34 protein-coding genes, 1 tRNA gene and 1 pseudogene (2 of these 36 only partly in view) are annotated in these 57,671 nt (G+C 43.6%); 25 read left to right on the forward strand and 11 right to left on the reverse strand.

Going from position 1 to position 57,671, the window contains the following annotated elements; translation table 11 throughout:
* The 5 genes from A4V03_RS15195 to A4V03_RS15215 all read left to right on the forward strand — a co-directional run.
* Nucleotides 1–438, forward strand: partial view of a purine-nucleoside phosphorylase gene (locus tag A4V03_RS15195; RefSeq protein WP_004316831.1) — the 3' portion only. Its footprint begins 372 nt before the window's first position; only the last 438 of its 810 coding nucleotides appear in the window; its start codon lies off the left edge, out of view; the stop codon is at nt 436–438.
* A 16-nt stretch (nt 439–454) separates the two neighbouring features.
* Nucleotides 455–1,492 (forward strand): thiamine-phosphate kinase, encoded by a 1,038-nt coding sequence (gene thiL / locus A4V03_RS15200; protein ID WP_065539516.1) that lies wholly within the window; start codon nt 455–457, stop codon nt 1,490–1,492.
* Between the two features lie 166 nt (nt 1,493–1,658).
* A tRNA-Phe gene (locus A4V03_RS15205) sits at nt 1,659–1,731 on the forward strand.
* A gap of 175 nt (nt 1,732–1,906) precedes the next feature.
* Complete coding sequence (locus tag A4V03_RS15210; protein ID WP_065537581.1) at nt 1,907–2,278, forward strand: ISAon1 family transposase N-terminal region protein; 372 nt, start codon at nt 1,907–1,909, stop codon at nt 2,276–2,278.
* On the forward strand, nt 2,271–3,254 hold the full coding sequence (locus A4V03_RS15215; RefSeq protein ID WP_236588618.1) for an ISAon1 family transposase: 984 nt from the start codon (nt 2,271–2,273) through the stop codon (nt 3,252–3,254). The genes A4V03_RS15210 and A4V03_RS15215 overlap by 8 nt, the downstream gene beginning before the upstream one ends.
* 31 nt (nt 3,255–3,285) lie before the next feature.
* Here A4V03_RS15215 and A4V03_RS21460 read toward each other — a convergent pair whose 3' ends face one another.
* From A4V03_RS21460 to A4V03_RS15255, 9 genes are all read right to left on the reverse strand, one after another.
* Nucleotides 3,286–3,417 (reverse strand): hypothetical protein, encoded by a 132-nt coding sequence (locus A4V03_RS21460; RefSeq protein WP_262483094.1) that lies wholly within the window; start codon nt 3,415–3,417, stop codon nt 3,286–3,288.
* A gap of 193 nt (nt 3,418–3,610) precedes the next feature.
* Nucleotides 3,611–3,763 (reverse strand): hypothetical protein, encoded by a 153-nt coding sequence (locus A4V03_RS20855; RefSeq protein WP_157448005.1) that lies wholly within the window; start codon nt 3,761–3,763, stop codon nt 3,611–3,613.
* 25 nt (nt 3,764–3,788) lie between these two features.
* The gene (locus A4V03_RS15220) at nt 3,789–6,020 is read right to left on the reverse strand and encodes a glycoside hydrolase family 3 C-terminal domain-containing protein (RefSeq protein ID WP_065539517.1); all 2,232 of its coding nucleotides are present in this window, start codon (nt 6,018–6,020) and stop codon (nt 3,789–3,791) included.
* A 376-nt stretch (nt 6,021–6,396) separates the two neighbouring features.
* Entirely contained in the window at nt 6,397–7,848 is a 1,452-nt protein-coding gene (locus A4V03_RS15230) for a fimbrillin family protein (protein WP_065539519.1), read from the reverse strand.
* Between the two features lie 39 nt (nt 7,849–7,887).
* The gene (locus A4V03_RS15235; protein WP_065539520.1) at nt 7,888–8,721 is read right to left on the reverse strand and encodes a fimbrillin family protein; all 834 of its coding nucleotides are present in this window, start codon (nt 8,719–8,721) and stop codon (nt 7,888–7,890) included.
* A 147-nt stretch (nt 8,722–8,868) separates the two neighbouring features.
* Complete coding sequence (locus A4V03_RS15240; RefSeq protein ID WP_084081162.1) at nt 8,869–10,293, reverse strand: DUF1735 domain-containing protein; 1,425 nt, start codon at nt 10,291–10,293, stop codon at nt 8,869–8,871.
* An 18-nt stretch (nt 10,294–10,311) separates the two neighbouring features.
* Nucleotides 10,312–12,312: a RagB/SusD family nutrient uptake outer membrane protein gene (locus A4V03_RS15245; protein ID WP_065540458.1), complete on the reverse strand. Its 2,001-nt coding sequence runs from the start codon at nt 12,310–12,312 to the stop codon at nt 10,312–10,314.
* A 28-nt stretch (nt 12,313–12,340) separates the two neighbouring features.
* Complete coding sequence (locus A4V03_RS15250; protein ID WP_065539522.1) at nt 12,341–15,529, reverse strand: SusC/RagA family TonB-linked outer membrane protein; 3,189 nt, start codon at nt 15,527–15,529, stop codon at nt 12,341–12,343.
* A gap of 112 nt (nt 15,530–15,641) precedes the next feature.
* Nucleotides 15,642–17,597: a glycoside hydrolase family 97 protein gene (locus tag A4V03_RS15255; protein ID WP_008026447.1), complete on the reverse strand. Its 1,956-nt coding sequence runs from the start codon at nt 17,595–17,597 to the stop codon at nt 15,642–15,644.
* Nucleotides 17,598–17,879: 282 nt separating this feature from the next.
* Here A4V03_RS15255 and A4V03_RS15260 point away from each other — a divergent pair, with 282 nt between their 5' ends.
* From A4V03_RS15260 to A4V03_RS15275, 4 genes are read left to right on the forward strand one after another with little or no spacing between them, the layout of a single operon-like run.
* Nucleotides 17,880–19,103: a glycosyltransferase WbsX family protein gene (locus A4V03_RS15260; RefSeq protein WP_008026451.1), complete on the forward strand. Its 1,224-nt coding sequence runs from the start codon at nt 17,880–17,882 to the stop codon at nt 19,101–19,103.
* A gap of 13 nt (nt 19,104–19,116) precedes the next feature.
* Nucleotides 19,117–21,177: a glycoside hydrolase family 97 protein gene (locus tag A4V03_RS15265; RefSeq protein ID WP_158213967.1), complete on the forward strand. Its 2,061-nt coding sequence runs from the start codon at nt 19,117–19,119 to the stop codon at nt 21,175–21,177.
* A gap of 33 nt (nt 21,178–21,210) precedes the next feature.
* A complete protein-coding gene (locus tag A4V03_RS15270; RefSeq protein WP_065539523.1) occupies nt 21,211–22,734 on the forward strand; it encodes an alpha/beta hydrolase fold domain-containing protein in 1,524 nt (507 codons plus the stop codon).
* Nucleotides 22,735–22,750: 16 nt separating this feature from the next.
* A complete protein-coding gene (locus A4V03_RS15275; protein WP_065539524.1) occupies nt 22,751–25,051 on the forward strand; it encodes a glycoside hydrolase family 3 protein in 2,301 nt (766 codons plus the stop codon).
* Nucleotides 25,052–25,292: 241 nt separating this feature from the next.
* Here the strand turns inward: A4V03_RS15275 and A4V03_RS15280 are convergent, their stop codons facing one another.
* A complete protein-coding gene (locus A4V03_RS15280) occupies nt 25,293–26,393 on the reverse strand; it encodes a glycoside hydrolase family 43 protein (protein WP_084081164.1) in 1,101 nt (366 codons plus the stop codon).
* Nucleotides 26,394–26,617: 224 nt separating this feature from the next.
* Here A4V03_RS15280 and A4V03_RS15285 point away from each other — a divergent pair, with 224 nt between their 5' ends.
* The 12 genes from A4V03_RS15285 (at nt 26,618) to A4V03_RS15340 (ending at nt 51,258) form a co-directional block, all read left to right on the forward strand.
* Nucleotides 26,618–28,462: a glycoside hydrolase family 2 protein gene (locus A4V03_RS15285; RefSeq protein ID WP_065540461.1), complete on the forward strand. Its 1,845-nt coding sequence runs from the start codon at nt 26,618–26,620 to the stop codon at nt 28,460–28,462.
* Between the two features lie 30 nt (nt 28,463–28,492).
* Nucleotides 28,493–31,339, forward strand: coding sequence for an alpha-galactosidase (locus A4V03_RS15290; protein WP_065539525.1), 2,847 nt, complete (start codon nt 28,493–28,495; stop codon nt 31,337–31,339).
* Nucleotides 31,340–31,568: 229 nt separating this feature from the next.
* A complete protein-coding gene (locus A4V03_RS15295) occupies nt 31,569–32,117 on the forward strand; it encodes an RNA polymerase sigma-70 factor (protein ID WP_065539526.1) in 549 nt (182 codons plus the stop codon).
* Between the two features lie 179 nt (nt 32,118–32,296).
* A complete protein-coding gene (locus tag A4V03_RS15300; RefSeq protein ID WP_065539527.1) occupies nt 32,297–33,241 on the forward strand; it encodes a FecR family protein in 945 nt (314 codons plus the stop codon).
* Nucleotides 33,242–33,420: 179 nt separating this feature from the next.
* A complete protein-coding gene (locus A4V03_RS15305; RefSeq protein WP_089280783.1) occupies nt 33,421–36,645 on the forward strand; it encodes a SusC/RagA family TonB-linked outer membrane protein in 3,225 nt (1,074 codons plus the stop codon).
* Nucleotides 36,646–36,658: 13 nt separating this feature from the next.
* A complete protein-coding gene (locus tag A4V03_RS15310; RefSeq protein ID WP_065539528.1) occupies nt 36,659–38,440 on the forward strand; it encodes a RagB/SusD family nutrient uptake outer membrane protein in 1,782 nt (593 codons plus the stop codon).
* Between the two features lie 11 nt (nt 38,441–38,451).
* Nucleotides 38,452–39,612: a glycerophosphodiester phosphodiesterase family protein gene (locus tag A4V03_RS15315; RefSeq protein ID WP_065539529.1), complete on the forward strand. Its 1,161-nt coding sequence runs from the start codon at nt 38,452–38,454 to the stop codon at nt 39,610–39,612.
* Nucleotides 39,613–39,642: 30 nt separating this feature from the next.
* Nucleotides 39,643–41,307 (forward strand): BACON domain-containing protein, encoded by a 1,665-nt coding sequence (locus A4V03_RS15320; protein ID WP_141243584.1) that lies wholly within the window; start codon nt 39,643–39,645, stop codon nt 41,305–41,307.
* A gap of 144 nt (nt 41,308–41,451) precedes the next feature.
* The gene (locus A4V03_RS15325; RefSeq protein ID WP_065539531.1) at nt 41,452–42,339 is read left to right on the forward strand and encodes a fimbrillin family protein; all 888 of its coding nucleotides are present in this window, start codon (nt 41,452–41,454) and stop codon (nt 42,337–42,339) included.
* Nucleotides 42,340–42,364: 25 nt separating this feature from the next.
* Complete coding sequence (locus A4V03_RS15330) at nt 42,365–44,476, forward strand: fimbrillin family protein (protein ID WP_084081166.1); 2,112 nt, start codon at nt 42,365–42,367, stop codon at nt 44,474–44,476.
* 137 nt (nt 44,477–44,613) lie between these two features.
* On the forward strand, nt 44,614–47,121 hold the full coding sequence (locus A4V03_RS15335; RefSeq protein WP_065539533.1) for a family 20 glycosylhydrolase: 2,508 nt from the start codon (nt 44,614–44,616) through the stop codon (nt 47,119–47,121).
* Between the two features lie 174 nt (nt 47,122–47,295).
* Complete coding sequence (locus A4V03_RS15340; RefSeq protein WP_065539534.1) at nt 47,296–51,258, forward strand: hybrid sensor histidine kinase/response regulator transcription factor; 3,963 nt, start codon at nt 47,296–47,298, stop codon at nt 51,256–51,258.
* Between the two features lie 46 nt (nt 51,259–51,304).
* On the opposite strand, the pseudogene A4V03_RS21345 reads toward A4V03_RS15340, so the two are convergent.
* Nucleotides 51,305–51,456, reverse strand: a pseudogene (locus A4V03_RS21345) (cold shock domain-containing protein); the annotation flags it as partial.
* Between the two features lie 155 nt (nt 51,457–51,611).
* On the opposite strand from A4V03_RS21345, the gene A4V03_RS15345 reads away from it, so the two are divergent.
* The 4 genes from A4V03_RS15345 to A4V03_RS15360 form a co-directional block, all read left to right on the forward strand.
* The gene (locus A4V03_RS15345) at nt 51,612–52,178 is read left to right on the forward strand and encodes a sigma-70 family RNA polymerase sigma factor (RefSeq protein ID WP_084081167.1); all 567 of its coding nucleotides are present in this window, start codon (nt 51,612–51,614) and stop codon (nt 52,176–52,178) included.
* A gap of 66 nt (nt 52,179–52,244) precedes the next feature.
* Nucleotides 52,245–53,399, forward strand: a complete 1,155-nt coding sequence (locus A4V03_RS15350; protein ID WP_065539535.1) for a FecR family protein — start codon at nt 52,245–52,247, stop codon at nt 53,397–53,399.
* A 7-nt stretch (nt 53,400–53,406) separates the two neighbouring features.
* Nucleotides 53,407–56,943, forward strand: a complete 3,537-nt coding sequence (locus tag A4V03_RS15355; protein ID WP_065539536.1) for a SusC/RagA family TonB-linked outer membrane protein — start codon at nt 53,407–53,409, stop codon at nt 56,941–56,943.
* 12 nt (nt 56,944–56,955) lie between these two features.
* Nucleotides 56,956–57,671 carry the beginning of a RagB/SusD family nutrient uptake outer membrane protein gene (locus A4V03_RS15360; protein WP_065539537.1) on the forward strand. It continues 751 nt past the right edge of the window, so only the first 716 of its 1,467 coding nucleotides appear in the window; the start codon lies at nt 56,956–56,958; its stop codon lies off the right edge, out of view.

Consider the following 57,671-nt stretch of genomic DNA (forward strand, 5'->3'; position numbering starts at 1 on the left):
ATGATTATCACCGACCATATCAACTATTTCCCCGAACATCCGCTTCGTGGAAAAAATATTCCTTATGGCCCTCGTTTCCCGGATATGAGCGAAGCATACAGCAAGGAACTGATCTGTAAAGCTGATGAAATTGCCAAAGAAAAAGGAATCAAAGTACAACACGGAGTGTATATCGGTACACAAGGTCCTACTTTCGAAACTCCTGCTGAATACAAACTATTCCATATCCTTGGCGCCGACGCTGTCGGTATGTCTACCGTTCCGGAAGTAATTGTAGCCAACCATTGTGGTATCAAAGTATTTGGTATTTCCGTCATTACCGACTTGGGAGTAGAAGGAAAAATCGTAGAAGTAACGCACGAAGAAGTTCAGAAAGCAGCCGATGCCGCTCAACCGAAAATGACAACGATCATGCGCGAACTTATCAACCGTGCCTAAACAATTACCCCGATTTATGAGAACTGAAATAGCATCTCTCGGTGAGTTTGGTCTGATTGACCACCTCACCAAGGGAATCAAACTAGAAAACGAATCCAGTAAATATGGAGTAGGCGACGATGCCGCCGTTCTCTCCTACCCTTCAGAAAAGCAAGTATTGGTAACAACCGACCTGCTTATGGAAGGTGTGCATTTTGATCTGACTTATGTTCCCTTGAAACATTTGGGATATAAATCAGCAGTCGTTAATTTCTCCGATATTTATGCCATGAACGGCACTCCCCGGCAGATTACGGTATCTCTTGGACTTTCCAAGCGTTTCAGCGTAGAGGATATGGACGAGCTTTATTCCGGTATTCGCCTGGCTTGCCAACAATATAATGTCGACATTGTAGGAGGTGATACAACTTCCTCTCTTACAGGGCTTGCTATCAGCATCACTTGTATCGGTGATGCCGACAAAGATAAAGTGGTTTACCGCAATGGAGCAAAAGAAACTGACTTAATCTGCGTCAGCGGTGATCTGGGAGCATCCTATATGGGTTTACAACTATTGGAACGTGAGAAAGTCGTACTAAAAGGTGATAAAGACATTCAACCGGATTTTACCGGCAAAGAGTACTTGTTAGAACGCCAGTTAAAACCGGAAGCACGTAAGGATATCATAGAGAAACTAGCTGCCGCCAATATTGTTCCAACCTCTATGATGGACATATCTGACGGTCTGTCATCAGAATTGATGCATATCTGCAAACAAAGCAATGCCGGTTGCCGCGTGTACGAAGAACATATTCCAATCGATTACCAGACGGCTGTTATGGCTGAAGAGTTTAACATGAATCTGACGACTTGTGCCTTGAATGGCGGAGAAGATTATGAGCTACTCTTTACTGTTTCTATCGCCGATCATGAGAAAGTATCACAAATGGAAGGAGTGCGCCTCATCGGACATATCACCAAACCCGAACTTGGCTGTGCATTAATTACCCGTGACGGCCAGGAATTCGAATTAAAAGCACAGGGATGGAATCCATTAAAGGAAGATAAACAATAGATTTCATTATATACTTGAAATATTTTTTATTCCATACCATACAACACTGATAATAAGCAAACTAGCTTTTTATCAGTGTTTTTTTATCTCTAAAAAACTTGCAGAATCCAAAAGTTTCACTACCTTTGCAATCGCAAAAGAGATATTACCGGACCGAACAGCACAAGGTGCCATAGCTCAGTTGGTAGAGCAAAGGACTGAAAATCCTTGTGTCCCCGGTTCGATTCCTGGTGGCACCACTATCGATTCGGTAATTTCTCAGAACCCCATTGAAATTCAGTCATTTCAATGGGGTTTCTTTTATACTCCAATACGCAAATTCCAGCCTTCGAGTATCTGGAAATGGGCTCAGTCTGAAAACTTGGCTCAGTCTGAAAACTTGGGGGATTGCGTTAAAATTCTTACTTTTGCATCATGAAAACATCCTCTTCCCAAACGATTGATCCTGTTGCTTCTTTAAGCTTGTTCTTGCCTTCAGGAATCCTTGATTACTTCACCCTAGTCAATCATGTATCTCAGGATACTTGCTTTATTCTTTATTTAGAGGAGAAAGCCACTATTCCTTCCGAGTACTCTGATCTCCATCTTCACTCAAAAGGTTTCCTCCCTGAGATTGAAGTTCAGGACTTCCCTATCCGTGGTAAAGCCGTTTATTTACGTATCAAGCGTCGTCGCTGGGAAGATCCATCCACCGGGCAGACGTATAGTCGTGACTGGAGTTTGGTAGCCACCGGTACTCGCATAACCGCTGAGTTCGGTGCTTTTTTAAAAGAATTACTTGGATAATCACGCTGTTAGCTGCCAAAGTGTAGCCGAGCATTACTGCATGGATGGCAAACAGCTTCAAAGCCAATATAAAGACCACCTGAGTGACTTCCAGAATTGGGATCAGAGAGCACATGCCCAAGAGTATATCCTTTATCCAAAGAATATGGGTTATCACCTATGTATTGACGAGACGGCTTTAAGCAAGGGAGATCTTTATACCATCTTAATAAATAGAGATAAGCGAGGCAGGAAAGGTTCTATTATAGCTGTAATTCAGGGCACTAAAACCGATGATATCATTGCGGTACTTACAAAGATGCCACAGGAGCTGCGGAATCAAGTCAAAGAAATCACACTGGATATGGCAGGGAGCATGCAAAAGATTGCGAAAACGTGCTTTCCACGTGCCATGCAGGTGATTGATAGGTTTCATGTACAAAAACTTGTATATGAAGCTGTACAAGAGTTGCGCATTACATATAGATGGCAAGTGATAAAAGAGGAGAATAAAGCCATGAAAGCGGCAAAAGAGAAGGGGGAAGTATATAAAGCGGAAGAACTCGAAAACGGAGATACACTCAGGCAATTATTGGCCAGAAGCAGATATTTATTATTTAAATCACCTGATAAATGGACCAAGAGTCAGAAAATCAGGGCAGAATTACTTTTCAAGCAGTTTGAAGATATTAAGCACGTATATTACTACTCATTGGAGTTGGGAAAGATATTTTCCACAAACTATGACAAGGATGTGGCAAGAGCAAAGCTGGCACTATGGTATAATAAGATTGAAGAATATGGATACGATACATTCACAACAGTAGCAAACTCTATTGAGAACCATTACGAAAGGATTTTAAACTTCTTTGTGAACAGGAGCACAAATGCAGCTGCAGAAGCATTTAATGATAAAATCAAAGCATTTAGGGCATCATTTAGAGGAGTCGTGGATATGAGATTCTTCCTTTTTAGGCTAGCAAAGGTATATGCATAAATGGAAGTTACAAATATTAATCCCCCAAGAATTACAACTGAGCCGAAAACTTGGGGGATTGCGTTAAAAGTCTTTTCTTCACGCTCTTCACACCTTCACAGCCTCCACTGTTTGCATTTTCATCGCCCGTAACCTTCGCATCGGTAGTGTCAATCTTGTCCAATTGAACAGCTTGCATCTAAGAAGCCGACTGCAGTTGTCCACCTAGTCGACTATTGTTGTCCAATCAGCCGACTATAGTCAGCCAGGTGGACAACCATAGTCGGCAATTAATGAGTAGAAATAAAATGTATGAGAAGATGGTAGTCTATCAGTAATAAGAAGACTGTTAAATTTACACTGTTAGTTTGCATTATCTAAAAATAAAGAATACCCCGATCATTCTCGTCCCACACACTGACCGTCTCTCCATAAGTGAGCAAATCCAGCAGGTCGGCGTAGGCTTCTTCGGTCAAATGCCAGAAATGAAGCAGTTCCTGTTCATCCTGTTGCAAACAGTTTCGCGTCATCTGTTCCTTACGGAAGAGACAGATCTTATTTTAATTCAAACACAACAATTCCCTTAATATCTCTTGATGAACTTCCGATAACCGCTTCAAACTTGCCCAGTTCGGCTATCCACTCGTGTTTTGCATCATCGAAGAAACTTAATGCTTTCTTATCAATTGTCAGCGTTACCGCTTTCTCTTCTCCCGGAGCCAGTTTCACCTTCCGGAAACCTTTCAACTCTTTTACCGGACGAGGGAGCGAGGATTTCTTATCACTGATATAAAGCTGAACAACTTCCTGACCTTCACGAGTGCCTGTATTCTTCACATTGACTGTGAAAGAAATGGTATCATCGGCTGTCATTGTTTTTTTGTCGGCCGAGGGTTTTCCATAGGCGAAAGTAGTGTAGCTCAATCCGTGTCCGAACGGGAACAGCGGTTTGATTTTCTCTTTATCCGCCCAGCGATAACCTACGAAAATATCCTCCCGATAGATTTCATTAATGGTGTCCCCTCTATGTTTGGACTGTGCCAGTTCTTCTCTATTACCGGGATATTCGCCCAGTTTATGAGCACCTACATCTTCCAGTTTTACTGGGAAGGTGAAAGGAAGTTTTCCTGAAGGATTAGCGTCTCCCACCAATACGGAAGCAAGAGCAGTTCCGGCTTCCGAACCCAAGAACCACCCCTGAACAATAGCAGGCACTTCATTCACCCAAGGCATAGCCACTGCATTGCCGGAGATATTGACAACAATTAAGTTTTTATTCACCTTTGCCAGTTCGCTTATCACTCTATCCTGCGCGTAAGGCAAACCTAAAGAAGCACGATCCGAATTTTCACAGTCCTGATGATCGCTCTTGTTCAAGCCACCGAAGAAGATAACATAGTCAGCATCTTTAGCCACTTGCAAAGCCTCTGCAAGCAGTTCGTTTTCCGAACGGTTGTCTTTCAAATCCTGACCGGTTTTCACGCCATCATACTCTCCTGTCGGATCGCCTACATATCCACGGGCATACGCCACTTTCGCTTTTGAACCCACACGGCTTTTCAGTCCATCCAACGGAGAAATCTCATATTTCACTTTCAAAGAAGAGCTACCACCGCCCACAGTCATCATCTTAATAGCATTTTCACCGATCACTGCTATTTTCTTCGTTTTATTCAAATCGATAGGCAATACGTTTCCGTTGTTCTGCAACAATACAATTCCTTCTTCAGCTATCTGACGTCCGGCTTGTCCGTGCTCGGGAGAGCCTAAAGAGCCGAACGGTTTGTGCGGATCCATTGAAGTACGGAATATCAGACGAAGGATATTGCTAACCTTTTCGTCCAGTTCCTTAGTTCCTACTTTACCCTCTTTTATCAGTTTCAGGTAAGGGAAAGCAAGGTAATAATTATCATACGCATTTCTCGTTCCGGCAGACAGTCCGTTTGTCCATGAACCAAATTCCAAGTCCATGCCGTTGTAAATAGCCTTTTCGGTGTTGTGAACACCTCCCCAGTCGGACACTACAACACCATCAAAACCCCATTCATCACGGAGAATGTCTTTGAGCAGGCGTTTGTTGTGACAGGCGTGCTCTCCCTGATAGAGATTATAAGAGCCCATAATCGACCAAGTTCCGCCTTCCTGAACGGCAGCCTTGAAAGCAGGCAGGTATATTTCATAAAGGGCACGATCGCTCAGATGCACATTAGTGGTATGGCGGTTGAATTCCTGATTGTTCAGCGCGTAGTGCTTCACGCAGGCGGCTACGCCGTTCTCCTGCACTCCTTTGATATAAGGAACTACCATTGTGGCGGACAGATATGGGTCTTCGCCCATATATTCAAAATTACGTCCGTTCAAAGGGGTACGGTAGATGTTCACACCGGGGCCTAACAAGATGTCTTTTTTCCGGTAACGGGCTTCCTCACCGATACTTTTTCCGTAAAGATAAGACATTTCGGGATTCCAGGTGGCGGAAAGGCAAGTCAATGCAGGGTAAGCGATGCAGGAATCGTTTGTCCATCCCGCCTGATTCCATTCATCCCACAACACTTCCGGACGAATACCGTGAGGACCGTCGGTAGCCCATACTTCGGGGATTCCGAGGCGGGGAACGCCTGCCGAACTAAATTTAGACTGTGCATGAATCATCTTCACCTTTTCTTCAAGGGTCATCCGGTTCAATGCATCTTTCACTCGCTCTTCGATTGGTCTATTCGTATCCAAATAAACGGCAATATCGGATGTTTTTTGTTCTCGATCACTAAATGAGTTTTGTTGTCCCATTACGATTGGCATACTCATACAAAGTATCCCTAAAATTGTCATTTTTCTTTTCATATATATTATAAATTAACATGTAAATTTCATACCAACATGTATTACACCCACAAATAAACACATTTATTAATAGATAGAAAGCGAATATTTTGTCTAAAAAAGACAATATTTTGCTTTTAACCATTTCACCATTCATCCAACAGTTTTATCTGCTACATCCCCTAAACAAATTGGGTGGTACGCACACACCAAGGAATGTACCCCTGTTAGTCACATAAATCAAAACAAGTCAAAGTCCTCAACAGAAAAAGCATCCTTTTTCTTTGATAATTATATCTAAAGAAAAAAGGATGCTTTTAGTTATTGTATAAATAGAATGTGGTTATTCAGAAACTTCTTCTCCATATAAATAAATCTCAGCAAACTCTGCCAAACCTCGCATTCCTCTATCCACAACCTTTATTATAAAGTATCGTCCTGCTTTTGTGCCATCCAATTTATAATATTCTACTTCAGGATTATGGAGACTTTGCATCGTTATTTCATCACTTACTTTTATCCAATTTTCTTGGGTTTCCCAATCAGTACTATCTTTCCATCCCATTTCCTGCCAGTCAACTCCCCCTCCTGTTTTTCCGTTCCAATATTCTTCATGGTCGAAATTCCACCAAGTCTTAGAGGCAGAGCTAACATAGAACTCGATTTTGTAATTATGTTTATCCTTTTCATTATCATTCTGTCTATGCATTAATCCTATTTTCGTAAAAGCATGGAGTTTCCTTGTATCTATGACTAAAATAGGCGGTACGTCCTTTGCATTAGGACCGTTCCAATCACTTTCCCAAAATGTCTCTGAATTATCATCAATTAAATGTTTGAAACTGCCCGGTTCATTCCATTGTCTTTCTTCATATTTACCGGTAGCCGTCCATCCGGTACGATCCAGCTGTTTCATTTCCTTTACAGTCAAAGTTCCCTGCAACGTACCCTCGGTCCAGTCTTCCACAATCGGATCGGACAGTGTGGCGCCACGTTCACCTACGTAAAGGTCGTAAGTATAACTTTTACCGGCTTCGGCTGGTTTGATGCCTGTAATCTTTCTTGTACCGCCAGTCGTCGTTCCTACTTCAACAAACGTTTCCGTATTGCTACCCTCGCCCGGTATTACCAAAGCGGCATACGTATCATTGTCCATTGCATAGGGTGTGATGGATTTCACGGGGCCTTCCACGTTCACCGGAGAAATGGCGGCATACTGAGAGTTGACGATCAGTGACGTCACACTGCCCAGCCCATCTTCTACACCGGCTATTTTGATGATAACACGTGCCATCCGACGGTTCATATTCAGTTTCAATACACCGTCAGCAGGTCTTTCGGATATTTCCGTCGTACCGGTCATGTAGTCCGCATTGGTGATGTTTTCGTTCGATGATTGGTCGGAAGGCAGAATGAAAGTGTTGAAAGAGACACTCGCCACTGCGGGATAATACGCATGATAAGCTACCGCTTCCGGATAAGATTCCGCCCATGCCAAGCCGTTTTCCCCTTCGGTTGCCCAGTTCTTATCCGCGCCCATCGTGTATACCACAGGGAGCTCATCGCCACATCCAACCGCCAGTTTGTCACCTTGATTAAATGTCTGTTGGCTGGCATCATTCGCCCCCATAGGGTTGCTACGCGTGAACAGCGAATTGCCGTCCACCACAGCGTTTATCAGAACCTTGTCAGCATTTGTCGCTGAACCTTGTCCTTGCACTTCATCGTCGTCGTTGCTGCAAGCCGAAAATGCAGTAAGAGCTGCAAGCAAATAAAAATATCTGAATGTTTTCATTGTATATTCTACTTAATTGAGTGACTAATTGTTATCTGCCTATTTGATTGCCTCCAGATCCGATTCAGAAGTAACCACATCCATCGTCAGAGTATAGCAAGTACCCTCCGTGAGTTGAGCTTCATCAGATTTCCATTCATAATCCGCATCACCGATATTGAAAGTAACAGTCAACGTTCCGGCATTTTGCGGCAACAGAATACACTCGTAAGCTCCCTCCGCATTCTTGAAAGGCGTGATGCTTGCCGTGCCGGCAGAAGAAGCGGCTACTACAGCCGGTGTTGCCATCGTCAAATCGCAAGTTCCGCTTAAAATCACGCCATTCGCCTTCAGGTTGTCCACCGGTGCTGCAACTCCACCGCTAACGGGTTTGATAATCAGTTTGCACAATTTATGTTTCAATTTGATATCAAGTCTGCCATCCTCATTTTGAAGATTGACCGCTCTCTTCGCCAACAGAAAGTCTGCCGTCTTCAAAGCATCTTCCGTGCTCTGATTAGAGGGAACTTTTACTTCAAGACTTCCGTTTGTCAATTGCACGTCGTCTTTAGCAGGCGCAAAGGCACATACTGTTATATTCGGAGTATTGGGGTCCCACATCAATGCCTCGCCACTGGAAGTATTCCACCCATCATCGCCCTTTTGCATCAGAATGTTGTAGTTATACTCCGCATTTCCGGGGTTGTCGATAATCAACTGGAACTGTTCTAAGTTTTCACTGTTATAACCGGCACGCGTCTGCAAGTCGCCTACCCCCACCGAAAGTTGTATCTGACGGCTATCTGCCGTAGAATTATCGACAGACAGTCCTTCTGTCTGTGAGCAGCTTGCAAGTAGTCCAATAACCGCTGCCGACAAAAAAATCTTTTTCATATTATCTAAAAGATTAAGAAGTTTAAAAATCAATTAAAGTCCATTCGCGAAATAATAATCTGTTCAGACTTCGCTCCAAAGAATCACTTTGGGACCGACCATATATGAACGGTCCCAAAGCTGCTTCTTTCAATTAAGAGTTGTCATTCAATCTACCGTCTGAAGATCGATTTCTGCAAACTCAACCATATCCCGAGTACCACTATATGTCACTTTGATAATGAAGTACCGGCCTTTCACGCTACTGTCCAAATCAAAATATTCATATTCGGGGTGATGCAGACTCTTCATCTCTGTCACCTTGCCCACAGGCACCCAGTTGGTTTGATTCTCCCAGTTAGTATCTGTCTTCCATCCATATTCAGTCCAGTCGACATCTCCACTTTCTTTTCCTTCCCAAAATTTCTCATGGTCAAAATTCCACCAGGTTCTGGAATCGGAACTAACATAAAACTCAAGTTGGTAATTATGCTTATCCTTTTGACCATCATTATTTATATGCATAAATCCGATTTTACCGAAAGAATGCTCTTCTTTCGTATCTATAACCAAGACAGGAGGAAGGTCTCTTGCATTAGGCCCATCCCAATGGCTTGCCCAATATGTTTCAGGATCACCATCCAAAAGATGTTTGAATTTGCCACCCGAATTATATCGTCTTTCTTCATATTTACCTGTAATCTCCCAGTTACTGCTATGATGAATAACCAATACGTGCATATTTTTCTCCGATGAAGAAGCAACAGGCTCACTATTCATACGAATCGGAAGCACATAATCACCCCATTCCAGTTTCACACCTGTAAAGGTTATAAATAAATCGGCAGTCTTTTGTCCCTTACGCAATTGTATATTTTCGGAAAATTCATAACATTCTGCCGGCAATAGCTGATACGTAGGATACATTGCAGCCGCATATTCTTTATCAACCTCAAATGTGCATGTAAGTCCCCACTGGTTTTCCGCATCAATACCAAATTCAACCGAGTTGACGTGAGGAGTGCCATTCTCATACTGTACAATCCGTTCGACAGCACTATTGAAGCCTACAGACGGACTAACGACATTGATTTTCATAAATATCTCATTTTTTGCAGCATTCACCAGGTCGCTCTCACTACGTAAACATATGGGTAATACCCATGTAGAATTGGGGGCAGTGTTTATTTCATCCTCAATGACTTTGGGTGTCATGGACACAGTAACCTGCTTGTAGAACTCTTCCGTTGCAAAATCCAAATGCAAGTTGTCAATGGAGTAGCCTTTGGTAAGTACCTTGTAATTGGTCCCTTCGGGAATGCTGTATTTTTGGTCTACCTCTGCCTGTGTCAGCGTATGGATGTCGCAAGCAGCCGGCTGCGCCATAAAGTCCTTACCGCCGAGATTGACAGAGAAAGAATATGTACTCTTCTCATCAGCATTGTATAAAGTGATTTCAGGGGTTCCGTATTCTTTTATATACAACACTTTATTGTACTCCTCAGGAACCAAATTGTCCAATTCATATTTATCTTGCTCGCAAGCCGCCAACAAGGCAAGCATACTTGCAATTCCTATAAACTTAGTTTTCATAATGTATTCTTTTATATATTAATAACCGGGAGACTGCACTAACTGCGGATTACTGTATATTTCCGTGTCATCCGGTGGAAGTAAATACAAACGATTATACCATCTCAATGGTTGTTCCGCTAATATCGGTTTATTAAATTCCTCAAAAGTAGGATCTACCTTGTTGTTGTTCAAAACATAAATTTTACCGGCACCAGATACTTGAGGAGCGATTGTCCAGCGACGCATATCGTAGTAACGATGTCCTTCCTTAAACAATTCAACAAAACGTTCGTTACGAATCAAATCGACTACACTCATATTCATCCTTGGCATATCCGCCTCTTCCAAGTCATCAAAACCGGCACGTCTGCGTACGAAATTGAGTTGTTTCAAGGCCTCTTTATTATTCCCTAATGCCGCATAACATTCGGCAAGATTCAAATATAGTTCCGCCATACGGACAAACGGCAACCGAGTAGGAGTTCCCGTCACTTTGTTCGTCTTGTCATACTTGATATCGGGTGTCATAAACTTCTTCGTCATAAATCCTGTTCCGGTATAGTTACGGTCATTAAGCACATATCCATTCGTAGCACTATTCTTCAGATTGAGCCAGAGCGGTTCTCCATCACGTATATTCGTAGCATACTGGCAACCGTCAAAAGCAATCCACGCATAATAACGAGCTTCCCGGGCGGCATTAAACTTGATAATGTCGTTCTTTACGTCTTCCTTATCAATATCATCTCTCTCTAAAGCCGGACTCGAAGTACCCTCATAAAAGCGGGTATACCACTCGCTTTTATGATAGAAATCATTATCGTCAGCAGGCAGTTTCCCATTTTCCGTATAAAAACGCTGTACGGTGTTCAGCGTCGGCGCATTGAAAGACCAACCACTCATTGAATGCCAGGTAGTTCCGTTCGTTTTGATAATCTTTCTGGGGGCTTGCGAAAGTGTAGGCCAATAGTCCGTCGGTCCCATACGCTTTGTGTTCACTCCCCAAATAAGTTCGTTGTTTCCGTCACTTTCGTTCGAAGCTACCAAATACTGGAACATACGAACACGTTCTTTAAACAACTCATTCTCCGGTGTATCTTCTTCTTTGCCGGGTATAAAAGGCAATGGAACTTTTTGTTTTTCAGCTATCGAATTAGCGGTTTCTATATCAAACAATTTATAACCCGCCTTCTCGGCAGCTGCGAAAGCCTCCTGACACGCGGTCAATGCAGTTTCCCATTTTTTTCGTTCATATTGAGAACTTACCAGTTCATTACCATATCCCGGAGTTTCGTATTTGCTATTTTTCCAACTCTTATCGTAGAACGAACCATTCCATAAAGGAGAAGCGGCATAAAGTAGCACACGGGCTTTAATACACTTACAAATAGTGGCATCAGCACGTCCCGCATCACTAAGTTCTCGTTTATCGGGAAGCAGATAGGCAGCCTGATCAAGTTTATCAACAATGTATTTCACACAATAATCAAAGTGCGAACGTCCCGGCATCTCATTCTTAGTTATGTTAGGGTCCATCATTTCCGAAACGATAGGAATGGGGCCGTAAGTATTCAGCAATCGGAAATGGTAATATGCATCCAAAAAGTAACACTCGCCTTTGTATTCGTCTTTATCATCTTCTGTCACTCCGACCGGATTTAAGATATCAATCTGTTGTAGGAAACGATGTACTTGCCCTAATGCAGAATACCATGTATACCACATTCCGATACCATCAGTTGTATTAGCTGTACCAAACTGAATTTTCTGGCATTGCCCTGACCACGTCAGTGGATAAAGTGTCTCGTCCGAACCATTTTCAAGATAATTGATATTATATGTATGAAACTCCAGTATTGGAGCATAGCAGGAAAATAAAAATCCCAGTGTTGCAGATTTGTCTGTCATCGTATCTTCCATGTCCGGTTGTGCCGGAGGAATGACATCCAAGTAATTGCATGAAGAAAAACAGGCCAGGCAGGTTATGCCGACAAAACCTGATTTTATGAATCGATTGGTATACTTTAAAATGTTCATATCTGAATTATTTTTATGAATTGTACATTTAGAATGTAAGTTGTACTCCAAGATTGAAAGTACGCTGCAATGGGTAGGCATTCCATGCAAGCTCCGGATCCCATAATTTGAACGGGCTGAACACTGCAAGATTGTCCCCATTGAAATAAACACGGCAATGAGGGAATGTATAACCGAATTCCAGTGTTTTGAACCGTAAAAAATTAGCATTGCGCATCCAGAAGGAACTCTTCACAATATTATTTTGAATGTCACTGATAGTTGTTCCCAAGCGGGGATAAACCGCATTTGGATTCGGATTATCTACCGACCAATGCCCGTCGGCAATCCATTGCATCAAGTTAGTCGGCAGAGTTTGCCCTGAATGTCCGTCACCTCCTCCGCTTTGGAAAGGAGCATATCCCTCATTAATCATAATCTTACGTTTGGCAGAACCATTGAAGAATACACCAAAATCAAACTTCTTATAAGTTAGATTTAAGCCAAAACCGTATTGAATATTGGGAATGTCTGCATAGGGAGAAAGCATTACTTGGTCTTGTTCCGTGATTTGTCCGTCACCGTTAATATCCCGATACTTGATATCACCCGGACGCAGGTTGTTCCCCCCCAATTGCGACTGATCCGCCCAGTTGTCTATCTCTTCTTGACTGCTGAATAATCCGTCGGCTAAATATCCGGTTAGTGTATTCAACGGTTTGCCGGTTTTCGTCTGCCATACATACGGATAGTCCGGTTCGTCAGCATATTCATATTTATTACGGTTGAAAGTAAAGTTTCCGCGGAAATCAACAAACCAGTTCTTACCGAATTGTTTATTCCAGTTTAGGCTTATTTCCACACCTTTGTTGATTACTTCACCAATATTACTCCAAGGCACATACCCTCCATATCCCAATAAACTGGGGAAAGAAGCACGCTTCATCAAAATCCGGTCACGATGGTCATAGAAATAATCAAATGTAAGATTCACTTGATCGAAAAATGAAATATCAACTCCGACATTTAATTTTTTCACACGTTCCCAACCTGCGTTCTGTATGGCAAGAGTTTTGAATTCAGGTCCTTCACGGACAATCGTACTACCCGGCATACCGGTAGAGTATATTAATCTTTTGTCGTAGAACTCATTTATACCAGCATTAGGAGCGAAATTAATCTGATTGTAATAAAGGAAATGGGGAGCATCTTTGTTGAACTGATCGCTACCAACCAGCCCGTAAGAACCTCTGATTTTCAAATGGTTGATATACTTTGAAGCCGGTTCCCAGAAATCTTCGTTACTTACCACCCATCCGAGAGACACAGCAGGGAAAAACTCGAAACGTGTACCCGAAGCCAAACGTTCGGAACCGTTATATCCGAAGTTGAACTCTACAAGATATTTATTGGCATAGTCGTAAGTGATACGACCTGAATAACCTTGGTTACGATTAGGAAGTATGGAATTGCGATATTCACGCATCATGTACATTGCCATGGCGGTGAGATTATGATATCCGAAACTACGTTTCCAGTCCAACCGTGCATCCAAATAGAAAGTCTGGTCCTGTTCTTTTTTGTGATCGGACTCTTCAATAAAATATTTTCCGGTTTTCAATGCTTCCAAATCATACTCATTTGTTTCCGGATCGAAAGAGTTCGCTTTCATCTGATAATAGAAAGGGTCGATAGAACGTTTATATTTGGAGTGTGAATAATTTTTAAAGTTAACCAATACCTTCGCACTCAGTCCTTCTGTGATGAAATCTAATTTCTGAGCCACATTCAAAGAAGTGTTCATTGTATTATAATTGACTTCTTGAAACGACTTCAACATATTGGCATATGGATTCTCACCATATACTCCCGGGATTAATACTACATTACCGAAACGGATATGCCCCCTGTCCCCCTCTTGTGCTGGAAAAGCAGCAGGAAACGATACGGGATTGGTGGCCATTACACTTTTATACATATCAGCAGTAGAGTACTCAGGACCATTACGATGTCCCATTTGTGTCATGATACGCAGGTCTACTGTTGTTGTATTGGATAATTTGTAGGAGATATTGTTCTGAAAATTATATTCCCACGTGTTGAAGTTAGTGTCATAGAAATAGTTCTTTGGCGTATTCATCAAACCTGTATCGTGGTTGGCCTGCAAGCTTAGGAAGTAGGTAACTCTTGAACCACCCCCCTGTACATTAACATTAGCACGTTGGTTAAAATTTCCTTTTTTAAATATAGTATCATACCAGTCCACGTTTGGATATGCGTACGGATTGATTCCATCTGCAGTGTATTGAATTTGGTCGGCATTATAAACGTCATCATAATCACGTGCCTGACGGGCTTCGTTAAACTTGCGCATGTAAGTAGGACCGTCTGCAAACTCAATACGATTCATTGGCTGGAAATAAGAAGTTTCCAACGACACGTTCACGGTTGCTTTCGTATTTTCAGAACCGCTTTTCGTTGTCACCAACATGACACCATTCGCACCCCGGTTACCATAAATAGCTGTTGCAGATGCATCTTTCAGTATGGTGAAACTTTCAATTGTTTCTGCCGGAATCGTGTTCAAGTCGCCGGATGAGATTTCCACTCCATTGAGCAAAATCAAAGGTGTGGCTACGCCACCGAACGTATTGATACCACGAATATAGAAATCGGAAGCTGCTCCCGGTTCACCACTATTCGTTTTTGCAACCACACCAGACAATTTACCGGCAAGGTTGTTGGTCAATGAAGAAGACGGAGCTTTCAGGACAGTACCTTTCACGCTGGCAATAGAACCTGTCACTGAGACTTTCTTCTGCGTACCGGCACCGATAATCACAACTTCATCCAATACTTCATTATCCGACACCATTTTAATCTGGATAACGCCCAAATCACCTACTATTACCGTCTGGCTCTTATAACCGATATAAGAACATTCCAATTCCGTTTTGTTAGTCACCTCTAATTTGAATTTACCATCAAGGTCGGTAATAGTACCTCGGTCACTACCTTTAACGCGGATATTAACCCCTACCAGTGACTCGCCACTGGTAGCATCAATCACAGTTCCATATAAAGTGCGTTTCAATGGAGCTTTGTTTTGCAAAACCTCTTGCACAGGAATACCACTATTCTCAGCCACGGCATCCAACGGATAACTGCCGAGAATACAAGCAAACAATGGCAAGGCAACCACCATTCTTTGCTTCTTTTTCAATGAATTTAAATCCATACTGAAAATTATTAAAGTTAACAATAGTTTTTTGATCATTTTATTTCATGTGAAACCTGTCCGGTTCACGTCATTTAATCTGATCGAAAAAATATTTTGATAAATAATTAATTTACTCAATCACTCCCACATATCCTCCGTTGCGAACCATCTTCAACGTCAATGTAGAAGTAGAGCGAATCTCTGACTCCCGCCTTATGTAATCCATCGCCGAACGGTCGGCATTCATGCCGTCGGCAAAGCCGGTCAGATGAAAATCCCTATTGGGAGAAAGGAAATCGAGGTTGACCGTGACAGTACGCGGCTCACCATTCGTAATAGCCCCCACGAACCACTTATCTCCACTCCGACGGGCAATAACTATATATTCGCCCAACTTGGCATCCAAAACTCTCGTCTCATCCCATACCACAGGAACACTGGCTATGAAATCCGTACAGGGACGTTCGCGATAATACAACGTAGGACTGTCCGCCAACATTTGCAGCCCGCTTTCAAATACTACATACAGTGCCATCTGATAGGCACGTGTCCCCGAAGCGGCAGGATTCCCATGCGTCCATATATCAAAATGGTTTTCTTCTGGATGAACATTATTCATGGCTCCCGGAGTAAAATCCATCGGTCCTACAGTGTTACGGATGAAAGGCAGCCAAATGCTGTTCGCAGGATCGCAACGCTTGCCCATCTCCATACCTACCACTCCTTCGTACGAAAGCACATTGGGGTAACGGCACTCCAGTCCGGCAGGCTTGAAAGAACCATGGAAATCGATTACGAGTTTGTGTTTGGCTGCTTCTTTAGCTACACGCTCATAGAAATTCACCATCCACTGGTCGCTGCGTTCCATAAAATCTATCTTTAATCCTGCTACTCCCCATTCGGCATACTTGGCGAACAATTGGTCAAAATGTTTTTCTACTGTAAGCCAACTCAGCCAAAGCAGAATCTTCACATTATGCTCTTTGGCATAGCGGATAACCTCCGGCAGATCGATTTCCGGATGAGGAGTCCAAGGATCACTGGCGGCTGCCATCCAAGCACCGTCCATCAATGTATATTCCAACCCCAACTCCGCTGCAAAGTCTATATAATATTTATAAGTCTGCGTATTGGCACCCACTCTGAAATCTACATCATAAATACGGGGATTCCACCATTCCCAACTTGATTTACCAGGTTTTACCCAACTATAATCGGCAAGTTCACAGGGTGCTGAGAGTTTATATACCATTTCATTCTCAACCAATACCTTTTCGTTTTTCGCAATCACGAAGAAACGCCAGGGGAAACTTCTTTTTCCTGACGTCCGGGCAATATACGAGGCTTCTTCCAAAATTTTGAATTTGTAATCATTATCGTCCTCGAAACGGACAGGACATTTGGGAAACAAGGCATACATTCCATTGTTACCTGTACTTTTCAGAAACATACAGGGATAATCGGTAAGGTCGGCTTCCGATATCAAAATCTTACAACCACCGGGCGTTTCAAGCAATGCCGGCAAATAAGCCATGATATCATCCTTCCGGTAACTTTCCGTCTGCATACAGGTATAAACAGACTCATAAGAGGTGGAGAAAGCATGTGCTTCACCCAAACAGGCACGATAATCGGTAGGAAAGTTGATATTGAAATCTTCTCCGACTACCTCTATCGGACTTTTTCTATCAGTAATGAAACGATAGGCTACACCGTCATCAAAAACACGAAATTCTACAGTATAATCTCCCGCCATATTCATGCGCAAATAATTATAATGATTGCGCACCGTTTCATTTTTCAGGGGAATCTCCCGCTTCCTGCTTTCATCTACCGTGCCTTTCCGCACTTTTCTCAGCACAGGTTTTACTCCCAATGTACCATCGGAAAGGGTCATCCCCATCGTACACCTATCTAATAATATATCATCACCGGTAAAGACTGAATAATAAATCTTATCTTTCAGCTCGATGCTGACTTTTACAGTACCGTCGGGAGAATATACGTTCAGTACTTTCCCGTAGACAGCACCGCTGACTGCAAGTTGAATGAGCACCCCTATCACTCCAATGAGTATCTTCTTCATTTTATCGATTTTTTTATCAACATAACTTAATTTTAATGTTTGCAAAATACGATATTTAAATTTGCAAGATAGGCGATTATTTTACCTAAAAAAGACAAAATTTTGCCTTTTGTATATTCTACGCTATACTCAGAACTCCTTTCACAAACCTTCTACCTCTACCCCTGTCTACAAATCCGTTTGGCAGAATTTTAGCCTTTATAGGCAAAATTTTAGCCTTTATAATCCTAGGCAATTTATACATTTGCACATTATTATATTTATTAAAATTGCAAATTTCTTATGAGGACAATCACCAAAAACGCATGGAGAAGTTTCTGTATGGCGGCAGCTATGACAGCAATTTGCTCATGTACCCCGTCCACTCAAAAAGTAGACAGACAAACTGAGAAACAAGATGACTATTATGTGGCAGCTTATATCTGGCCGTCATGCCACAACGACCCGATGGGACAAGACACTCTATGGGGAGAAGGCATCGGTGAATGGGAAGTCATCAAAAAAGGTAATCCCCGTTTCGAAGGACACTACCAGCCGAAGGTACCTTTGTGGGGATATGAAATGGATGATGACACGCAAGTAATGGAGAAATGGATTGATGTGGCAACCGCCCATGGCATCAATATGTTTATCTTCGACTGGTACTGGTATGATGGACAGCCTTTTCTGGAAAGCACCGTCAACAACGGATTCCTGAAAGCCAAGAATAACGAAAAAATGAAATTCTACCTGATGTGGGCCAATCACCACGTGGCACACAATTATTGGAATGTACACCGGTACAAGGATGACAAATCGCGTCTATGGAACGGTACGGCAGACTGGGATAACTTCAAAATCATCGTAGAACGGGTGATACGCCAATATTTCCACAAGCCAAACTATTTCAAAATAGACGGTTGCCCGGTATTTTCCATTTTCGGTTACTACGAATTGCGCGAGAACTTCGGTGATGCCAAAGGAGTGAAGAAGGCGATGGATTACTTCAGAGAGGAGGTGAAAAAAGCCGGATTCCCGAATTTACATCTCCAGCTTATCGGTGATGGCTTCCCCTTCCCCGAATTTATGGAAATGGTGGCTACGGTAGGCGTCAACAGTGTAACAAAATACAACTGGGGATGGCCTTTCGAAGAAGACTATGTATCATGGGGAACAAAAGCCATGCAACGCAGGGAACAGTGGACGCAAGCACTGGATTCGCTCGGAGTTCCTTTCTTCCCGAATGCATCTATCGGTTGGGATGATTCCCCCCGGTTCCCGAACAAAAAAGCCGATGAAATCGTGCATTATAACGATTCGCCCGAAAGTTTTGCTGCTTTCTTGCAAAAGACGAAAGAGTACGTAGACCAACGCCCTGGACGTCCCAAACTGATTACAATCAACTCTTGGAACGAATGGGTGGAAGGCAGCTATCTCCTGCCCGATATGAAGAACGGTTTCGGTTACTTGAACGCCGTAAAACAAGTGATGAACGGTGAATATGAGAATTTTGGAAATAAAAACTAATCAGTACTATATTATGATGAAACGAAAATTTGGAATGTTAGGACTCCTGTTTCTGTCGCTAACTTTCGGTGCATGCCAAGATAGCAATGAGAATGAAATAATTGAGCCGGAACCACAGCCACCTGTAGCTATGGGTAAGGACACGACATTAGAGTCACCCGATGGAGGGCTAAAAGTGGAAATTTCGACTGAAGGAAATATCACGTATACCGTCTCACACAATGGTGTAACAGTGGTAAACGCATCCCCCGTCTCCATGACACTGGACGACGGACAAACCTGGGGAAAAGGTTCTACTTTCATCGGTTCTACCAAAGAATCGGTCAACACAACCATTGATTCGCCGTTTTATATCCGAAAATCGGTGAATGATATCTACAATGAACTGACATTGCACTTCTCCGAAGAGTTCCGCATCGTGTTCAGAGCTTACAACGAAGGAATGGCTTACCACTTCGAATCAGAGCGGAAAAAGAATTTCAAGGTCCTATCGGAAGAAGTGGATTTCAGTTTCCCCTCCAGCTTCACTATGACAGCCGCTCTTAGTCCGGGAGCTACAGATACATGGCAGAGAAACGCAAACAACAGCTATGAGAATTTCTATCAGTATGATATCAAGGAAATCTCCGGCGGATGCCAGTTAGCTATGTTGCCGTTGATGGTGAAATGCGAAGGGAAAATCTTGTGTATCGCTGAAGCGAATGTTAAAAACTACCCAAGTATGTTCATTCGCAAAATGCCGGGCAATCACTTGGCAGGTTATCAACAGGAACGTGTCAGAAGTGCCTATCGTGACGGTTCATACAAATGGCCTTCCGAATGGTATAAATATATTGCCAGTTGCGAAGGTTCCATGACATTCCCCTGGCGCATCCTCATGGTGATGGACAAGGAGTCGCAGTTGCTGGACAACGACATGATATACAAATTGGCACCAGCACGCAGCAAATTGTTCGACACGTCGTGGATTAAACCCGGCATGAGCACATGGGACTGGATGACAGCCTATTCTCTTGATGGAGTAGGTACCCCGGGTATCCATTTAGAAAATTACATATACCACATCAACTTTGCCAAAGAAATGGGTATCCCTTACATCACTATCGATGCAGGAAGTATCAATATGTGGGGAACCGATTTTTCTTATGATTCTTGCTTAAAAGATGTCATCGAACAAGCTAGAAAGAGTAACATAGGTGTATGGGTGTGGATGGAAGCGGCTTTCTTCTCCGATGTATTGGAGAAGGCAGATAACAGCACGTTTGAATACATATTCAGAAGGCTGAGCAATGACGGTATCAAAGGTATAAAAATAGACTTCTTTGAACGTAGCGACCAAGAATATATTGACCTGCAATGGAAAATAGCGGAAATGGCAGCTAAATACAAACTCCTGCTCAACCTGCACAGTTCTCCTGTTCCCCACGGACTGCACCGTGCCTATCCGAACATACTTGCATACGAAGCAGTAAAAGGACAGGAACATCTGAAATATGAGGGCGGCAGAAATGGCGACTGGATAACTTATGACGTCACTTTCCCCTTCCTGCGCGGTATGGCAGGCCCCACCGACTACACTGCGGGGCTGATGCGTAACGCTTCTCATAGCAAGTGGACAGTAAACCACGACCGTCCAATAAGCAAAGGTACCCGATGCCGACAAATAGCAGACTACATCGTATTCTTCTCCGGATTGGGTACGCTGGCGGATAACATCACAACGTACGAGAAAGAGAAAGAATGTGCCCGATTCTTAGCTTCCATCCCCACCGTATGGGATGAGACAAAGGTACTGACCAGCAAATTAGGAGAGTATATATCCATTGCACGACAAAACGGTAAAGACTGGTTTGTAGGTGCACTGAATAATCGGACAGATTCGCGCAGTCTGACACTTGACCTTTCTTTCCTTGATTCAGGCACATACGAAGCTGAAATATTCAAAGACGGCGATAACGCCAACACGGATGCTACAAGCTACAAACGAGAGCTCATCACTATCTCCGACAGCCGTCAGTTATCAATAGAGATGAAGAATGGCGGCGGATTTGCAGCCCGTATCTACAAGAAATAAGTTGAACTTTAAATAACAAATTAAATAAGGTATATGAAGAGATTTATTTTTCTGTTTTTTATATTGTGCGGTTTATTAACTGAAAGTTGCAGTAAAAACGATTCGCTGATAAACGAACCACCAAAGGAGACTCCAGGCACAGACAATAAAGACGATGACGATGACAAAGAGGATACCTCCAATGGATTAAAAGTATTATGCTTGGGAAATTCCATCACACGCCATGAATACGCCCCAAGTATCGAATGGTTCTCTGCCTGGGGAATGGCAGCTTCGAAAGAAGAGAACGACTATTGCCATCAACTGGAGAGAATGTTGTGCCAACAGCGTCCCGGCTCAAAAGTGACTCCACTAAACATAGCCGATTGGGAGCGCAATCTGTCCATGAACCTGAATACATTGCTGGACCAGCATTGTAAAGACAAAGATGTCATAGTCATTCGTTTGGGAGAAAATGTAGAAGATAAGACGGCTTTTAAAACGGCAATAGGCCGGTTGGTGAGTTATTGCAAAAAACAAGCGAAGCATGTGTTTATTACCGGCTGTTTCTGGAAGGACGACGAGAAAGAGGCGGCTATCAAACAAGCGGCAACAGCTTATGGAATTCCTTATGTAGACCTTAGAGGAATCGACCAAGTGGGTGTCACTCGCCCTTCTACGGGAGATATTCTGTATGATTTAGACGGAAAACCTTATACGATAACGAAAGATTTCATTATAGCCCATCCCAATGATAAAGGCATGAAAAGAATAGCGGAGGAAATTATGAAAGCGTTCTTACTTCATATCAAAGACGACGACACAGCACCCAGCTATGCCGCACGTTCGTTCACATTAGATAATCCTCAAACTTTCGTTTTTCTACCTGCCTCCCACACTTCTATGGGACGAGCCGTTGTGGTATGCCCCGGTGGTGGATACGGGTATTGCGAACCGGAAGACAATTATGAAGGGAATGGCTGGGCTTCATTCTTCAACGAACGGGGAATTGCCTTAATTGTGGTAAAATATACACTTCCCGCAGGTAACTGCCAATTGCCAATCGCTGACGCAGAAACAACCATCAAACGTGTTCGCGAACATGCGAAGGAATGGTATGTCAACAAAGATGATGTGGGAATTATGGGATTCTCCGCAGGGGGACACTTAGCTTCAACTATTGCCACTCACTCCACAGGAGATGCACATCCCAACTTCCAGATCCTGTTCTATCCGGTTATTACAATGGGAGCCCAAGGACATGCATGGTCACGTGAAAACTTCTTGGGTAAAAACCCTTCAACGGCACAAATGGAACTTTATTCTAACGAAAAACAGGTAAAAACAGATACGCCACGTGCTTTCATTACATTCACCGAAGATGACACGGAAGTTCCTCCCACTGTAAACGGCAAAGCCTACTATCAGGCATTGATAAATAAAGGGATACCTACAAAATTAGTCAGCTGGCAAAGCAGCAACGGATGGGGCGCCGGACATGGATGGGGAAATCTAGGCTCTTTTGTACATCATGAGGAATTAATGTCTCAACTTTCAGACTGGTTGAAGTCATTTTAAAAAGTAAAAATAATATATGAAAAGGAACAATTTATATTTGTCTGTCTTATTGTCCGGCTGCGTGCTATGCAGTTGCAACGGACAGCGATGGACGGAATCCGTAGCAGACGGATATCATCTGATAACGCAAAAAGACGGCGCCACATTGGGATACAGTCCAACGTCAGGAATCACTATTATCCAACAGGACGGCTACGCATTCAAAGACTTGAACCGCAACGGCCGACTAGACGTGTATGAAGACTGGCGACAACCGATAGATGCACGTGTGGCGGACTTGACCGCCCAACTCAGCATGGAAGACATCGCAGGGCTTATGCTGTACAGCAGTCATCAGACCATCCCCGTGAACAGAAACGTCTATAACGGCAAAACACATACCGAAAGCGGTATGCCTGCCTGGGAACTGACCGACGAACAAAAGACGTTTCTCGAGAAGGACGGAGTACGCCACGTGCTTATCACCTCTGTGGAAAGCCCGGAAACGGCTGCCCGTTGGAACAATGCGGCACAAGGTTATGTGGAAGGTCTAGGATTCGGCATTCCGTGCAATAACTCTTCCGACCCCCGCCACTCATCGCGGACAGATGCGGAATTCAACGCCGGCGGAGGTGGCAAAATCTCCATGTGGCCGGGCAGTTTGGGCATGTGCGCCACTTTCTCGCCCGAAATCATGAAACGTTTTGCGGAAATAGGCTCCATCGAATACAGGGCACTGGGGTTCGCCACTTCCCTTTTTCCGATGGTGGACGTAGGAACCGACCCGCGATGGATGCGCTTTTGCTATACAATGGGAGAAGGTACCAAACTTGCTACCGATATGGCACGTGCCTATTGCGACGGTTTCCAGACATCGGAAGGTGATGCGGAAATCTGTGACGGATGGGGCTGGCACAGTGTAAACACAATGGTGAAACACTGGCCGGGCACCGGAGCATGCAACGAAGGCGGACGCGACGGTCATCAGGGGTATGGAAAATACGCTGTTTTCCCCAACGGCAATTTCGAACTGCATACGTTGCCTTTCACGGAAGGCGCTTTTAAGCTGGAAGGCAAAACCAAGGTATCGGCTGCCCTGATGCCCGACTACTCCGCTTGCGTAGGTTTCGAACCGGACGGTGTAGGCAGTGGATTCAGCCGAAAGTTTATTCAGGATATGCTGCGCGAACAACAAAACTATGACGGAGTGATTTGCTCCGACTGGGGAATCACGCATGACGAAGTAGGAGTATACGCCTGCAAAGGAAAACCATGGGGCATGGAAACCAAAAGCGTGGCAGAACGCCATTACAAAGTTCTGATGGCAGGAGTCGACCAATTCGGTGGAAATAACGACCGGGGACCTGTGCTCGATGCTTACCATATAGGAGTGGAAAAACAGGGGGAAGAATGGATGCAGCAACGTATGCGGACTTCCGCCCGCCGTTTATTGACCAATATCTTCCGTACCGGTTTGTTCGAGAACCCTTATCTCGATCCGGCACACACAAGCGAAGTGGTAGGCTGTCCCGAATTCATGCAGGAAGGATACGACGCCCAGTTGAAAAGCGTTGTCATGCTAAAGAACCATGCAAGCGTACTGCCGTTGGAAGGAAAGAAGAAAGTGTATATCCCTGAGCGTTATGTCCCCTCCTACATTGACTTCTGGGGTGGACGTATTGAGGAACAGCACATCACTCCGCTGAGCAAGGAACTGGTGGAAAGATACTTCGAGCTGGTTTCCACTCCGCAAGAAGCTGACGCAGCTATCGTATTCATCGAATCCCCCAACAGTGGTTACGGTTTCGACGAAGAAGCTGCACGCACAGGAAAAGATACGGGTTATCGCCCTATCAGCCTGCAATACAGCGACTATACCGCCACTCATGCCCGTGCACAGAGTCTGTCCGGTGGCGACCCGTACGAGGACTTCACCAACCGCAGCTATCGAGGCAAAAGCGTGAAGACAGTCAACAAGAGCGACATGGACCTGGTCATCCAAACAAAGAAGAGCATGGGAGAAAAGCCGGTGATTGTAGCCATCAATGTACTGAATCCTCCTGTGTTGAGTGAGATAGAGCCTTACGCCGATGCATTGTTTCTGTTGTTCGACGTACAGCGTCAGACGGTTCTCGACCTGATGGCAGGAAAAGCGGAACCTTCCGCCCTGCTACCTTTCCAAATGCCGGCAGACATGCGCACAGTAGAGGAGCAGGCAGAGGATACTCCACATGATATGCGTTGTTATCACGATGCCGACGGTCATGTGTACGATTATACGTACGGACTGAACTGGAAGGGTGTGATAGACGACGAACGGGTGAAGAAATACAAGTAATACCTCCTTTTTCAGTTTTCAATAAAAGTTCTGCACGTATGTCGGCTGATTCACTCGCTGGACACGTGCAGAACTTCTTTTTTATTCTAAAAGTAATGGTTCCGCATGCCACGGTTGCTATCCATTGCTTGGTACGACTGTTCTCATTGCTTGGCACAACTGTTTCCATTGCTTGACACAGTCGTTTCCTATTAAGTGGCACAATGATTGTTCCTATAGAAGACAATGGGGTATATGTACATTAAAGTCCGGAAGGCTTACGAAACACTTCTCCTTCTTTTGCCGGTTTGCCCAGCAAAGGCAGACCTTCTTCATCCCAACCGATGGGTTGCATCCGTAAAGAACGGCTATCCACCATAAGCATATCATGAAGTGAATTACGCACCAAATAAAGCATATACCACTCTTTATAATCCGGCGAAGGGACAAAACATATATTGCCGGGAGCGTATGCGTTATTTTCGGGCGATTGCCTGAAAACCGGTTCAGACAATTTAGTCCATGAGGCCGGAGAAAGTGGGTCGCTGTCGGCACTGGTAACTAATAATCCTATGCAGTGATAGGGAGTCCAGTTGGCACTAGCGGAATAATAAACAAGAAGTTTGTCTTTATCGCGGGAATGAAAAAGAAAAGGCATCTCGTTGACGTAGACCGGATAGGCAGCTTTATTCCCATCAGTTCCCACCCATTGACATTCCCATTCATACTTGGGTTCAGATATCAGGACACGTTCGGACGCCAACGTCCACGGGTCGGACATTTCGGCAATATACAAGCATTGCATTTCCTCAAAGATACGCTTGTTTTTCCAGCCGCTCCAAAGCAAATACAGTTTGCCTTTATGTACAAACGGATGCCCGTAAATAGCAAGATTATTGTGAGGATCGGTAGAAATTTTGCCTTTCAATACAAATTCTCCTTCCAACGGGTCGGGGGAAGCATTTTCCAGTACATGCAACTGGCGGTTGTCCGAATCGCCGTCGTCCATGCTAAAATACACATACCATTTTCCATTGATATAATGTATCTGTGGGTCCCAGATATGAGAATAAGACTGACTGTCATTCACCGGCCATATCGTTTTGGTAGGTTCATGCGTTATTTCAGTAATGTCTTTCAATGCCCACAAACAGATTTTATCATCCACTCCGCGAATGTAATAATACATACCGTTGTGAAACAGGGCACCAAAAGCCGGACCGCCAATCGACAAAAGCGGATTCGTATAACAGGAAGCAGAATCTATGGTTCCCGATGCGTGAAATGTCGTTGCTTTATACTGGCAGGAGAAGTTACTGAACAAACAAGCCAATATCCCCACAATATGTATAAGACGTATCATAAAAAATGAACTTTAAGGCTAAAAACTGCGACAAAGGAAGTATAAAAAAAGCAAATATCCGCATTCTAACAGGATTTTATTCCTTGCAGGCAGAATTTTAGCCTTAATAGGCAAAATTTTAGCCTTTATTCATCCGGAGATTTAACACTTTTGCAAAGTGAACATGAAAAACAATTAAAAAAAACACATAAATATTGGTCTGTATGAAAATAGTAATGAAAGGGATGGCGAAGTATTCGTACATCTATGGGGTGTTAATCATGTTGGTGTGTTGCACCGACTCTTATGCCCAATGGAAACCTGCCGGTAACAGAATCGTTACAGAATGGGCAGCACAAGTAGACGTAAGTAACATATTACCCGAATACCCGCGTCCTTTGATGGAACGTACGGAGTGGGTAAACCTGAACGGACTTTGGCAGTATGCCATTCTTCCGTCGGGCAAAGCAATGCCGAAGACGTATGACGGTGAGATTCTGGTACCCTTCGCCGTAGAATCCGCACTTTCCGGTGTAGGAAAAGAATTGGGAGAGAACAACGAGTTATGGTATCGGCGCACCTTTTCCGTGCCTTCCCGTTGGAAAGGGCAACGGGTATTGCTGAATTTCGGAGCGGTAGACTGGAAAACCACCGTATGGGTGAACGGAACCAAACTCGGTGAACACTGCGGCGGATTCACTCCTTTTGCATTCGACATCACACAAGCGCTGAAAAAAGGAGACAATGAAGTAGTGGTGCGGGTATGGGACCCGACGGACAAAGGCAAACAGGCACGCGGCAAGCAGGTAAGCAACCCCGGACATATCTGGTATACACCGGTGAGCGGCATCTGGCAGACCGTATGGCTGGAACCTGTCCCCGAACGTGCCATAGAAAACATCCGGACGACTCCCGACATAGATGGTGGCAAACTGATGGTGGAAACAACAGTGAACAACCCCAAAGCCAACGACCGGATAGAAGTGAAAGTGCTTGACGACAACAAAGTCATCGCCTCCGGCAGTGCACTGAACCATACTTCCGTAGAAATACCGATGCCGGCAGATTGCAAATTATGGTCTCCGGACTCCCCTTCGCTTTATGACTTGGAAATCTCATTCTATGCCGACGGCAAATTGCAGGACAAAGTGAAAAGCTACACCGCCATGCGGAAATTCTCCACACGAAGAGACGAGAAAGGGTACATGCGCCTGCAACTGAACAACAAAGACATCTTCCACTTCGGTCCGCTCGACCAGGGCTGGTGGCCCGACGGACTGTATACAGCACCGACGGACGAAGCCTTGTGCTACGACATCGAAAAGACCAAGGAACTCGGATTCAACATGATACGCAAGCACCTGAAAGTGGAACCGGCACGTTGGTATGCGCATTGCGACCGTCTGGGAATGATGGTATGGCAGGATATGCCCAACGGCGACAAGAATCAGGATTGGCAATATAAGCAGTTCTACTATGGTCCGGAGATGGTACGCACTTCGGAATCGGAAGCCATCTACCGGAAAGAGTGGAAAGAGGTGATGGATTGTCTCTATTCTTATCCCTGCATTGGCGTATGGACACCGTTCAACGAAGCGATGGGACAATTCAAATCCGTAGAAATAGCTGACTGGACCAAGAAATATGACCCGACGCGCCCGGTGAATCCCGCCAGTGGCGGCAATTATTTCCCTTGCGGGGATATTCTCGACCTGCACAGTTATCCGGAACCCGTCATGTTCCTCTTCGATGCCGACCGGGTGAATGTAATCGGTGAGTTCGGCGGAATCGGCATGGCGCTGAAAGGACATCTGTGGAACGAAGACCGTAACTGGGGATACGGCGACCTGAAAGGCAAAGAAGAAGCAACGGAAGAGTACCTGAAGTACGCCAACCGTCTCAAGGAACTGTCGGCATTGGGACTATGCGGTGCCGTATATACCCAAACCACCGATGTGGAATCGGAAATCAACGGACTGATGACCTACGACCGCAAAGTAGTGAAAATGAATGCGGATGCATTACAGAAAGTCAACAGTGAAGTTTGCCGTTGCCTGGATAATCCGTCTCCTGCAAAAAGTTCCCATTAGTAAACATTAAAAAACACTTAATTTGCTATTATGACAATTATAAATAAAAGAAATCTGTTTTTCCTAATTTCCGTCTGGCTGTTGTCTACACTTCTGCCAGCGCAGAATGTCACCATATCCACTCCCCATACACAGTTACTCCTCTCGGCACCAAACGGCGGTACACCGGAACAACTGTATTACGGCTCACGCACCTCTGATGCGGATATCCGAAGCATTTGCGAAACAGCACGCGGGAGAAATGCTTATCCCGTCTACGGAATGGGGTATCCATGTGAAACGGCATTGTCCGTCCGCCATGCCGACGGTAACCTGACACTTCAAATGGCAGTCATAGGCGTAAAAGAAACACGCCTTACAGAAGAAAACGCCACTTTGACGGTGATAGAACTGAAAGACAAAGTGTATCCTTTCTTCGTCAACATCTGCTACAAAGCATGGCAGGATGCGGATGTCATCGAAACATGGACTGAAATCCGTCACGAAGAGAAGAAGCCTGTCCAACTTCAGCAGTTTGCTTCTGCCTACTTGCCTGTCCGCCGTGGCAATGTCTGGCTGGCACATCTTTCCGGTGCCTGGGCAAACGAAGGACAACTCTGCCAGGAAGCGTTGCAACCGGGTATGAAAGTCATCAAAAACACGGACGGAGTACGCAACTCCCAATCGGCGCACGCAGAAGTGATGTTCTCGCTCGACGGCAAACCGCAGGAGAACACGGGACGCGTCATCGGTGCGGCACTTTGCTACAGCGGCAACTACAAACTGCGCATTGACACGCAAGAAGACGACTGGCACCATTTCCTCGCCGGCATCAACGAAGAAAACTCCTGGTACAACCTGAAAAAAGAAGAAGTGTTCCGCACCCCCGCATTGGCACTGACCTACAGCGACGAAGGGATGAGCGGATGCAGCCGGAAATTCCATCAATGGGCACGGCTGCATAAACTTGCCAACGGGAACACTCCCCGCAAAATTCTGCTGAACAGTTGGGAAGGCGTCTATTTCGACATCAACGAACAGGGCATGGACCAGATGATGGGTGACATCGCTGCCATGGGAGGCGAACTGTTTGTAATGGACGACGGTTGGTTCGGCGACAAATATCCGCGCAAAAACGACTCTTATGCCTTAGGCGACTGGACCGTAGACAAGACCAAACTCCCCGGCGGACTGCAATCATTACTTGACAACGCCCGGAAACACGGCATACGGTTCGGCATCTGGCTGGAACCGGAAATGGCCAATACCAAAAGCGAACTGTACGAAAAGCACCCCGAATGGATTATCAAGGCACCCGAACGGGAAGTGGTATGCGCCCGCGGCGGCACACAAGTCGTACTCGACCTCTCCAACCCGCAAGTGCAGGATTTTATCGTACAGACAGCGGACGAACTGATGAATTCCTATCCCGACATTGATTATATCAAGTGGGATGCCAATATGTCCATCATCACCCAAGGTTCGCAATACCTGACCAAGGACAACCAAAGCCACCTGAACATCGAATACCATCGGGGCTTTGAGAACGTGTGCCAACGCATTCGCACCAGCCATCCGCAACTGACGATGCAGGCTTGTGCCAGCGGTGGCGGACGTGTCAACTACGGCATACTTCCCTACTTCGACGAATTCTGGACAAGCGACAATACGGATGCACTTCAGCGTATCTACATCCAATGGGGCACTTCCTATTTCTTCCCCGCCATCGGCATGGGGGCGCACATCAGCGCAAGCCCTAACCATCAGACATCGCGTTCCGTTCCGTTGAAGTTCCGTATTGATGTAGCGATGAGCGGACGCTTAGGTATGGAAATACAGCCCAAGGATATGACGGAAGAGGAAAAGGCATTGTGCAGAAACGCCATTACCGAATACAAGACGATACGCCCCATCGTACAGTTCGGAGATATTTACCGTTTACTTTCTCCGTATGACAAACAGGGCGCAGCTTCGCTGATGTATGTATCGCCGGAAAAGGACAAAGCCGTATTCTACTGGTGGAAAACAGAACATTTCTGCAACCAGCACTTGCCACGGGTGAAGATGGCAGGACTTGCTCCAAACAAATATTATAAAGTGCATGAGCTGAACCGCATCGACACTGAACCTTTGAAATTTGAAGGTAAAAGTTTCAGCGGTGCATATCTGAATGACAACGGACTGGAAATTCCCTCTACCCACAGAGTGGAACCTTCGAAACAAAACGAATATGCCAGCCGCGTGCTTTATCTGGAAGAAGTAACTCCCTCGTCTTCCGACAACCGGATAGCACAATGCCCTCCGTTGCGTGTTCTTTGCTTAGGCAACTCTATCACCCGCCACGAATATAAAGCAGACATCGAATGGTTCTCCGAATGGGGCATGGCAGCATCCAAAGAAGAAAACGACTATTGCCACCAATTGGAGAAGATGCTCTCGCAAAACCGTCCTGGCACAGTGGTTACCCCACTGAACATCGCCTATTGGGAACGCAACTTGAATTGCAGTATCGACTCGCTGATTGGTGCTCATGCTACAGACAAGGATGTGATCGTTGTCCGCTTGGGAGAAAACGTACAAGATAAAGAAGCATTCAAATCAGGTATCCTCCAACTGGTGGAATATTGCAAGCGGAAAGCAAACAAAATAGTCATCACCGGTTGTTTCTGGAAGGATGATGAAAAAGAGCGTGCCATCATTAACGCTGCGCATATGCATGGACTCACTTATATTCCGATTGACTGGATAGACCGCTTGTATGATTCACGCCCGAAAGTCGGAGACACTCTTTATGACATACACGGAAAGCCATATACTGTAACCAAAGATTTCATCATCGCCCATCCCGATGACGAAGGCATGAAGAAGATAGCGGAAGCAATATATAGAGTTCTCTAATGGCTCCCCGACTCTTCGCCCTTCCATTATTTATACCTGTAGTTTCCACACAATGAGAAACTACAGGTATATGAATAGAAAATTTCAGTTTAAACCCACCAAACACAATTGAATCAGCAATCAATATTTATCGTATAAATATTCTTTCATGTCATTATTTTACGGATAATATCTTTGGAATTTAGTCCATTAATCCTTTATTTTGTACAGAAAAACATAAAATTGTAACATGAGCGAAGAACAAATATTTGACGAAGCATATAAACTATATTACCGAAAGTGTTTACTGTTCGCCCGGTCTTATACCCATGATATAGTACAAGCTGAAGACATCGTTGCCGAAGCCATGATTGTGTTATGGGAAAAACTCTGTAATGCGGAAGAAATAGGTGCGACATTACCCTTTCTGATAGGCACTATCCGCAATAAAATACTACAATATTTCCGTAGGGAAACCTTCAAGCTTAAAATCCACTCCGTTCTCGAAAAAGACAGCATGCGCGAATTGGAAATGCGCATATCTACTTTGGAAGAGTGCAATCCCCAGGAGCTATACAGCATGGACATACAGAGTATATTAAAAGAATCATTGAAAACAATGCACAGCCAAACCCAAACTGTCTTCATGCTCAGTCGTTTCGCTCATAAAACCAATGAAGAGATTGCCCGGGAACTGGGCATTGGAGTAAAAGGAGTGGAATACCACATTACAAAAGCACTGAAAAAGCTACGGATAGACCTCAAAGATTTCTATCCTCTTCTGGACGTACTGCTTTAATCCCTGTTTCCTGTCTCTCCCACTCTCCCTTGCAAAATACGTATATTCATTGCTTTTTCTTCTTAACTACTATACAGCCCCAATAAATTTCTTAATCTTTTTTGAAAAAAATTCATTATTCCGCTAGGGTTATTGCTTTTTTATGCGACTATTATATAGAACAGCAATAAAATAATGCTATGGAACGAAATGTAATTCTTAAATATCTACGGGGAGAAACCTCTCCCGAAGAACGTATCAAAATGCTCCGATGGTTGGAAGAAGACCCGGCACATTTGGAAGAATACAAATATCTGCGCCGGATTTTTGATGCAACCTTATGCAACGAAGAGAATATACCCCTATCTATTCATTCGTCACGCTCCACCAACCGGAGAATATGGATGCAAATAGCGGCAGCCGTAGCGTTTATCTGTCTTTTTGCAGGCGGAACATGGCTATACACACAGCATCTTTCCGAAAACCAGGCAGAATTGTTAGCTGCACGCGATATCCACGTCCCTGTAGGACAACGTACGGAAATCACCCTAAACGATGGAACAAGAATATGGCTCAACTCCAATACAACCCTGCACATAGAAAGCCAAAAAGGAAAAGACCTGCGCCGTGTCCGCCTGAATGGTGAGGCTTACTTTGAAGTAACGCCGAACAAGCACCTGCCGTTCGTAGTACAGACAGGTTCTCATGAAGTGCAAGTGTTAGGAACAAAGTTCAGCATATTTGCCTATAAAGACCGGAACGATTTTTCCGTCAAACTGTATGAAGGAGCGGTCGACGTGAGTGACAAGCAAAACGCCACCACTCTCCGTCTCTCTCCCGACGAAGAAGCGAAGATATCCGACGGCGGACAATTGATAAAAGTTCCCTTCGACAAAGCAGAATCGCTGTTATGGATTGAAGGTATTTATTACTTCGAAGACACGGACTATGCTTCCATCTTCCGGCAAATGAAAGAATATTATAAGGTAGACTTTGATGTCCGTAACCCCCAAATACTACAATATAAATGTACCTGTAAATTCCGGCAGGAAGACGGTTTGAAACATATTCTGGAAATCCTGCAACGAATCCACCGGTTTGAATACGAATGGAGTGACGATGAACAGACCGTCATTATCCGATAAATTATTACTCTTTCAGTTAACCCTATTCATTATGAAAAACAAAGATCCCGTTTATTTAACTAAAAAACGGCCAGAAGTGCTCCAACACTATCCGACCGTAAAAGTCGTGCATACTTCCCTCGTTACCCAACGGAGAATGAACTCGTTATATTACACAACTTATTAAAACATACAAAGTTATGAATAAAAAAATAGCTCTTCTGTGTGGAATAATGTTTTTTATATTAAATATGACTGTTTTTGCACAAAATAAGACAGTTACACTTCATGAAGAACAAAGTTCCATTCAAACAATCCTTTCAAAGATTGAGAAACAGACGAAATACCTGTTCGTCTATGACAAAGCGCAAATCGACGTAAAGCGTAAAGTTACGTTGAAAGTAAACAACAAACCGGTTTCGCAAGTACTGAATACATTATTTGCAGGCACACAGGTTTCTTACACCCAGAACGGAAACAACATCGTACTGACCGTAAAAAAAAGCAGTAAACAACCGACGAAAACCGTAAGAGGCGTAATCACCGATGCAAACGGTGAACCTGTTATTGGCGCCACAGTGACATCAACGGCAACCGGCAAGGGAACAATTACCGATATGGATGGTAAATTCACTATGGACGTTCCGAAGAACACGCAACTGCAAGTATCCTATATCGGATACAAGAAGCAGGAAATTGCGGTAGGAGAAAAAAACACACTGAAAATTGTGTTGGAAGAAGAAAATGCAGTATTGGAAGAGGTGATTGTAGTAGGTTACGGTACTATTAAACGGAAAGAGATGACTTCTGCCATCTCGCACATCGGTGCCAAAGATCTGAATCAGATGCCTACAATGGATGCATCTATGTTATTGCAAGGAAAAGTATCCAGTGTGTCCGTATCAAATATAAATTCCGCCGACCCCGACCAGCACGGTAGTATTCAGATTCGTGGTGTATCATCCCGTAGCGCAGGACTGGGTCCGCTCATCGTAGTAGACGGTATACCGGGCGGCGACCTGGCGAATATCAACCCCAATGATATCGAATCCATGGATGTACTAAAAGACGGTGCGGCATCTGCCATATATGGTACACGCGGCTCAAACGGTGTAATCCTCATCAACCTGAAAAAAGGAGCACGTGACAATCAAGTACACGTCACCTACAACGGTTCGCTTACCATCACGGAAGCAAAGCCGTGGGAATTGGAACCACTTAGTGCCGACGAATATCGTAAATACCGTTGCGAACAAAATCCGGGCAACGACTACGGTGGAAACACCAATTGGCTTGATGCCATCACCCATACAGGTATTACCCACATGCACTCGCTTACTTTCTCGGGCGGCGGAGCGCAAAACAATTACCGCGTAACGGCAGACTACCGGGATGCTGAAGGTATCCTCATCAACCAAAAACGCAGGGAATACGGAATGCGTGCCACTGCCAACCTAACCACTAAAGACGGTCTGTTCTACTTTTCAAGCACCGTAGCTCCCCGCATCATCGACCAAAAAAAGGGAAAATATTACAACTATCAAGTGGCATTGAGAAACAATCCTACCGTACCTGTATATGACGAAACCACAACCAACGGCTATTTTCACTTGCCATTAGGCACAAGCACGGAGAATATCGTAGAAGATCTGCGTGTCGTTTCCCGCGACCAGACTACACGCCGCATCGAATGGAATGCCACCGCCGGCATCAACCTTCTGCCGCTTTTCCTGCCCAACAACCAAAACAACCTTCTGCTGAAATCGCAGGTCACTTTCGCCCAACGACATGATGACGAAATACATGGTAGTTACTCGCCGTCCACCTGCACGTGGATGATACAGAACAATCGGAAAGGTGAAGCATCGCGGGCATATTATAAAGCTATGACCAACAATTTTGAATGGGTTACGAATTTCTCCGCCACTTTCGCCAAGCACCACAATGTGCGTGGCATGGTAGGCTACTCTTACAATTACGTCGTAGCCGAAGGATTCAATGCAGCCAACAAAGATTTTGCCACTGACGCCTTGCTCTACCACAATCTCGCACAAGGTACGTATGCCGCCGAAGCTGGTAAAACGGAGATGGGTTCGTACAAAAACGATTCTAAACTTATCTCTTTTTTCGGTCGTGTGAACTATGACTGGAAAGGTCGTTATATGATGTCGGCAGCTATTCGTCACGAAGGTTCAACACGTTTCGGTAAAAACCATAAATGGGGAAACTTCCCTTCTATCTCGGCAGGATGGCGTATTTCCGATGAGAGTTTCATGAAGAATGTAAAATGGATCGACGACTTGAAGTTACGTTATGACTTTGGTGTAACCGGTAATCAAGATTTTGATAGTTACAAGTCACTTTCCACCTATTCCTCTTTCGGTTACTACTCCTATAATAATACAGCTTTCCATGTATGGGGACCAGGCAAAAACACGAACCCCGACCTGCGTTGGGAGAAAGCCAAAAACCAGAACATCGGTCTTGATTTCAGTTTGTTCAACAACCGCGTGACGGGTTCGTTCAACTATTTCATCCGCAAACAGGAAGATTTGCTGGGCGACTACCAGACTTCGGTTCCCCCCAGTCTGTTCGCCACCATCTTCACCAATGTGGGAACCATGAAGAATACCGGTTTTGAGTTCGACGTGACAGTGAACGCCGTACGCTCCAAAGATTTCAATTACAGTTTCACACTCGTAGGAGCCACAAACAATAATAAATTTGCCAGCTTCTCCAATGATGTATTCAAAGGACAGAAATACTATTCAACCTGTCAAATGGTCAGCCCCAATAATCCGGGATATCTGCAACGCATCGAAGAAGGCGAACGTGTAGGTAACTTTTTCACTTGGCGTTATGCAGGTGTCAGCGATGACGGCAACTGGTTGGTTTATAACAAAAACAACGAAGTAATCCCTGTCGGTGAAGCCAAGGAAGATGACAAAGCCATTACAGGCAACGGCCTGCCCAAATTCACAGCTTCTACTACCCATTCTTTCAAATGGAAAAATCTGGATGCATCCATCTCGTTGCGTGGCGCATTCGGCTTCCAGCTCTTCAATGTGCACGAATTTTACTTCGGGCTGCAATCCATGCAGAGCAACCTGATAAAAGAGGCGTACGGCAAAAACGCACACATCACTACTGGTATGAATGTGCTGACAGACTACTTCATCGAGAACGGTGACTATGTGAAAATCGACAATATCACACTTGGCTATACCTTCCCGTTGAAGACACGGTTTCTGGATAGCGTCCGTGTGTATGGTACCGCACAGAACCTTTATACATTTACCGAATTCAGCGGTATAGACCCGTCCAACTTCGAAGTGAACGGCCTGACTCCCGGCTCCGGTGGTGGTGATTATACCTATTATCCGTCGGCATTCCAGTTCAACTTCGGTTTGCAAATTAATTTTTAATTGAAAAAAGATTATGAAAATCAAACATATATTTCTAGGCATAGGCTTGCTGGCAACCGCCGGTGGCGGACTTTCATCGTGCACCGACCTTCAAGAGAAAGTTTATGACCAGGTGACAAGCCAAAACTATTATCAAACGAAAGATGATGTGATTCACGCTGTTTTTCGTCCTTTTGAGCACACTTATTATTCCATGTGGCAGGTGCACGAACATGAAGAACTGCCTGCCGACCAATTGGTTACTGTCGTACGCGGCGACTGGTGGTGGGATGGCGGCAAATGGATTATGTACCATCGCCACCAATATGACGGCATCCAATACAACAACCCGGGTTCCGGCGAATGGACATCGGAATGGGAGCTGATGTATCAGGCCATCGGCCAATGCAACCTCGTTCTTGACGACCTTGCCGAACTCAATCCCGCCACATTCAAGATTACCGACACCGAATGGGCTTCTTATATAGCTCAGTTACGTTGCATGCGCGCTTTCTGCTACCTGCGACTCATCAACTGCTACCGCAACTGTCTGCTTGTCACCACAAGTGATGCCAGCGTAAGTATGCAACCCGAAAACCGCAAGCAAGTGGAACCACGGGTGTTGTTCAAGTTCATCGAAAGCGAACTGAAAGATTTCTGTCTGACCAATTTGCCACCGCGTAGCGGAAACTACGACGGTCCCATGCAGGGACAGTTCACTCAGGGAGCTGCCGCCGCACTGTTAGCACGTCTCTATCTGAATGCTGAAAAGTGGATTGGCGAAGCCCGTTGGGACGACTGTATCGGAATCTGCGAACGTATCCGCAAAGGTGAATTCGGCCATTATGAGCTTGCCGAACGTTGGGATGCCCCGTTCGACTGGAACAATGAAACATGCAGTGAAGTCATTTTTGCATTTACCGCTTCGTTTGCCACGACTTGCCATCACATGGTTAACTCACGCCAGACAATCTATGGTCGTATGCTTCCCTATCAGTGTGGTCCATATCTGGGTATCGAGAAAGACGGTGAACGCAACCCACGTTACTGCATCACTCCCAGCTACGACAACTCTTACCCCAATCGTCAACTCTTCGATTACAAGTTGGGACAAGTATCGCAGAAATTCCTGAAATACCCTGGTGACTTGCGTTGGAAACAATATAAGAATACAAGCAACAACACACGCGAAGGTATGATGTTCCTTGAAGGAAAGATTCCCAACAACACACAAAGCGAGGGATTCGGAAAATCACCGCAAGGCTACACCATCTACCTGCGCGACCAGGTAGGACAATTCTTTGTAGGCGGTGAAAGCGGACAAATCACAGGCGACAGCGAATCGAAATGCGAGAACGGTGATTTCAATTCAGGTCTGTTCGTGGTGAAATATCCGTTCTATCCCTACGAAGGCGGTGCATATAAAGAATCAGACCATGCGGTAATCCGTCTGGCGGAAGTGTATTACACCGAAGCCGAATGTTATTTACGTAAAGGAGATGCGCGTACGGCAGGCTCGCTGCTGAACAAGGTACGGGAACGCAATTACTCCAGTTTTGGAGACAATATCGCCTACGAACCCGAAGGTCGTGTAAAACTGAATATGGACGAAATGCTTGACGAATGGGGACGCGAATTCCTTGCCGAAAGCCGCCGACGCACCGATTTGATTCGCTTCGGACGCTTCCAGGAAGCATGGTGGGACAAAAAAGCGGATGCTGACACGCATTATGAACTTTTCCCGCTTTCACAAGACCAGTTGGAGCAAAATCTTTATCTGAAACAAAATCCGGGTTATCCCGATATCACACGTTAATTTTTTAGATTATGAATAAAAACAAATACAATATGTTTTCCTTTCTACTTTTAGGACTGGCGCTGGCTTTGAACCCCAGTTGCAGCGATGATAAAAATCTGGAACCTGCGCCAGAAGCCGTAAACATCAAAGTAAGCAACTATGCCATGTTGTACGAAACCGTACATGTTAATACGACCAATGTGGCTTCGGGAACCACAGTCACCGTCAACTTTGGCGAAGGCACCGTAGTGGAAGGAAAGAGCGGCATGGAGATTTCCCATACCTATACCCGCCCCGGACACTATACCATTACAATGGAAGCCGACGGATACATCACATCTACCAAGGATATTGAAGTAGGCTCCAAACCCGGCATAAGCGAAGAACTGAAATGCCTCAAAGACCCCGATAACAAAAAAGTGTTTGTAGCGGCACACCGTTCTCATACAAGCGACACGTCCATTCCCGACAACAGCCTGCGTGCCGTCGAAGCTGCCATTGCAGCCGGTACGGACTTTATCGAAACGGATGTCTGGTGCACTACGGACGGGGTAATCGTTGTTAACCATGATTTTGATATCTTATGCAATGACGGTGAGAAGGTGGATATTCGCAAAGTGAAATATGAACGTATCAAAGGTACCCGCCTGATAGACCGCCACACAGGCAAGTTCAGTGAGAATCCTGCAGATGTATTGCCTACACTCGAAGAATTCCTAAATGCCGGCCGCGGACGAGTGTTCTACAGTCTCGACAAGATTGAATATAATCCGTCTGTCAGTTATATTGTAAAGGAAGTGGAACGTCTGGGCATGATAGAAAGCGTTTATTTCTATGCCGGCGGCAATCCCCAGACCATTACTACTATTTTGGAAATAAATCCGCATGCACATGTAGGCGTATGGTCGGGCAATATTGTTCCGTTCCGCAACTATCCCGACGGTATCTTCTATTCACAGGGCGACTACTTGCCTTCGAAAGGCTTTGATACCAACTTGCACCCGGACATTGCGGAAGGAATCTTTCCTTGGATCAACTATCTGGGTGTACACGATGAGGCCACTACGGAGAATAGCCTGAATGAGGCTCACCTGGATGCTATCCTTGCCGAATATCCGTCGCTTGCCTTCATTCAGTGCGACGTGCCCGACCTGATGATACCCGCTTTAAAGAAACGCGGTCGCCGTTAAACATAGAATACACAATTAAAAATAAAGATTATGCATTTATTCAAGAAATATATGAGTGTCTTGACAGCCGTCATGTTGTTGTTCTGCGTGAATGCCTGTAAAGACGAAGACGAAGGCGAACTGGCACCTTGGTTCCGGTTCACCAATTCGAATGGTGTAGTATTCCCTTCGTTGAACGAAGTGGACTTCGGTGCTCACGAATATGTCATGAACGTATATACCAATATCAATTGGGAAGTCACTTCTGATGCGGAATGGCTCTATGCCACTCCCGACAAGCGTCTGGGCTGTGTGCAAGGCAAAATTATCATAAAGGAAAATACAGTGGAAGAAGAACGTACGGGAACAATCACCGTACGTTCCGAAAATCCGAAACTTCCCGTCCACACTATCGTATTCCACCAATCTGCCGCACCACACAAAGTAGAAAAGTTATTTATCACACCTGAAAAGAAAGGTACGGGCGACGGCTGGACATGGGAAAACGCCATGGGAGCAAAGGAACTGGAAACTCTGTTGTCAGATGCCACCGACTTGTCCGAAATCAGCATCTATCTAAGTGAAGGTACGTTCAATATCACTGCAGGAACAAATATCACCAAGAAAGTCAAATCTATCGAAGGCGGCTACACTCCGGAAGGGGACCCCTCTTCCAACCCGACCATACTGACTTTCGGAACGAAACCTTCGGCACTGACTTCTATGTTCAGAATGAATGAGAATGCAGAAGTAACATTCAAAAACTGTATATTCGATGGCGGTTACAATGAAACCGAAAAAGGATATGGTCGTGCTTTCGAGATAAGACATAAAACAGCCTTGCTGCAACTTACCGAATGCGATATCCAGCATTTCAGTGTGAGAGGTACAGACTCGGGCGACCATTCCGGTGCAGCTATCTTTGTCACGGAAGGAGCATTCAGGCTGAACAAAGTAAATATCACTCATAATGTAGTCCACCAGCGCGGAGTAATTTATTTAAATGTAGACGGCGACCGATACGGCTACGGCTTTATGAACAATGTATTGATAGCGGACAACATAAGCGAAAGCTGGTGGGGAGTAGCCATTCATGCTAAAAAAGCCCTTTGCATGAACAATGTCACCATTTGCAATAATACTAATGAAGGCAACGGCAACCATGCAACAATCAATGGAAGTGGTAGTTTCTTCATTGCCAACACTACCGTGATAGCCCAAAATCCAACGGTAGAAACCACATGGACTAATTTCGGTGCATTCCGTTGCGAAACTAATGTCTCCAGTGGCGAATCGGCTGTAATTATCAATTCCATATTCGGAAATGATACGGATGATGGACTGACTATGACAGATAGCGGAAGCGGAGCTTCTTTCAAATCCGGCGGTTGGTGTCTGTATGGAAAAACACAAAATTGGTTAGTTAGCCAGCAAGCTACTACCGATACTTCCTATACTGACCAAGCGATAGCCAAACTCGGCAAGTATGAAGACGGTGCTTTCCAATGGAACCCTACAGCAATAAATACGCTTCAGTTTGCTAAATATGCCGATATTCTGAAAGCAGCCAAAGAATTCACACCGGCTTCCATCCCGACTTTGGGACAAGACTTTGTGAACTGGATGGGTGAAGAAGCCTTCGGTCTTGACGGCAAAGGTAACCCACGCAACCCGAACAGGATGCTGCCCGGAGCTTATGATACCGGATTGCAATAACCGTTTAACGAAGAACAATCTTAATATCAGCCGGCTATAACTTCCCTACGTTTTCTCCTCTTTTCTAATGAGAGGAGAAAACGTACCGACAATCGTTAAAGCAAACTGACGTTAAATATCTAATTATCTTAATTATTGAATAGTATGAGAAAATTTTTTTGGACTGCAACGGTCATCGGATTATTGACCGCCTGCTCACAGACAGACGAGATACCTGCCAAAGATTCGATGGCAGACAACCAGCAGATACGTATTCATGTAGGTGTGAACAACCTGCAAACACGTGCCGGATATGACAATACGAATTTAGACCGTTTCGGTCTGATTATAAACAACACCGTGGATGCCACTTGCAACTACAATGTAGAGATGCTAAAGACAGGCAATGCGTGGGAAGCTGCCAACGGTACGCCACTGACATGGGATGAAAAACGTTCCCCAATAAACGTATGCGCCTTTGCTCCCTACCAAAAGGATGTAACCATGGACGGAAATCTACCCATAGGAGTACCCGTAAGTTATGCGGATGCCAATGAAGTAAAAGCTGCGGATTTTCTGCTGATGAAAGCCCAAGTGAACCCTCAGAGCGACTTAACGGAAGACGGCAGCCTCCGCATCAATCTGAAACATAAATTATGCAAACTGACAATCAGTTTCACCGGTGCAAGTGAAATTACCGACTTGAAAGTAAACGGAACAGTGTTGAGCGGTAGTTGCAACCTATCAACAGAAAATCCTGTAGTAACCGCCAATGGCACAGACGGCAGCATCACGCCTTTCAAAGAAAGCGACGGCACATATCAATGCATCCTGATGCCACAAACGGTGGAATCGGGTAAGCTGAACGTCACCTTCACTACCGGCGGACGCAACTTCAGCTGGACCTCAAACCAAGCAATCACATTCGAAGAGAACCACTCCTATGCGTTGCCTTTGGAAGTGGCAGGCGCAAGCCTTTCACTTAAGAAAAGCGTAAAAGCACGTACGTGGGATGTCACAGCTGAAAATGAAGTTTTAACTATAGACAAGTAATCATTCACTAAAAATAGATTATTCCATGAAAACATTTAGATATTTTTATTTACTCACCGCTTTGATGACCTTTTCGGCATGTGGCGATGATGAGGAAACGCAAATTCAAGTTCCGGAGACAGATTTCACTCACGTCAAAATTGACGCGATGGTGGGTAGAAGTTCATTGTTTACGCGCAGTAATCCGATGGGGGAAACAGCCAAACAAAGTGAGTTCAACAAAGGAGACAAGCTGTCAGTCAACAATGGTCGCACCCATGTAGTCTATACAATGGGAGACGACGGATGGACGGCAACGGGCGAAGGTCTGAAGTGGGAAGAATTCCCGACCACATTTCAAGCCTATTATCCGGCTGCGGAAGGTGTCTCCTTCCAATCGTTTACATTGCCTGCCGACCAGGCAAGTGCCGAAAAGATTGCTTTAGCAGACTATATGACTTCCACCCGCAAAATCGATGCCATGCCGGGAGAAGGAAAACTGATACTGGACATGGCACGGCAAACGGCACGCGTTATTGTGAACGTGAGCGGAGTGGATGCATCTTTGGGTGGCTCCCTGTCTTCCATGAAGATTTATTCGCAATATGCATCTATCCCTGCAAGCGGTACTGCAACAACCATTGCATCTTATGTATCCGGTCATACGTATGCCGCTTTGGTAGTGCCGGGTGAAGGCAGCGATAATCAAGTATTCCTTGAATTAACAACCGCCAACGGTACGAAAAAAACGGTCACAGGTATCAGAGCTACCACAGCCGGTAAAAGTTACGCATACAATATCTATGTAGGAGAAAATTCTATCGAACTGTCTGAACCCATTGTTACGGATTGGGAAGAAGGTTCCACTCTGCCCGGTGATTTACAGGAAATCGAGAAACCGATTGCCCCCGGCTATTACGTAAAACCGACAGCGACAGGTAATGCTTCCGGTACAGACTGGGAGAATGCTATGGGAGCGAATGAACTACGTGACTTGCTAAAACGACAGTCAGCAGAAGAACTGGACGGAAAAACAATCTACCTGGCAGGCGGTGAGTATCCTCTTGTAACCAATGAACTCACCACAGGAATAGAGTTGGGAGGCAAGATGGTTATCACCCTTCAAGGTGGTTACAATCCGCAAAGTGAAGGAAAAAGTGTAACCGACCGTAATATTCAAGCATACGTCACGTCATTTACCAACACCGCATCTTTGAACGCAATCACTAGAATGTTCAAATTAGGCACTGATTTAGACATTACATTCAATGGTATTACGCTAGACGGTAAGTATAATAAAGACCAGAATGGTCACCTTCGCGGTATCCAAGTAGAAGGCTGCACACTGAACATGAACAATTGTGTTATCAAGAACTTCAACACAGGAGCGGTAGATAACGGTGACGGTCAGGGGTCAGCTCTCCGGCTGAATGCAGGCTTTATTAAACTGAACAAAGTAGAGATTATAGATAATGTCGGACCATCTAGAGGAACAATTAATTTGAATTGCGGTGATAATGGCTATTCTTTCTTTAATAACTGCCTGTTCAAAGGCAATATCATCAGACTGTATTGGGGAGTTGCTATCCAATCCAATGGAAATGCTTGCATCAACAACACTACCATCTACAACAATAAGAGTGAAAACACAACAGGTCAATGTGCCACTATCAACGGTAGCGGCAATGTATTGTTCGTGAACTCCACCATCTATCACAATAAAGAACTAATTTCGAAGGAAATGGGTATTTACCGATATGAAGGTACCAACAACCTTCAGTTCATGAACAGCATTATCGTATCCTCCAATGCTACTGTGCCCACCTTTAAACAAGAGAACGGACAATGTACTTCCAAAGGATACAATGTCTCTCAAAACACAACAGGATTTGCAACAAACGAGAACGACAATCTGATAAACGGACCATGGAGTTTCAATTATAACAATGGCGTCTGCGAATGGAATGCACCTAGTGACATGCATTTCGCAACTAAATCAGCCGTTACCAGTGTCGTAAGAGCATACAAGACCGACAACTTCCCAACTATGGGACAAGACTTCGCCAACTGGCTGGGCGATGATCTTGGAAAAGACCAAAACGGAAACATACGTAACCCAAACAAGATGCTGCCCGGAGCTTATGATCCAGGACTGTAATCCGTAATTTACATTATATTTCCACTAAAATCCTGCCATTTGGAATAAATGGTAGGATTTTGTCGTTTTTAGGCAAAATTTTATCGTTCTTTTAATTTAAAATTTTATCACTTTGCAGCAACATTATTAAACAATATATGAAGAAACAAAAACTTTATGCAGCAGGACTCTTGCTCCTTTTGCTAGTATGGACAAGCGGATGCAAGCCCACTAAGAAGATAAACGCTCCTTTATCGCTGACTTGGGAAATGGGCAAAATCCATCCCGAAGAAGGAACGTATGAAAACTCCTTTATATTGAAAAATTTTTCAGATGCTCCGGTTGGCAAAGACTGGGTGATTTATTATGCACAACTCCCCCACCATATACAACAAGAAACATCATCGTCAAAGGTGAAAGTAGAATGGATTAGTGGTACCTATCACAAGATATATCCGACAGCAGAATTTGCTTCGCTGGCTCCAGGTGATTCGATACGGGTAACATTCAAGTGTGATGGTGAAGTGCCCAAAACCTCACACGCTCCCGAAGGTAGCTATTGGGTAAGCCGGTCAGGTGCGGGAAAGGGACAGCCGCTACCAGTGGAGATGCGCATCATACCGCTGGCTCCAACCAAGGCACAAACCGCCTTCCTGCATCGGCTTTATGAAACAAATGCACGTTTGCAACAGCATCCTTTACAGGAATTACGTCCTGTTGACATCTTGCCAACAGTGAAACAAGCCATACCTGCCGAAGGTGAGATGCTTATCGAAAACAAGATTGCCCTGTCATTCCACAAAGATTTTGCCAATGAAGGAAAATTACTGAAAGAAAAACTGGAAAAGACATACGGACTGGAAGTAGCAACGGAAGCAGAGGAAAGCATCCTATTGGAATATCTTCCCGAAGACCAGGAAGTACCAAACGACGAGTATTACGAACTGGACATCAACAACCGACAGGCTATCGTGAAAGGGAAGACATCGCATGGCATCTTCAACGGAACACAGACCCTGCTGGCAATGCTGAAAGGACAAGGAGAGACATTGCGACTGCAAGCAGTCTCTATCCGCGACTATCCCGACCTCTTGTACCGCGGACAAATGCTCGACATCGTCCGGAACTTCACCACGGCAGAGAATCTGAAAAAGTTGATAGACATCACTGCATCTTATAAACTTAACACATTTCATTTCCATTTCTCGGACGACGAAGGCTGGCGGCTGGAAATACCCGGACTGGAAGAACTTACTTCGGTAGGAGCACGCCGCGGACATACCACGGACGAAGCCGAATGCCTGTACCCTGCTTATGAAAACGGATACGATCCGAATGCCCCTACATCGGGAAATGGTTTCTACAGCCGTACCGAATTCATCGATCTGTTGCGTTATGCCGCCGAACGACATGTACAAGTGATTCCGGAAATAGAGTCACCGGGACACGCACGGGCGGCCATCACAGCCATGAAGGCACGGTATGAGAAATACATCGGTTCGAACCCGGAAAAGGCTACCGAATATATGCTGCATGACCCGCAGGACAGTTCCCAATATATCTCCGCACAATGGTATACGGACAATGTTATGAACGTGGCAATGCCTTCCACCTATCGTTTTATAGAAAAGGTGGTACGGGAAATCAAGGAAATGTATCGCGAAGCAGGTGTCCCTCTGACAACGATTCATGTCGGTGGCGACGAAGTTGCAGAAGGAGCCTGGAGCGGTTCTCCCCTATGCATGCAACTGATGAAAGAGAAAGGAATGACACAGATGCACGACTTGGCGGAATATTTTATCACCCGTGTATCCGAATGCCTGCAACAACAGGGCATTTCATTCGGCGGTTGGCAGGAAGCAGCGTTAGGGCATCGCACGGAAACGCATGCTGCTCTTGCTCCACGAGCCGGTGGTATCTATTGCTGGAGCACGGTTGCCGAATGGGGAACAGACGAAATTTCTTATCAAATAGCCAACAACGGCTATCCGGTGATTCTTTGCAACGTGAACAACTTCTATCTGGATTTGGCTTACGATGCGCATACTGACGAACCGGGCCACTTTTGGGCAGGATATGTAGACGAATCCAAATCCTTCTCCATGTTGCCATATCGGGTATACCGTTCCTCACGCACTACAATGGCAGGGCATCCGGTATCGCCCGATTCCATGGAAATCGGCAAAACCGCCCTGACTGCATTGGGAAAACAACGAATCACAGGCGTACAAGCACAACTATTTGCAGAAACCATCCGGAATTATCAACAAGTAGAATATTATACATTTCCTAAAATAATGGGATTGGCAGAACGTGGCTGGAATGCACATCCGATTTGGGAGAACTTATCAGGAAACACAGAAACACAGGCATATGAACAGGATTTGGTACAATTCTATCGGAAAATCAGCCAGAAAGAGATGCCCCACTGGGTTCAAAACGGTATTCACTTCCGTTTGCCATATCCAGGGTTGTGCCTGAAAGATGGAAAGCTATATGCCAACACTTCCATTCGTGAAGGACAGATACGGTACACTATGGACGGAACGGAACCAATGGAAGATTCTCCATTATGGGAAACTCCCATAGATTGCCAGACAGAAGTGGTCAAAGCCAAGCTTTTTTATTTAGGCAAAGAAAGTATGACAGCTGTGTTAGAACAATAGTTTTCGGTAAAACAAGATTAAGGATAACAAATAGCAGGAAGGTGACAAGTGCATCTTGTCACCGCCTTTATTTTTAAAAGCCACATTATTGCATGTTACCGGAAAATATATATCTTTGTTCCATGATGATTTCGTTTCAGAGAATATCCGAAACAATGTAGAATTGGAAATATCATGAAAAGCATATTTATTTTTTTCTTTTATATCATTCTTTTTGCAGGACCTCTGTCAGCTTCCGTCACTTTTCCTTTCAAAAAGTACCAAGTATCCGATGGCCTATCACACAACACGGTATGGTCTATTCTTCAGGATTCTTACGGTTTTATCTGGACAGGGACAAGCAACGGTCTGAATTGCTATGACGGATATACAAACCGGGTGTATCGACATGTGGAAGGAGTTTCCCGCTCATTGGGGAATAACTTTGTATCTTCTCTGATGGAAGATAACCAAGATATATGGATAGGCACCAATAATGGTGTATATATCTATCACCGTTCTACAGATGATTTCTCTTTTTTCGACAAGAAAACACGATACGATGTATTCGTCAGTTGTGAAGTAACCGAAATATGGAAAGCGGACAACGGACTGATTTGGATTACCACCTTGGGACAAGGGATATTTGTATACAACCCGCAAACAGGCGTTCTACGACAAAATATCCTACAGAATTCATTTGCTAGAGATATCTGTCAAGGGGTAGATGGACGTATTTATATATCCTCTATCAACAAAGGAATATTTGTATTCGACCGGATGGGCTATTTTCTATCTACCCTTTCCACACTCACGGACGAAGCAGAAGAAAAGAAAAAAGTAAATGGTCTGTTAAGTACCTCTGAAGGTATCTGGTTCAGTACTGAAAATACACTAGAGTGTTATTCCGAAAAAGAAAAAATGGTGAACAGTTATCCGCTTCCTTCCTCCATCTCTATCCTCTGCATGATAGAATATGACAGCGAGCAACTATTAATAGGCACGAATTCGGGACTTTTCCTCTTCGGTAGACAAAACAAAGAATGGAAGAAAGTAGAAACTACAGGCGAATATGCCATGAGTAATCCGGTAGTAAATGCAATGATGCTGGATGCCGAAGGAACTCTTTGGCTGGCAACAAACGGAGGGGTGAATTACATGCCGAGGCAATTACGAAGGTTTGAACATCATATCATCCCCATGGGACAGAAAATCGCCCAAGGCGTCAACACTTTTTGCGAAAAAGAGAATGGAGAGGTGTATATAGGCACCCAACACGGATTATGGCTCTACCAGCCGCGGACACAAAGCTTGACGGAATGTGTGTTATCGCCGCATACTGAAAGGAAATACAACATCAGTGCTTTACATTTGGATGGTGAGCGGCTTTGGATTGGCACACATGAAAACGGACTGTTCAGATATGACCTGAAAACCGGTGTTAGCAAAAATTACACCCATTCCGACCGTATGATTAAAACATTGTCAAGCAACAATGTTATGTCAATCGGCAAAGACCACAAAGGGAACATTTACATAGGAACCAGTATGGGACTTTGTACCTACAATGAGGAACAGGACAATTTCTTTGTGAATATATACGTAGGAGCAATGACTCCCGTCACCGATATATATGAAGATTCCAACAGAAATCTATGGATTGCCACTTCCAACCTGGGAGCTTTCTGCTATTATCCAAACGGACAATGGAAACACTATGGACAAAGAAGTAACTCTTCGATAATTCCCGACAATACAATCACTACTTTGTTTGAAGACAGCAAAGGGGTGATGTGGCTGGGAACCAATGGAAACGGACTATGTTATTTCTCTCCCGAACAGAAACGTTTTGTCAACAACTGCCCCGAAAATACGCAATTACAAAATGTAACCATCTATTCCATCGAGGAAGACCGGAACGGTAACTTTTGGATTTCGACAGACAAGGGATTGTATAAAATCGACCGGAAAACAAACGATGCACGCTTATTTACCATCAATGACGGTCTGCTAAGCAATCAATTCATTGCTGGCGCTTCTTTATTAACATCAGACGGCAGGTTGTATTTTGGTGGCAGCAATGGTTTCAATGCTTTTGTCCCCGAACAAATAATAAAAAACACGTATGTTCCGCAAGTATATGTGACTGACATCCATTTCCCCTATTCCAATGACGAGAATACATCTCGGGAAGCGGCAAACACCCATGAAGAACTTCTCTACCTAAAAAAAGAAATCAGATTGCCCTACCAAAAGAATAGTTTCACCCTTGACTTTGCAGCTCTGAGTTATGGAGAATCACAAAGAAACCAATACAACTATATGCTGAAAGGAATAGACCCGACATGGATTCGAAATACAACTACCAACTCTGTATCTTACAATCATCTACCTCCCGGTGAATACACATTTATGCTAAACGGTTCGAATAACGATGGAGAGTGGAACCGGGAAACTACAATGCTGAAGATTATAATCACACCACCATGGTGGCAGAGTGCTTGGGCATACATAGCCTATTCATTACTCCTGACAAGTATCATTATCTATGTAGGATATCGCTGGAATCTATATGTCAAACGCAAATACAAACGGCGGATGGAGGAATTCAACCTTGCCCAAGAAAAAGAGACTTATAAACTAAAAGTAAACTTTTTCGTCAACCTTGTACATGAAATACGTACACCGCTCAGTCTGATTTGCCTGCCATTGGAGAAGTTACGAGAAAACAAGAGGGAGGATGAATATGTGTCGATGATTGATAAGAATGTAAATTATCTGTTGAATATCACTAACCAGCTCCTCGACTTTCAAAAAATAGAAAGTAATGGAGTGCTATTAAATCCCAAACCTTGCCATTTGAATCTCCAACTTGTTTCCATCTATGAGCAATTCCATAATATTGCAGCATTGAAGGATATCGAGTTGTCAATCGTTCTCCCGACAGAAGATATATATACTTCCATTGATATTGACAAAATAAGAACCGTCATAGTCAATTTATTAGGCAATGCAATAAAATATGCCCAATCGCACATAGAATTAAAATTAGAGACTACAGAGGATACAATCACGATTCAGGTAAACGATGACGGATGTGGTGTACCCAAAGACCAGCAGGAGAAAATCTTCCAATTGTTCTATCAAGTACCGGATGCTCCTTCCAACAAAGGAACAGGTATCGGGTTGGCTTTCTCCAAAATATTAGCTGAAGCCCATAAAGGAACATTGTCACTACGAGACATTCCTTCCGGTGGTTCATCTTTTATCCTATCTCTTCCAAAAGTAAACATGACCGATACTGTGAATGAAAACTCAGCACATAAGGAAGATATTTGCGAAATGGAAACAAACAAGGAAGTAAATACAGAAAAAGAAAAGACTACACTCTTATTAGTGGAAGACAATCCGGATTTGCTGAGTATAACACGTAATTCCTTACAACAATGGTATCATGTAAGATGTGCCGAAAATGGTCGGAAAGCCTTGGAATTATTGACGGAAGAGAACATCGACATTATTATCAGTGACGTCATGATGCCAGAAATGGACGGTATAGAATTATGCCATCAAATAAAATCAAACATTGAATATTCTCACATACCGGTCATCCTGCTTACAGCCAAGACTACATTGTCTGCCAAAATAGAAGGATTGGAAAACGGAGCAGACGTATACATGGAAAAGCCATTCTCAATCAAACAGCTACATAAACAAGTTGAGAATCTGATGGCATTACGATTGGCTTTCCATCAATTGCTAAGTGATTTTCCCAAAACAAACGACAGCATGTCCGAGCCGGAAAAGTATGCATTTTCTTCGAAGGATATGGACTTTATTAAAATTCTGGATGAGATATTGGCAGAACAAGTGGACGACATAGATTATTCAGTAAATAATCTAGCAGAAAAAATCAATATGAGCCGTAGTAATTTTCATAGAAAAGTCAAGGCTGTCACTGGTATGACACCCAATACTTATGTGTTGAATTATCGTCTGAACATGGCTGCCCAATATCTATCCGAAGGAATGCGCATAAATGAAGTTTACTTACAATTAGGTTTTACCAGTTCTTCCTACTTCGCCAAATGTTTTAAACAGAAATTCGGTGTATTACCAAAAGATTACACAAAAAATAAAAAAAGTATGATCTCATAAAGATTCTGTAGAAAAAGCAATAATATGTACCTTTGAACAGTCTAATAATTTCTGACACAGTATTGTTCACATGAAAAAACACTTCTCAACTCCGGCAAGATCTTTAATAAAGCCAAAATCCTTTGATACATTAAAGAATTCAACACGACCTCTCAAGATAGCCGGTTCTTCTTCCTCTTTCTTCGGAGCAATGACAAGGGCTATGAACAAGTTAACTTTAACTTATTCAATACCTTCACCCAATGTAGATTTCTGATATGCCTAAGTAATTAACAAAATAAGGAATTCTTTTTGTATTTCAAAACAGATATTATATATTTGAGCAAAAAAAATCAAAAACTGATATCTAAATAATGGAAATTAAGTCATCTGTAAAACAAAAAGATCAATGGATTAATCTATCCGATATAAATGTGTTTCAACAGCAGTATAAACAGAATTTCCGTTCATTAAAATATTTCGGTTTGCAATATCTTCCCAACGAAGAAGTAGTCTCGGATCTGATTCAAGACATCTGGCTCAAAATATGGGAAAGAAGAGAGAAACACATAAGTGAAGCTGCCTTCAAACACTATCTATTTCAATCACTTTATCGCTCTATACTTAACTACATAAAGCACGACAAAATAGTTAAAGAATATTCAGAAACTACCCTCAACAATGGGGAAGTTATAGAACAAGAAATCACATATAAGATAATTGAATCGGAAATTTATCAAGCGGTAAATCAGGTTTTCGAAGAACTTCCGGCTTCATGCCGTCGTGTATATGCCGCTAGTTTAAATGGAAAATCACAAAAAGAGATTGCTGAAGAATTCTATATTTCTATTAATACTGTAAAAAAACACATCAACAACGCTAACCACTATATGAAAAAACGTTTGAAAGATTTTTTATTATTTTTCCTGTCTTTTCGATAGAAAAACGCATTTTCTTATTACACCAAACTCATATTCGGTTGTCTAATATAAAAAAGACAACCGAATATGAATACCAACATAGATTTAAATGAAGTTAAAAGACTGCTTTTAAAAAAGCTCTCTAATAGTTTAAGTGAGACAGAAGAACAATTACTGAATCAATGGATAAATACGTCTCCACAAAATAGGGCTTTAGCCCAAAAAATCCATTCCAGCTTCTTCCTAACACATGCAATTCTAGATGAAAACGAATTATCTTATCGCAATTCATGGCAAAGATTACGTCATAATATAAAATACACACAGCACTTTTTAATCCGAAGCCCGCAATACAAATGGCTGGTAGCGACTATATTAACCGGTTTAATACTAGCAGGGAGCTATCTGTTTGGGAATTTCCAAACAAAAGAAATCACAATTACCGCCGGCACTTCTAAAGCGGTTCTCTATACTCCCTCTTCCGAAGAAGAATATACATTGCCCCAAACAGAAAATCAAGTTTTAAACTATAGTCAATTTATAAATAAGATAAACCGGCAAAAATCAATCGCCTTATCTCCTGATTTATACCACACCATTACGGTGCCTCGTGGTGGAGAATATCTACTTTTGTTAGAGGACAGCACCTTAATACATTTAGGACCGGAATCATCTCTTACTATCCCTGCCAATTTCTCACGAACAAACAGAACTGTCAACTTGTCTGGGGAAGCTTATGCGATAGTCTACAAAGATTCCTTACACCCTTTTACTATCCAGACGGAAAAAGTAGACATACATGTATTAGGCACCAAACTGAATATAGAAGCCTATGATGACGAGAAATATGTCAAAGTAACATTAGAAGAAGGTAAGGCAGAACTTCATTCAGCCAAAGAGTTCCAAATGCTACCTATCGGCTATACAGCATCAATTGGAGAAGATAAGCACATCGTTCTGTCCAAAGCCAACATTTACGAATGTACCGCTTGGCATTATAACCGTCTTAGTTTTGACAATCAAACATTAGAGAACATTATGAAAAAACTGGAACGCTGGTACAATATTGAAGTCGCCTATAGTAGTGATAACATTCGCAACTTTCACATCACGATGGATATCAATAAATATGAAAGCTTTAATAAACTGGCTCAAGCTATAGAAAAAATGAATGAATTAAAAATACAAATCAAGAAAAACAAAGTAGTATTAATATCCGAAAGGAATCTAAATCAAGAATGAGAGACTTATGAAGAAAAAAAGAAGAACAACAGATGTCAAGTGGTTATGCCTGCTTGCATTATTGTGGCTCTGCTATTTGCCATTAATAGCACAAGCCCACAAATCAGTCACTATCCAACTAAAAAATGCTTCTATTCGAGAAGTATTTGCGGAAATCAAAAGACAGACAGATGTCGGTTTTATGTACAGCAACAGTGCTATCAGTACTCTGCCTCGCAAAAACTATAATTTTGTAAATGCTCCGATCAGCAAAATTTTATCCCACAGTCTAGCTGGAAGTAATCTAACTTTTGAAATAGAAAGTGACCAACACATCATCATCAAACGTAAAAAAGTAGAAAAAGATATTACAGGAAAGGTTATTGACTCCAACGGAGATCCTTTGGCAGGAGTTTCTGTCTATGAGAGAGGGACAAAAAATGGAACAACAACCGATACGGAAGGAAATTTCCAATTAGCTTCCAATGGAAAAAACAACCTGAAACTTATCGTTTCATTTATAGGAATGAAGCAACAGGAAGTTACATGGAAAGGCAATAGCCTGAATATTTTGTTAGAGGATGATTCTCAAAACATAGGTGAAGTAGTTATAACAGGATACCAAGAAATAGATCGACGTAAGCTGGCTAGTTCTATCCTTTCCATTAAAGGTTCCGAACTAATCGGTGGTGAACACATGTCTGTCGACAAAATGCTACAAGGACGTTTACCTGGCGTTGCAGTTATGAATATGTCTTCCACACCAGGTGCAGCTCCCAAAATACGAATCCGAGGTTCTTCATCTATTACAGGCAATAGAGAACCTGTATGGGTAGTAGACGGCATCATTTTGGAAGAGCCTGTCAATATCTCAACAGAAGAATTAAACAGTCCTGACAAAATCAATCTGATAGGTAATGCTATCGGTTCATTAAATCCGGAAGACATCGAACGTGTAGATATTCTAAAAGATGCAAGTGCCACTGCTATTTACGGAGTAAAAGCCGCCAATGGAGTAATTGTAGTGACCACCAAACGAGGTAAAAACCAGAAGCCTTCTATCTCATATACAGCTACATTGGGAATAACAGCCCCTCCTACATACGATAAAATGTTCAGGATGAATTCTGCTGACAGAATTGACATGTCCATCGAAATGCAAGAACGAGGTCTTTCGTTCGGAAGCTATAAGCCTTCAGATATAGGATATGAAGGTGCTTTGCAGCATTTATGGAATAAAGATATCAACTATAATGAATTTTTAAGTCAAGTAAAAACCTTAAAACAGCTAAACACCGACTGGTACGATTTATTATTTCGCACAGCGTTTACTCATCAGCATTCGGTTTCAATCACCGGAGGAAACGAACGCAGTGACTATTATATGTCTGTAGGATATGCCGATAATCAAAGCGTAACCATTCACGAAGGTTTAGAACGTTATAATGTGTTGGCAAGAATAAACACTAAAATTAATCGTAATCTCCAATTGGGATTGAAAGTAAGTGGTGCGCTCTCTAAAGCAAAACACCCGCATTCATCTATTGACCCGTATGAGTATGCTTATAACACCTCACGAGCTATTCCGATGCAGACACCCTCCGGCGACCTCCACTTCTATGCACATGAAGCCGGTTATAACGGGACCTTAATGTATAATATCAAAAACGAACTGAATCATAGTGGAAACAGTATTGACAATTCGTCAATAGACGTAACGGCAAATCTAGACTGGAAAGTAGCTTCATGGATGCGATTTTCTTCTATATTGGGATTAAACAGAAGCAACGTTTCACAAGAGACATGGGCAGATGAACAATCCTATTATATATCTTCCATGAGACAATCACCATACGGAGTAGCACTCCCGAATCCCACAGAGAACAGTAACTTTGCAGAACGATACTGTTTACTACCGTATGGCGGTGAACTTATGACTACCAACACCCGCCACACCTCATACACATGGAGAAATAATTTATCATTAATCCATAGTTTCGGAAAACATGAAGTATCAGGAAGTATCGGGCAAGAAGTCCGCTCCTCCAAATACGACGGCTTACAATCTACCCAATACGGATATTTACCCGAAAGAGGGAAACGATTTGTAGATATTGACCCGACCTTATGGAAAAGATACGGTACACTGCTAAAAAATCATCCGGATGTTGTAACCGACACAAAAAGCAACGTTCTTTCCTTCTATGCTACAGCAGCCTATGTCTATGACAGTCGTTATATATTCAATTTCAATATACGAACAGACGGTTCAAACAAATTCGGCCAAGATAAAAGTGTACGTTTCCTACCGATATGGTCAGTATCAGGGCGTTGGAACATCATCAACGAAAAATTCATGAGAAACGCCAATTTCCTGAATGACCTGGCCATACGTGCATCTTATGGTATACAAGGTAACGTTCATCCCGACCAAACTCCTAATTTGATAGCCAGTCTGGGTACACTGGAAACGTTATCTCAGGAATATGTATCCACACTCCATAAACTGCCCAATAATAAATTGACATGGGAAAAGACCCGCTCCTATAACATCGCACTCGACTGGGCATTTTGGAATAACAGGATTTATGGTTCATTGGACGTATATTATAAAAAAGGAGTCGATCAAGTTATTACAAAAAATGTAGCACCTTCAACCGGTGCAACCAATGTTTCCATAAACGACGGAGATGTAGAAAATAAAGGTTGGGATCTGGCAGTATCCCTTGTTCCCGTCCAAACCAAAGACTGGACATGGAGCCTGTCATTCAATACCGGAAAGAATTATAATAAAGTCCTGAATGCCGGAAATTCAGCTATTACATGGGAAGATTATGTTGCCGGAACATTAGTCAGCAACGGTCATGCTATCAATAGTTTCTATTCCTACAAGTTTGACAAGCTTGACGCTAATGGTTATCCTACATTTAAGGATATAAATGAAAAAGACGAAGACGGTAATGCCACTGTTCATTCACAGCAAGAAATGTACGATCGTGCGTTCACTCTTTCAGGGAAACGCGAACCCGATTTAAATGGTGGATTCTCGACCTACCTTAAATATAAGAATATAACATTCAATGCATTATTCTCTTTTAGTTTCGGCAGCAAAATCCGTTTGAACGATCTGTATTCTGCTTCAGGACAAAATCTTCCTTATCCGGATCAGAATATGTCTAGTGAATTTGTAAATCGCTGGAGAAATCCGGGTGATGAGAATTCTACCAACATTCCCGTTTTATCAGACCAGAGTCTGAGCATCAGAGACAAAGACATAACCTATCGCATAGCAGACAACGGTTGGGATATGTATAACAAAAGCGATCTAAGAGTTGTTTCCGGCAACTTCCTGAGATGTCGTTCGATGTCTATACGTTATGACCTGAAACCCGAATGGTTAAAACCAATCTATCTGAAAGGGGCAAGTATCAGCTTTGATGCAGGTAATGTATTCGTATTAAAAGACAAAGCATTGAAAGGACGTGATCCCGAACAGATAGGATTGGGGTCACGTAGTATTCCTCCCCAGCGTTCTTATTCTCTTCGGTTTAATATAATTCTCTAATAAAGTAATATAATGAAAAAAGTAATATACATTTCATTTTTTCTTATGTGTGCAGCTTTGTCTTCATGCAGTAATTTTTTGGAAGAAAGCTCACAAGATCTGATGATTCCTAAATCTGTAAAGGATTATAAAGAGTTATTTTTCGGTGAAGTCATGAAAAACAGTGAAGTTCTTCACCCATATCTGGAATATATGACAGACGATGTAACAGATCAATGTTATTACGGCAGTTCCCCCATGTTAATATCCAACGATTGGCGAGAATCCGTATGGTCTTACTACACTTGGCAACAAAACCCTGAAGTTGGAATATCCAATGAATTCACCACAGACGCCGCCTGGAATTCTTATTTTCACAAGATATTGATGACCAATATCATTCTGGACGGAATCTACGATATGACCGGAACTGAAGAAGAACGTGTTGATTTAGCCGGAGAAGCTTACTTCATGCGTGCATTTTCATATTTCATGCTGGCCAATCTTTACGGTCGCCCTTATGACCCTGCCACTGCCGACAAAGATTTATGCGTACCTATTAATGATGAAATCAGTCTGTCGGATAAAATGATGAAACGGGCCACAAATGCGGCAGTGTACTCGAAAATAGAAAGCGATATAATCCGCGCCATTCAATGTTTTAAGAGTACTGATAGCAAGAAAAGCATTTTCCGTCCTAATCTAGTTGGTGCTTATTTGTTAGCCTCCCGCATTTCCCTCTTCCGTAA

Origin of the sequence: Bacteroides caecimuris, from assembly GCF_001688725.2 — a bacterium.
Classification (GTDB): domain Bacteria; phylum Bacteroidota; class Bacteroidia; order Bacteroidales; family Bacteroidaceae; genus Bacteroides; species Bacteroides caecimuris.

Coding starts and splice junctions, on each gene's coding strand:
- A4V03_RS15230 (WP_065539519.1), bottom strand. CDS start 7,848: ATGAAAACATTCAGATATTTTTATTTGCTTGCAGCTCTTACTGCATTT.
- A4V03_RS15275 (WP_065539524.1), top strand. CDS start 22,751: ATGAAAAGGAACAATTTATATTTGTCTGTCTTATTGTCCGGCTGCGTG.
- A4V03_RS15255 (WP_008026447.1), bottom strand. CDS start 17,597: ATGAAGAAGATACTCATTGGAGTGATAGGGGTGCTCATTCAACTTGCA.
- A4V03_RS15250 (WP_065539522.1), bottom strand. CDS start 15,529: ATGGATTTAAATTCATTGAAAAAGAAGCAAAGAATGGTGGTTGCCTTG.
- A4V03_RS15300 (WP_065539527.1), top strand. CDS start 32,297: ATGGAACGAAATGTAATTCTTAAATATCTACGGGGAGAAACCTCTCCC.
- A4V03_RS15355 (WP_065539536.1), top strand. CDS start 53,407: ATGAAGAAAAAAAGAAGAACAACAGATGTCAAGTGGTTATGCCTGCTT.
- A4V03_RS15290 (WP_065539525.1), top strand. CDS start 28,493: ATGACAATTATAAATAAAAGAAATCTGTTTTTCCTAATTTCCGTCTGG.
- A4V03_RS15320 (WP_141243584.1), top strand. CDS start 39,643: ATGCATTTATTCAAGAAATATATGAGTGTCTTGACAGCCGTCATGTTG.
- A4V03_RS15335 (WP_065539533.1), top strand. CDS start 44,614: ATGAAGAAACAAAAACTTTATGCAGCAGGACTCTTGCTCCTTTTGCTA.
- A4V03_RS15315 (WP_065539529.1), top strand. CDS start 38,452: ATGAATAAAAACAAATACAATATGTTTTCCTTTCTACTTTTAGGACTG.
- A4V03_RS15280 (WP_084081164.1), bottom strand. CDS start 26,393: ATGATACGTCTTATACATATTGTGGGGATATTGGCTTGTTTGTTCAGT.
- A4V03_RS15305 (WP_089280783.1), top strand. CDS start 33,421: ATGAATAAAAAAATAGCTCTTCTGTGTGGAATAATGTTTTTTATATTA.
- A4V03_RS15220 (WP_065539517.1), bottom strand. CDS start 6,020: ATGGGACAACAAAACTCATTTAGTGATCGAGAACAAAAAACATCCGAT.
- A4V03_RS15210 (WP_065537581.1), top strand. CDS start 1,907: ATGAAAACATCCTCTTCCCAAACGATTGATCCTGTTGCTTCTTTAAGC.
- A4V03_RS15350 (WP_065539535.1), top strand. CDS start 52,245: ATGAATACCAACATAGATTTAAATGAAGTTAAAAGACTGCTTTTAAAA.
- A4V03_RS15240 (WP_084081162.1), bottom strand. CDS start 10,293: ATGAAAACTAAGTTTATAGGAATTGCAAGTATGCTTGCCTTGTTGGCG.
- A4V03_RS15285 (WP_065540461.1), top strand. CDS start 26,618: ATGGCGAAGTATTCGTACATCTATGGGGTGTTAATCATGTTGGTGTGT.
- A4V03_RS15245 (WP_065540458.1), bottom strand. CDS start 12,312: ATGAACATTTTAAAGTATACCAATCGATTCATAAAATCAGGTTTTGTC.
- A4V03_RS20855 (WP_157448005.1), bottom strand. CDS start 3,763: ATGACGCGAAACTGTTTGCAACAGGATGAACAGGAACTGCTTCATTTC.
- A4V03_RS15345 (WP_084081167.1), top strand. CDS start 51,612: ATGGAAATTAAGTCATCTGTAAAACAAAAAGATCAATGGATTAATCTA.
- thiL (WP_065539516.1), top strand. CDS start 455: ATGAGAACTGAAATAGCATCTCTCGGTGAGTTTGGTCTGATTGACCAC.
- A4V03_RS15260 (WP_008026451.1), top strand. CDS start 17,880: ATGAGGACAATCACCAAAAACGCATGGAGAAGTTTCTGTATGGCGGCA.
- A4V03_RS15270 (WP_065539523.1), top strand. CDS start 21,211: ATGAAGAGATTTATTTTTCTGTTTTTTATATTGTGCGGTTTATTAACT.
- A4V03_RS15235 (WP_065539520.1), bottom strand. CDS start 8,721: ATGAAAAAGATTTTTTTGTCGGCAGCGGTTATTGGACTACTTGCAAGC.
- A4V03_RS15340 (WP_065539534.1), top strand. CDS start 47,296: ATGAAAAGCATATTTATTTTTTTCTTTTATATCATTCTTTTTGCAGGA.
- A4V03_RS15265 (WP_158213967.1), top strand. CDS start 19,117: ATGATGAAACGAAAATTTGGAATGTTAGGACTCCTGTTTCTGTCGCTA.
- A4V03_RS15295 (WP_065539526.1), top strand. CDS start 31,569: ATGAGCGAAGAACAAATATTTGACGAAGCATATAAACTATATTACCGA.
- A4V03_RS15325 (WP_065539531.1), top strand. CDS start 41,452: ATGAGAAAATTTTTTTGGACTGCAACGGTCATCGGATTATTGACCGCC.
- A4V03_RS15310 (WP_065539528.1), top strand. CDS start 36,659: ATGAAAATCAAACATATATTTCTAGGCATAGGCTTGCTGGCAACCGCC.
- A4V03_RS15330 (WP_084081166.1), top strand. CDS start 42,365: ATGAAAACATTTAGATATTTTTATTTACTCACCGCTTTGATGACCTTT.